Raw genomic sequence first — 57,475 nt, forward strand, 5'->3', positions numbered from 1 at the left:
CAAAAGTAGATAAAACGAATCCTAACCAGATTGGTGCATCTATGCCGGGAACCGTCGTGAAAAAGCTTGTGGAAAAAGGTGAAAAAGTCAAAAAAGGCGACCACCTTATGATTACAGAGGCCATGAAGATGGAAACAACCGTACAAGCTCCATTTGATGGAGAAGTGAAAAATGTTCATGTCTCAGATGGAGATACGATTGAATCCGGTGACCTGTTAATCGAACTAGAAAACTAAAATGTATAAAGGACTGTCTCGTTAAGAACGAGGCAGTTTTTTTTGTTGTTTAGGAAATTATGTTTTTACAAGTTGTGGATAACTATCTCCATATTGTTTGATCCGTGTCTAGCTTCAGCGCCCAGCCTCTCGGAGGCCCAAGACGGTTTAAGGAACTTTTGCTAGAATCGCGAACATCGTGTTCGCAACGCAAAAGTCAGCACATCCTGTGGAAGTAAGAGCGCCTTTAGTGACTGGAGAACATTTACCTGTCGAGGCTGATCAGGGCGCTTGCGCTTTTGTTCTACTTTAAGAAAGTTTAACATTGCTAAAGGAATAAAGGATAAGAAAAAGCTAAGGCTTCCGCCATTTGGACTTGGCGGCAAGCCAAGTTTTTCTAATATTTAATAAGAAGGAATATACACAACTATTTCGAATTGTATGGTTGGGTCTAAATATACAGAAATTCATAAAAAAGGAGATTACGATGGAGATACGGAAAATAAAAGAAACAGAAATAAAGCAAAGTCTGGAACTCAACCAATTTGCTTTTCAGTATGAAATGTCGGAAGAAGACAGGGAGATCAGCGAGCAAGTGATGAAACCGGAAAATACTTGGGTGGCAGCAGAAGGAGACAGCATTCTAAGTAAGCTCAATATTTTACCAACTGATGTGTTTGTTGGAGGAAGAAAAATGAAAATGGGAGGGGTGTCGGGCGTAGCTACCTGGCCAGAATCAAGAAGAAACGGTCTCGTTAAACAGCTCTTGGAAGCTTCTTTGAAAGATATGCACGACAGAGGCCATGTACTCTCCTTTCTTTATCCTTTTTCCATTGGTTTTTACAGAAAATTTGGCTGGGAGCTTTTCTGCGATTCTTTGAAATGGAATTTGAAAAAAGATCAATTGCCGGAAAAAGGCGGGATAGAAAAAGGTAGAATTGCCCGTGTAACTTTAGAGGACTGGTCTCGTATTAATAAAGTGTATCAAGCATTTGCAGCCAATTATAATGGAGCTGTGGACCGAAGTGAGACATGGTGGAGGTATGTACAACGAAGAATGAAAAAAGGACATATCGCAGTATATACCAATGACAAAGCCGAAGATACCGGGTACATTATTTATAAGGTAAAAGAGAATAAAATGACTGTTTATGAATACACCGCACTGGATGAAGAGGCAAGGCATCAAATATGGAGGTTTATAGCCAACCATGATTCCATGGTGAATGAAATTGATATAAAACCTCCGATTGATGATCCTATGCGTTATTTTTTACCAGATCCTAAAATAACAGAAACAAGAAACAGTTATTTCATGGCACGAATCGTTGACATAAAAGGGTTTTTAGAACAGTATCCGCTGAAGTTGGGAATAGAAAAGTCTTTTACATTAGCTATAAAAGATAAGAGGTGTGACTGGAATGATGGAATATTCCACGTTACGGCAGCACCAAATAAAAATGAAATTAAAAAGGCAACAGAAACAGAAAAAAAACTTACCATGTCGATTCGCACGGCTGCAGCGGTTTTTCTAGGTTATCTGCCTGTGGAAACAGCTTTTAATGCTGGGAAAATAACTGGAAACAGCGAAGATCTTCAAAAGCTGAAAGAAGCTGTTGTGCCAAACTCTCCTTTTATATATGATTTTTTCTAAAAAAATGGAGCTTCCCGTTAAGTGGGTAGCTCCGCTTTTGTTTGATTAAGAGGGTTTGTTTCTGGTTATAATCATTCCCATGTACCCTAAAATAGTAAATAAAACAGTAACAGTAAGAGCATGGAATAATGCCGGGGTTAAATAGGTAGCCGAATATAGCACAGATATCCCTGCGGCGACTTGGATGAACACCAGAAGCAATGCAGAAATACTTGTCCATACCAAGATTCTATAATGCCGGAAACGTTGAAGCGTCCAAATGACAAGGATAATAAGAAAAACGACTAACAAACTGGCAAAAACCCGGTGAGCAAAGTGAACGCCAATTTCAAATCCAAGCCCTCCGGACATGTTGGGAATAACCTGATTGTTGCATAATGGAAAGCCACCGCAGACATAGGTAGATTCGGTGTGTTTTACATAAGCTCCTGTATAAATAACGGCGTAGCAGTAAACAAGAACGAAAAATAGGTAGGTGCGGTATCCCTTGGAGACTTTTGGCACCGGTATGCTGTTTCGGTCATTTTCAAAAGCGAGAACGGTTAATAAAACCACAGAAGCAAAAGAAATAGTTGAAATACCGAAATGCAAGGCGAGCACGATATCAGAGTTCCCCCAAATGACTGCGCCGGCTCCCATTAAGCCTTGGAAAATAATAAATAAAACAGCCATAAGTGCCATAAATTTTGTCTCACGGAGATGGGATAGTTTTTTCCATGACCAAATCGCCAGAATAATAACGAATAATCCCATTAACCCAGACCAAAGCCGGTGACTGTATTCGATGATGGTTTCTAAAGCAGGGGACTCAGGAATAACTTCCCCAAAACACAGCGGCCAGGTTGCTCCACATCCTTCTGCAGAACCCGTTTTTGTCACTAAGGCTCCTTGCAGCAGAACAATTAACATACCAATGGATGTAATGATGCCGAATATTTTCAGTCCTTTATTATTCATGTTTCATCGTTCACCTCCCCGTCAAGACTAGTACAGACGGTATTTATTGGTTTGATAACACTCTAATCGTAAAGAAAAACAAGGAAAAAAGTCAATTTTAGAAGGGTGAACATTCTGAGGAAATGTTGAAATGTGAAGAAAGTGTGAAACTTGCGAAACTAATGAAACAAAAATGATTTTAAGCTATAATGTCTGTAGTATGAAATTGGGAGAAAAAGTTGAAGGCTGTTTCTCTCATGAAGCGGTTATGTGGTACAATCTGTTTATTGATGAAGAATAGTGAAAAAATCTGTCGATATATTTGTTTCTTCATACAAACAGAAATGCTTGTTCCGGACCGCCAGTTTTGAAGGGGGTGAAAGGATTGAGTAAGACGAATACGGCCATAGAATCCACGAAAGTATTAGAAGCAGAAGAAACAGAAGTGGTTTCTGGGGGGAAATCCTGGAAAGATTACGTAACCCTCGCAAAGATGGGAATCGTAACTTCAAATTTGATTACTACATTTACAGGTCTGTTTCTTGCTTCTGTATATACAGATTTTCAACTCATTCAAAATCTGCACATTCTCATTTTGACAATGGCTGGTGCAGGTTTAGTTATGGCAGGGGGGTGTACGCTTAATAATTATATTGATCGGGACATTGATCATCTGATGGAGCGTACAAAAGAAAGGCCGACTGTCACAGGGAATATCAAACCGACAAATGTGCTCGTAGCAGGGTTAATACAATCTGCAGTCGGGATCATGATGCTTGCAGCTGTAGAAACTATCGCTGCTATTATTGCTATAGTCGGTCTGGTTGTATATGTGTTGATATACACGATGTGGCTTAAAAGAGTATCCACGTTAAATACAGTTGCCGGAAGTATATCAGGAGCCGTTCCGCCGCTTATCGGGTGGGCAGCGGTAGATCCGGGTCTTCATATTTATGCCTGGCTGCTTTTTTCCATTATGTTTATTTGGCAGCCGCCGCACTTCTTAGCTTTAGCTATGAAGCGTTCACATGAATATAAGGCTGCTGGAATTCCTATGCTTCCAGTTGTAGCTGGTTTCGCTATGACAAAACGGCAAATTGTTGTATACGTGGCGACACTGCTTCCTATATCATTGTTTTTGTATGATTTTGGGCTTACCTACACAATCGCAGCTGCTGTGCTTGGATTAGCCTGGCTGCTGCTCGGGTTGGCTGGCTTTAAAATGAAAGATGATATTAAGTGGGCCCGTTTGATGTTTGTGTATTCTTTGAATTACCTAACCATTCTGTTTGTACTTATGGTCATTGTCCACATGTAAAAACTTTGCAAGGTGCACCGCATCTTATGATGAGAAAAGGAAGCATTCACAGATGAAGTCACTAGACTTGCTAGCGCTGTCCGTGAATGCTCTGTTCTCATAAAAAACGGTGAGGGGGAGAATGACTGTAAATACAAGATAAATTATGAAATTATCTTAAATGAAAGAGAGGTTTGATCGCATTATGAAAGGACGCAAAGGCTTATTGCGCTTCCTTCCTCTTTCCGCTATGCTTTTATTTTTAGCAGGATGTGGAGAGGAGAGGTTAACAGCATTAGATCCTTATGGCCCGCAGGCTCAATGGATTTTTGACAACATGATCCTGAGTTTGTATGTCATGGCTTTAGTTATCATTGTTGTTTTTACCTTATTCTTTATTGCTGTGGTAAAGTTCCGCAGAAAACCTGGCGATGATGATATTCCAAAACAGGTTGAAGGCAGCAAGACACTTGAATTAACTTGGACCATTATTCCAATTATTCTGCTTGTCATTCTTGCTGTACCAACAATTGCAGGTACATATTATTTTGCTGAGGAACCTCCAGAAGCTGCGGGGTCAAGCGGTGAAGGAGAAGAAGGTGAAGACGGCGAAGAAGCGGCAGATGCTGCTGCTGAAGGGGATGACGCAGTTGTTATTGATGTAACTGGACACCAATACTGGTGGCAGTTTGATTATCCGGAAGGCTTTACTGCTGGAAATGAAGTTTACATTCCAGCGGGTGAAAAAGTTTGGTTTAATGTAACCGGTAACGATGTTATCCACTCATTCTGGGTTCCTGCACTAGGCGGCAAGATTGATACAATTCCGGGAGTGGAGAACAGCTTATGGCTCGAAGCAGATGAACCAGGTGTTTATAAAGGGAAATGTGCTGAACTATGCGGGCCTTCTCACGCCCTAATGGATTTCAAAGTGGTCGCTTTAGAGCGTGAAGAATACGATGCATGGGTTGAGAGCATGTCTCAAGAGGAAGAACCACCAGAAGAGAACTCTGTTGCAGCAGAAGGACGTCAGGTATTTGAAGATCAAGGCTGTATCGGCTGTCACGCTGTGGAAGGTCAAGGATCTGCACAAGGACCAACGTTAACTAACTTTGCTGATCGTGAGTATATTGCTGGAGTAATTGATTTCAATGATGAAAACCTTGAGCAGTGGATTCGTGATCCGCAATCATTGAAACAAGGTAATAACATGCAGCCATATCCTGATATGAGCGACGAAGATATGGAAGCAATAATCGAATATCTAAATACTCTTAGCGTGGAAGATGAAGAGTAAAATAAATTAAAAAGGAGGTAAACCACGTGTCAACTGCAGCAGCTACTAAAAATAAAAGCGTATTGTGGGATTGGCTTACTACAGTCGACCATAAAAAGCTGGCGGTATTATATTTAATTGCGGGTACGCTGTTTTTCATTAAAGCAGGTATGATGGCTTTGTTTATGAGAATACAGCTAATGTCAGCTGAAAATGACTTTCTCACTGGGCAGACGTTTAATGAATTAATAACCATGCATGGAACGATTATGCTGTTTTTAGCAGCAACTCCGTTAATATTTGCGTTTATGAACTTTGTTATCCCGTTGCAGATCGGTGCAAGAGACGTTGCTTTTCCATTCGTCAATGCACTAGGTTTTTGGATATTCTTCTTTGGTGGACTTTTACTAAGTACAAGCTGGTTTTTTGGTGGAGGTCCAGATGCCGGCTGGACGGCATATGTTCCTTTATCGAGCGGAGAATATGCAGATCTGGGCTTAGATTTCTATGTATTAGGACTGCAGGTTAGTGGTATCGGTACATTGGTTTCAGCTATTAACTTTATTGTAACGATAATTAACATGCGCGCACCTGGTATGACAATGATGAGAATGCCATTGTTCTGCTGGACTGGCCTGGTTGTGTCCATTCTTATCGTTTTCGCCTTTACACCTCTGGCAGCAGGACTTGCACTCTTAATGCTCGATCGATTGTTTGGCGGACAATTCTTTATTCCTGATATGGGAGGTAATGCTGTTCTTTGGCAGCACATCTTCTGGATTTTTGGTCACCCGGAAGTGTATATTCTTGTTCTGCCGGCCTTTGGCATTATTTCAGAAGTTATTCCGGCATTTTCAAGAAAACGGTTGTTTGGTTACACAGCGATGGTATTTGCAACACTGGTTATCGCATTTTTAGGATTTATGGTTTGGGTTCACCATATGTTTACAGTTGGTCTAGGACCGATCACTAACTCTGTATTTGCAATCGCTACAATGGGAATTGCTGTCCCTACAGGTATTAAAATCTTTAACTGGCTCTTTACAATGTGGGGCGGCAAACTTACATTCAACACAGCAATGCTTTGCGCATCTTCTTTTGTCCCAACATTTGTGCTTGGCGGTGTTACCGGTGTAATGCTTGCGATGGTACCTGTCGATTACTTGTATCATGACACATATTTCGTTGTAGCACACTTCCACTATATTATTATCGGTGGTATCGTGTTAGGGCTGCTTGCTGGTACTTACTACTGGTACCCGAAAATGTTCGGTCATAAGCTGAATGAAAAATTAGGAATTCTAATGTTCTGGTTGTTCTATATAGGTTTCCATATGACTTTCTTTATCCAGCACATTCTTGGCTTGATTGGTATGCCAAGACGGGTGTATACGTATCTTGAAGGTCAAGGCATGGAAACAATGAATCTTATTTCCAGTATCGGATCCTTAGTAATGGGGGCAGCTATTCTCGTACTTGTTATCAATGTAGTGTATTCAGCGTTTACAGCTGAGCGTATTACTGTAAATGACCCTTGGGATGCACGTACGCTTGAATGGTCAACACCAACGCCAATTCCAGAGTACAACTTTGCTCAAACACCGCAAGTTCGTTCACTGGACCCATGGTTTTATGAGAAAGTACACGGCGACGGCACCATGAAACCTGCTGAGCCGATGCAGGAAATTCATATGCCAAACGGTTCTATATTGCCTTTTGTTATTGGTTTAGGACTGTATATATGGGGATTTGGAATGATTATGCTTAATATGGAAAGTACCATTGTTACACCATTCCTCGTTATAGGAACAGGCGTTGTCCTCACTTTTGGTTCCATGCTGATACGTTCCATAAAAGAGGATCACGGCTATCATATTCCTCTTGAAGAAGTGAAGAAAATTGAAAGGGAGGTTAGCTAATATGGCAGGATCAGTCGATCTTTCAAAAGGTCTCCCTTCTCATCCGGAAAAATCGACACTAGAAGGGAAGAATAAATTCTTAGGATTCTGGATCTTTCTCGGCGGGGAAACGATCATGTTTGCTACCTTCTTTGGTACGTTTCTTGGATTACGTGAAGGAACAGCCGGCGGACCAACCGCAGAAGAATTGTTTTCCATGCCGTTAGTTTTCATTATGACTATGCTGTTATTAACGAGTTCTTTAACAAGTGTTCTGGCCATGTTTGCCATGAAAAAGAACAACTTCAAGAATATGATGATTCTAATGATAGTCACCGTTCTTCTCGGTGTTGGTTTCTTGGGATTTGAGATTTACGAATTCGTAGAATATGTTCACCATGGCCTTGGGTATACTACCAGTGCATTTGCATCATCATTCTATACCCTGGTAGGCCTTCATGGGGCTCACGTGCTTTTTGGTTTGTGCTGGATTACAACGCTGATCATTCGTTACAGCCGTTCAGGCATTACGTTAACCAATGCTCCGAAATTTTATGTAGCAAGTTTGTATTGGCACTTTATTGACGTGGTGTGGGTCTTTATCTTTACCGTTGTTTATTTAATGGGAATTGGAGGTGCATAAAAAATGTCGGATGAACTTTCTAAGCCATTTGAAAAAAGCTCGATGTCGGAAGAAGAAATTATGAAAATCAATAGAGAAAGAAAAATTCAAATTACGTCTTTTGCTTTCATGATTTTCTTAACCATTCTCGCTTTTGTTGCAGTGGCAACAGAAACAATTGAAGTTGGTTTTGCTGTACCGTTTATTTTGCTTTTAGCTGTGATTCAGTTTTTCCTCCAGATGTTTTACTTTATGCATCTTAAAGACAAAGACCACGGCTGGCCGAATGCATTCATTATTTCCGGTGTTGTTCTTTCTACTCCGGCTCTGATTGCATTAATATTGCTTCTTGGTGTAACAAAATACTAAATAGAAAAACTGCTCCGGAAAACGACCCGGAGCAGTTTTTTCTGTTCACTTGATTGTTATAGGTTATGAATAAAGAAGGCGCCCAATTCATGTATAATGAAAAAAGAATGCATACGAAGGAGGTTTTATACCGTGACCAATCAAAAAGATTCATCCTTATATGATCACAATGCTAACGATAAAATGAATGTATGGATTGCAGTCATATTAACCATAGTCATTAACGGCCTCGTTACCGTGCTGTTTTTCATGGATGGGTTTAGCGGGGAAGTCGAAGGTTTTGATTTAACTATTCTGCCGATGATGAATGCCATATTTAATAGTTTTACGACTGTCTTTTTATTTAGTGCCCTATTTTTTATTTTGCGTAAAAATGTTAAAATGCACCGCCGCTTTATATATGCTGCTTTCACTTCTACCACTTTGTTTCTTGTTACGTATGTGACCTATCATTTTCTGGCTGAATCTACTGAATATGGCGGCAGCGGTATTATGGCCGGCATTTACTACTTTATTTTAATTACACATATAATTCTGGCTATTATCATCGTTCCTTTAGCTGTATTATCTTTCCTGCGCGGTATAAAATACCAGGTGGAAAAGCATAGAAAAATTGCTCGCTGGACCATGCCATTATGGTTGTATGTGAGTATTACCGGCGTACTGGTCTATCTTATGATTTCTCCTTATTATTAATGGCATGGAATCATGTTCTATCGTTTCCTTTTAGGGTGTACGAATGAATGGCGCGATGAAAAAAGGGGCCTCCAAGCGGGAAGCTCCTTTTTTTCATTCCATTTAAACTTTAAAGTTCATTTTAATGATGCCTGCTTCTTTGGCAGAAGTGAATGCAATTACCGCCAGAGGTCCGATGATAAAGCCGATGATCCCGAATAACGTGAGACCAATGTATAACGATATCAATGTTGCTAATGGAGAAAGTCCGATGTGGTGTCCCATTACTTTAGGCTCTACCGTTCTGCGGATGATGAGGAGAACACCTGCTAAAATAAGAAGCTGTGTCCCTGTAAGTGCATTTCCGGAAATAAAATAATATAACGACCATGGAGCAAGGATAGCAATGGAACCAATGATCGGAATAAAATCGATCACCCATATGACAATCGACATAATTATGGCAACGTCCGGAGTGAAAATATAGAGACTCACTATTGTTACTAAAAAAATAATAATACTTACTAAAAATTGAGCTTTAAAAAAGCCTAAAATGACATAGGAAAGTCTTGAGGTCATAAACTTGAATTTCTCAGCTGTATCATTTTTCATAAATGTATACATATTCTTTTTCAATCGAGGCAGTTCCATTAAAAACAAAAACAAAGCAATTAAGTAGACTAGAAACGTAACAAGATACCTCGGGATTGCTGCGACTATTCCAGTAAGCTCATTGATTAGATCGCCGCTTGATAGTTCATCGCGGAGGTTGTTTAACATATCCGTAATTTGATTATTTATTTCATGAATGACTTCTGGAGGCAAATTCAAGTCCTGATAGGCTTTTTCTATTTTAAATTGAATAGTAAGCCAGGTACGATTTAAATCACTCACATAAGCAGGCAGATTCTCAATAAAAGTGACCACTTGCGTTACGACCTGCGTGACAAGTATATAGCCGCTTACACCAAGGATACATAAAAATAATGTGAAAACGAGTGTAACAGCAATACTTCTTTTCACCCCGGTTTTATCCATAATAAAACGAACAGCGGGTGATAACAGTAAAGCTGTCAACAGAGCAAGTATAATAGGACCGGAAACCGGCAGAATGAAATAGGCGCCAATTATAATGAGGGCAATTGTAAGGATGCGAAGGAATATTTTTTTGTTGAAAATGGATGACACGGCCAAGCTCCTTTCGACCAATACCTGATTCTCTGTTTTTAGGCACTGCCATTAACACTTGGCTTTGCCAATTTCTTTCTATTATAATATGATAGCGTAAGAATGAACAGAAATATACTTTAAGCTTAAAGCTTATTGAAAAAGAAAAAACCGGTGAATAAGTGTATTCATCCGGTTTTTAAAATTATGTAAAGGCGGAAAGAAACATGCCTATTTATCGGCTTCCACCAATTCATTATAAACGCTTTCTATCTTGTTTTTACACTTATTCACGATTTTATCAGGGAAATCTTCATCGTATTCGACCCCATGCGGGTAGTAGTGTCTGCCAAGAAATGGAGTAAGTAATTGAACTTCAGCATCCTCTTTAGGGATTTCACCTTGGACTGCAAAAGCTTGAATGCGTAAAAAGTAAGTAGCATCGTCTGTTTTATCAAGCATTTTATAATCAAAAGTAACCCGTTCATAATCCCACTGGCCTTCATGGATAAAGCCATTTTTTTTCATAATTCTTTCTAGACTTCCGAACTGAAACTCTCTTCCGTGGAAGTCGAAATCTTCAATTTTCATGTCATTTCCCTCCTGATAATTACATACAAATCTTATTTTATCATAGTACGAAAAATTCGAAGATGCAACGCTCCGGCATAGAAACTTTTTATGAACATTCTTAAGTAATTAGGGTAAACAGCTGCTCTTACTGTGCAGCCATAAAAACTTCTTCTCTTTCCTAACTGTATAAAAATAAAGACGCTGGGCATATTAACAAGCGAATCTAAAAGATGGAGGTTAAGCCAAATGAAAACCTTACAAGATGTAATGACAACGGATGTAGAATGCTGCAGACCGGATGATACAATTTATGACGCAGCCATGAAAATGAAAGATTACCATGTCGGTGCTATTCCCGTGACCCAAGAAAAAAATTTGATGGGAATGATTACGGACCGGGATATTGTGCTGCGCTGTATTGCTGAAAAGAAACCTAATACTACACCAGTTTCGGAAGCAATGAGCTTCAATGTAATTACGGCTGAACCGAATATGGATATTCACCAGGCAGCTCGAATGATGGCTGAAAAACAAATCCGCCGCCTTCCTATTGTGGAAAACCAGCAATTAGTCGGTATTGCTTCTCTTGGAGATATGGCAGTTGATACCACCACAGATGAAGAAGCATCCTTTGCACTTAGTGAAATTTCGGAAAGACCAGAAGTACATCATTAAAAATCCGGCTGCCCCCAATGACAGGGGCGGCTGATTTTTTACGGTAACTGTCAGAGGCAGTGCTTATTCTTTAAATGAAAGCCTTTTAAAAGAAGAAAAAGTCTGACAACATTAGAGCAGATTGCGTTTGAAACTACTTCACACTGATAACATAAAACGTACCGGACCCGTAGGCGACAACCTCGTCTTGATCATTAAATACTTTTCCTTCGATAATGATCATACTTTTACTTCTTGATATTAATACTGCTTCACAACGAAGAGTCTCACCTGTACCAGGCTTAATGTAGTTGATTTTCATTTCCAGTGTGACAGAACCTTTTCCTTCGGGAGTTAATTCATTAGCAAGGCCCCCCATCGTAGAATCGAGAAGAGTAGCTGTGACACCGCCGTGCACGATGGACAGCGGGTTTTCTAATCCTTTATGAAGAGGAATAGTCACTTCATATATATTATCATCTTTCCATCTTCTATTTGTTTGGAGCCACCCTCCCACAAATGAAAAATACTTACCGTTTCGCCGGCCTTCCCAGCCTTTTATTGTCTCTTCCAATACAATCATTTCGTCCTCTGAAGCTTCTTCAATAAAAACTGCGTATCTTTCTTGTAATTCATTTTTTGATATAGACATTAAGAAGTTCCTTTCTAGTATGAATTTGCATGAAACATTAATATTGTACCTTACTAGACAGACAATGCAAAGAAAGTAAAATATAGGCGAACAAAAATAGGGCAAAAGCGTATGATGGAAACAAATAGGTTTTGCTGGAGGTGGAAAACCATGAGCAATGACTCCTTACCATCGTCTCTTCATGACTTTCGTGAATTTCTCCAAAAACATCCAGGCTTAATCAAAGAAGTAAGAGAAGGTCATCGCACTTGGAATCAACTATATCAAGATTGGGTCATCTTAGGAGAAGAGCATGAGGACTGGAAGCCTTTCCGGGTTTCTGAGGATGAGAAATCACAAAATAACCCTTCTCAATCCGAATCGTTGTCGAATTTAATGAAAACGCTAGGTCAAATTAATATTCAGGAATTACAGCAGCAGATTGCGCAATTCAGCGGTATGATGGGTAATGTCCAGCGAGTACTGCAGCAATTTCAAAAACCTTCCGGACCTCCCCGTCCCCCGCAGGATCCATTTTCCTTTAGAGGTTTTTAAATATAAGGGAGGTTTACGATAATGCATCCCCAAACGTATGCTGTTATTCAATCAAAACCTGAATATAAAGAATATATCCGATTCCATCCACAATGGTATCGTACATTAAATAAGCATCCAGATAAGATAGAAGAATTTGTTTCAGAATCTAAAGTTTATCATGGCCAGACGATTCCGCAGCGTTTAGAGCGGGTACAGAAAAATATGGATATGGTTCTCACGATTCTCAACTTATTAAATAACAAATAAAAAAACTGTATATGTTTAAAAACCTTCCGATGCCGCATACTAAAAAGAGCAAAGGAGGGTTTTTTTAAATGATAAAAGGACTTGCTGCTTTTATTTTTTTGCTTGCAGGAACCGGACATGTTTTCCTTGAAGATGTAAGTGCATTAGAAGTCTTAGAAATTCGGGAAGATGCAGCGGTACCGGCTGCAAAAATGAAAGGAATTCAAAAAGATGATTGGACATTACAATATAAAATAAAGAACAATGATTTATATCTTGAATGTGTGATACCAGATTTTTCTCTTGCAAAAGAGGAGAAAGGCGGAGATGGTTATTTACTCGTTCAAATGAATGGGCAGGAAGCAGCAAAAATGAATCAAGCAGCTTTTATTATGAAAAGTCTCCCGTCCGGTAAGCATAAAATTGAAATACAGCCGGTATCATATGAGGGAGAAGCTAAAGCTGAGACGATTACCTTTGAAGTAGAAATAGCTGAATTTTAAAAATCAGTTTCTTCATTCCTTCGGTGCTTCCGTGTTATAATGATTAGACGGAGGTGTTCTAATGACTGCAGTATTATCAACCGCGGTTGATCTGTTAGATGAATCTGCCTTAGTTGGACAAATCGTTCTCCAATCTGAGGTTTTTATACATTATAAAGAAGCACGCCAGCGGATGGCAAGTGATAAAAAAGCACAGCATTTAATTGCTGAGTTTGCAGATTGTAAAGACAAATATGATGAAGTACAGCGGTTTGGAAAGTATCATCCTGATTATAAGACTATTTCCAAACAAGTTCGTCAAATAAAAAGAGAACTCGACTTGCACGAACCAATTGCAGATTTTAAAAAAGCAGAAAAAGAATTAGAGAAGCTCCTCAATGAAATTTGTGCAGAAATTGCCGGAGCGGTATCACCATCCATTAAAGTACCAACTGGCAATCCATATTTTGATAATGCTTCGTGCGGAGGCGGCTGCGGATCCGGTGGAAGCTGCGGCTGCAGTTAACCTTTATCCTCACACAACTCTGGGATTTTCATTTACCCAGAGTTGTATTTTTTATCGAAGAGGAATACTTTTGACATGAAAGGATATCGAATAGAAAAGGAGGAATCTTTCGTGTTTAAAGGTGAATTTACATATCAGACAATTGTAAAAGCAGATAGAGAAAAAGTATGGGAGTTCTTTATAGATCCAAAAACTCTGGAACATCTTACATCTTTTCCAAAAATTAATGTACTTCATGGAGATCAAACCGCTGAAGGAGAATTCATTCATTTACGTATTGATATTGGATTTCGGAAAATGGATTGGAAGGGAAAGATTGTTCAAGCCGAAAAGCCATCACATATCATAGACATAGGAAAGCAAGGTTACTTATTGGAAGCATGAACATTCTTTTGCCCAGTGGGGGAGAGCTGTCAGGTATTACAGATCGAGTGACATTTAAAAGCCAATTGCCATCCTGGCTGATCAAGTTAGGGCTGAAAGTAATGTTTAAAGTAAGAAAACAAGCAATTAGAACACATTTTTAATGAAAAGCAGCAGATCAAAACGCAAATTTCGCTTGCTCTGCCGCTTATTTTGTTAGTTTTTCCATCCTCTTTCGTACTGTTTTGGTCCCGCTAGCGAGTAATTCAGCTCATTTGCCGCTTTTAAAGGCCAGTAAGGATTTCTCAACAAATCTCTTCCGATAAACACAAGGTCGGCTCGGTCATTTTGCAGAATTTCCTCAGCTTGAATGCCGCTCGTTATTAAACCTACAGCACCTGCATCCAGCCCTGTTTCTTTTTTTATAGCTTCTGCATTCGGTATCTGGAAGCCTGGGAATGTATGGGGCCTTGTAGGGGTTACCCCGCCGGAGCTGCAATCAACAAGATCTGCACCATCCTGCTTCATCCACGATGCCAGCTGAATAAAATCCTCTAATTTATTGCCGTTTTCTTCGTATTCATTTGCTGATATACGGACAAATAAGGGTCCGTGCCAAATAGATCTTATTTCTTTGATAATGTTTTGCAAGAACCGATACCGATTTTGCAGCGATCCTCCGTATTCATCCCCACGTTGATTGGTCAATGGTGAAAGAAATTCATTAATAAGATATCCATGTGCTGCGTGGATTTCTAATACATCAAATCCTGCTTCAGCTGCGCGTTTTGCTGCAGCCTTAAAAGCTTGAATGGTATCACTTATTTGAAAGGTGCTCATCTCTTCTGGTGTTTTCATTTCATCATTGAAAGCAAGAGAAGAAGGGGCAATAATTGGGCCGTCTACTGTAGCTTTTCGACCGGCATGGGCGAGCTGCACCCCGATATGAGAGTCATTTTCTTTTACGGCCTTGGTTAATTTTTTTAAGCCATCAATATGACTGTCATCCCATATGCCAAGGTCTTCATGAGAAATGCGGCCCTGCGGTGTGACCGCGGCAGCTTCCGTGAAAATCAGTCCCGTTTGGCCCATGGCCCGGCTTATATAATGGTACATGTGCCAATCTATAACTTTTCCGTCCTGATTAAAACAAGAGTACATGCACATCGGTGACATGACAATTCTATTTTTTAAGGTAATATTTTTTACAGAAAATGGGGTGAACAATGCTGGCTGCATTCTGTGATTCCTCCTATTGCTAAGTTTTCGCACCTTATTATATTACCAGTTTTCCTAAATGATTTTAAAAGAAAAAGCCCTGAGCAATTGCTCAGAGCTTTGTGTCTGATTGTTGCTGGCTCATGTATCCTCAGGGCCATCTTTCTCCATCTCTCTATCGATGTGAATAGATATTACCTGGAATATTATTTTCCAAGGTAGCGATGGATTAATGCAAGTATCGACCGGCGTGTCATAATACCAATAAATGAATGATCATCGTCTTCAATGCACACAAAAGGATGATTGATAGAAAGCATAAGTGCTTTTCCAAACGTTTCATCCTTATTCATTTTAGGAACTTTTTTAGTCATTACTTCACTGACTTTGTAGTCATGCAGGCGTTCCATTTCTATCCGTTCAATACCTAAAATAGAGTCGAGTATTTGGGCTTTGCTTATCTGTCCTTGAACTTTATATTCTGTATCGAGCACAGGTATAGCGGTGTAGCCTGATTTAATTAGTACAAGTAATGCGTGGTCAAGCGGGTTATTTAATTGAACGTGTGCTACTTTTTCATGAGAGATCATAAGTTCTTTGATCTCGTTATCCATAATCTGACTATCTTTTAAAGTTTGTAACATCTTAATCACTTTCTTTCTAAATTATTTTATCGGTTCAAAAAAGAAAGTGGCCCTAAAAAAGCTAGAAAAACATTACCCATTTTTATATTAGGGGGAGGGGGAAAATATGTCAAGGTTAAAAGGAATTATTTTCCTTTTGATTTGGGTGGTAATTTGCTATGACCCCTTCTATATATACCCCATTGGAAAATAATAAAACATTTATTTTCTTATATTAAATGCAGCGTTAAGCTGGCCGCGCAGCATACGTTCACGCAACTCTTTTTTCGGAAGCTTTTTTTGTTCCATTCTGCGTATATCAAACGTCTGCATTCCATCTTCCATTTTGTTTGCAATATCCACAAGCCTCTCGACATCATCGAAGGAATACTTACGCGTACCACCCAATGTCCTTTCTGGAAAAACCAATTTTCTTTCTTCATAATAGCGGATTTTTCTTTCTGACAACCCGGTCAATTCACTTACTACCCCTATAGTAATCACTTTCTTATCTTTATAAGAAGAAGACATAGACGTGCGCTCCTTTTACATAAAAATAAACGAAAATTCTTTCTTTGGTAATAAATATATCATAAATGAAAGAAAAGTTAATATTTTATGTTAGAAAACTTTACATATTTAAGATATTAAATATAACAAAGGTGAATTTATTTCATTACTTTTCAGAAAATAATTGCTAGTAAACCTTTTTAATGTTAACGTTAATATTATATAAGTTAACAATGATATTTAGGAGTGTGAACAATGACAAATAAGTGGACCCATTTAGCAGAGGAAGTACTGCAAGGAAAATCATTAACAAAACAAGAAGGGCTTGATATTCTTTCAGTGCCCGATCAAGAAATTCTTTCGCTTCTTAACGGCGCATACATACTCAGGCACCATTTTTATAAAAACGATGTTAAACTAAATATGATTGTAAATGCGAAAAGCGGTTTGTGTCCGGAAGACTGTGGATACTGTGCGCAATCATCCATTGCCAATACAAAAGCAGATAAATATCCTCTGCTTGATAAGGACTCTTTGGTACGCGGGGCAAAAGAAGCAATGGAACGGAAGGCCGGAACATATTGTATTGTAGCAAGTGGAAGAGGACCGACAGAAAAAGAGGTGAACCATGTCGCTGAAGCAGTCAAAGAAATAAAAGAAAATATGCCGCTTAAAATCTGTGCCTGTCTCGGCATTTTGAAAGAAGGGCAGGCGGAACGCTTAAAAGAAGCTGGAGTTGATCGGTACAATCACAATTTAAATACTCATAAAGATCATCATACAGCTATTACTACTACACACACTTACGATGATAGAGAAAGAACAGTAAATCATGCGAAAAATGCCGGTATTTCTCCATGTTCCGGTGTCATTGCAGGAATGGGAGAGACAGATGAACAGTTAGTGGAGACATTTTTTGCTTTAAAAGAATTGGATGCTGATTCCGTTCCAGTCAACTTTTTACATCCTGTACAAGGGACGCCGTTAGGAGAACTAGACGGAGTTGCTCCGCTGCGGTCGTTAAAAATACTTGCTGCAGCCAGATACATTCTGCCCGATAAAGAAATCAGGGTTTCTGGTGGACGAGAGGTTAACATTCGTTCATTGCAGCCTTTAACATTATATGCTGCAAACTCTATTTTTGTAGGCGATTATTTAACAACAGGAGGACAGAAAGTAAAAGAAGATCATCAAATGATTGAAGATATGGGCTTTAAAGTCGAACAATATGCTGTACCAGAACCATCATAATAGCAAGCTCGGCCTCCAAGCAGGCCGGGCTTTTTTAGCAGGCTATTCTTTCTAAAAATATTTAAGGGAAATCTCTAGGAGAAAGGAAGCGCTCGCGGTATAATATAGGTGGTGAATAAGTATCGTATAAATGAAATCAGAAAGGAGGAGGATCATCGTGGAACTTACAGAAGGATTGTTAACGAGACGGACCATACATACTTTTACAGACGAACCGGTAGACCCGTCTATTATTGAAAAAGCGATTCATTGTGCCGTTCATGCGCCAAATCATAAAATGACAGAACCGTGGCACTTTTATGCCATAACGGGTAAGACCAAAGAAAGATTGGCCAAAAGACGCAGTCAATTAAAGATAGAAAAATTTATAGACCAAGATTCAGAACGAGCTAAAAAAGCTAAAGAACAGGCGTATAACTTTATGGCAGAGCTTCCCTGGGTAATCGCTGTTACTGCTCACCGTTACAGCGTAGATCCAGTACGTGAAAAAGAAGATTATGCGGCTGCATCTTGTGCCATTCAAAACTTCATGCTTGCCGCCTGGGATGAAGGTGTAGGCACGAAATGGGCAACCGATCAGCTTGTGAAAGACAAAAAAGCAAGAGAAATTATTAATCCCGGAGAAGAAGAAGAGATTATTGGTTTTCTTTTCATGGGCTATCCAAAAGAGATTCCAAAACTAAAATCACGGCATGAACAAGATTGTATGAGCTGGCTCGACTGAGGAGGAGGAGACACCATGAGGAAAATACTATTACTTGCAGCTGCACTGCTGGTGCTGATTGTAGCTTCTGGATTTTTTATTCCAATTCAGCTCAGTGCACCGCCAGATGCCCGTACTATTGTTGATCATACAAATCATACATATGTTACGCCTCCGTGTTTTAATGACGCGGAAGTAAGTAACTACCTCCAAGAAACGGATTATGCTCATGCCCAGGAGTTAGAATATGAACCGGAATCTTCATGTACCGAAGAAACCCTGACAGAAAAAAATGTGCCAATTAATATAGCGTTATTAAAGACGATTGGTATAACAGAAACCAAATGGGATGATGAAACAATATGGGGATAATTAAAAGGGGATATCTCTGGTTTTATTAAGCACGTAACAGAACGATAGACAGAAAAGGAGCGATTGGCGGATGACTACCTCTCACACATTCATAGGCATATGAACTGTGTTTATTGAAGTAAAAAGCCCTTTGTGATGATTTGTTACGTGTGATAAGCTAATATTTGTGGAATTTTCTGATAAACAAAGTGCGGACGACAATTAAAGCATAGGAGATGTATAAAAGAGATGAAAGTAGCTAAATTCGGAGGCACTTCTCTTGCCAGTGCAGAACAAATTAAAAAAGTAACAAACATCGTTACCTCTGATACAGACAGAAAGTTTATCGTTGTATCAGCTCCAGGTAAACGCAGCGATGACGATACTAAAGTAACGGATTTATTGATTAATCTTGGCGAAACTTTTCTAAAGAAAGGAAAAGCAGAAGCGCCTTTACAGGCAGTTGTAGAACGTTATCGTGATATTGCGGAAGGACTTGGACTGGATGAAGATATTGTCCACACCATTGAAGACGACTTGCGGAGCCGACTTGCTTATGATCCATCGAATGAAGGACAGTTTATGGATCAGTTGAAAGCAAGCGGGGAAGACAATAATGCTAAAATTATTGCTCGTTATCTGCAAAGTACTGGATTTGTCGCGGAATATGTTCATCCGGAACAGGCCGGCTTATACGTTAGTGATACACCAGGTAATGCTCAAGTGCTTCCAGAAGCATATGACCATTTGTATAAATTGCGGGAAAAAAGCGGTATTTTAATTATCCCTGGATTTTTCGGTTATTCAAAAGAAGGTCGTCTTGTGACATTTCCGCGTGGCGGATCAGATATTACAGGATCGATTGTAGCGGCTGGAGTTCAAGCTGAGCTGTATGAAAACTTTACGGATGTTGATTCTGTGTTTGCTGCAAATCCGAAAGTTGTAGACAACCCTTGTTCTATCAAGCGGATGACTTATCGTGAAATGAGGGAGCTGTCTTATGCAGGCTTTGGTGTATTTCATGACGAAGCACTTATTCCGGCATTTAAAAAGAATATCCCGGTTTGTGTAAAAAACACAAATAACCCATCGGCAAGCGGAACGATGATTATTAATGAACGGGAATACACCATGAATCCAATCATTGGTATTGCCGCAGAAAAAGGCTTCAGCACCATTTATGTACGTAAGTATCTTATGAACCGTGAAGTTGGTTTTGGGCGCAGGCTCCTTCAAATTATTGAAGACGAAGGAATTTCCTATGAACATATTCCTTCTGGTATTGATGATACTTCTGTTATATTAGATGACAGCCAGTTAACACTGCAAAAAGAAGCTACTATTATCCGCCGGATTATGGATGAGCTAGATGCGGATGATGCGTATATCGAAGACGGTTTTGCCATGATTATGCTGGTCGGAGAAGGCATGCATGAAACCGTAGGCATCGCATCAAGAGCGACAAAAGCTATTTCCGAACAAGGTGTTAATATTGAAATGATTAACCAGGGTTCATCAGAAGTATCGTTGTCATTTGGTATTCACGAAGATAACGTCGACCGAGCGATTCGCGGGTTATATGAAGAGTTCTTCAGTACAAAAGAAGTACTGCAGTAAGTAAAAAGGAGCTCCTTTCCATGCTGTTTGGAAAGAGCTCCTTTATTCTACTTAATTCGTTCACGCTTCTCTTCTAGCAGCAATTCTTTTAACTCCTGAACTTCCCTCTGCAAATCTTCAATTTGATTTTCATTCGTAAATGGAGTAGGTTCTTTCTTTTTCTCATCTTTATCGCTGCCAGGTAATTCCATTTCGTTCGCTTTTTCCACATTACTGACAATAACACCAATGAATAGGTTAAAGATAACAAAGGTGCCTACAAGAACAAAGCTGACAAAATAAACCCAGGCCATCGGCGACTGTTCAAATATTGGACGCATGACCGCACTAGCCCATGATTCCAAAGTAACAACCTGGAAGAGCGTTAATAAGGATAACTGCAGGTTGCCAAAGTATTCTGGTGCAATTTCCTGATAAAGCATCGTTCCAATGACAGCATAAATATAAAAAATGATGCTCATTAAAATAATTATGTTACCCAGCGCTGGAATGGTTAATAAAAGTGCATCGACAAGCCGGCGAAGGGAAGGTATGACAGATATAGCCCGCAGTACACGCAGTACTCTTAAAATCCGGAGTACGGTAACAAAATGGGCCCCTGCAAAAACATGTCCGGCAAACACGATGAGAAAGTCAAACCAATTCCACGTACCTTTAAAAAAGCTTGGCCATGGCTTCGCGGCAATCAAACGAAGAAGAATTTCTATAGTGAAAATCCATAAAAGGATCCGGTCTGCCAAATAAAAAAGGGGGGCATTTTCTTGATACACTGCAGGAAATGTTTCAAGGCCCACAATGGCAGCGTTAATAAGGATAAAAATCATTACGGTGTTTATAAACGCTCGGTGTTCAACCAGGCGGGATATATTATTTCTAAAACGGTCTACAGCCTCGCTGTTCATAAGAGTTGGTTTTCCTCTCCTTTAACGTTTATGTAATGTTAGTGCCTATTAAATTTTACTAAAAGAATAACAGAGAAGAAAGGGATAAGAAGTGAAACAAATGAAGAAACGGTGAAAATTAGCGGCGAGGGTAAATGAAGAAAGAACGAGGAAGTTTTTCATTTATACTTTAACCGACTTCCACTACTTCCTGCCACCCCTTAACATACAAATAAGCTGCCCGTGTTGGACAGCTCATTTATTTATTGAGAGTAAGAAATGGGGCTGCGTGTGTTGGACCCTAATTCTTTTGATCGTTTAATTGCTTCTTCAATGCTGTTTTTGAAATTTTCTTGAACATTATGGTGTTCAAGCATTTTAAACGCTGCTTCGGTCGTTCCGCCGGGACTCATCACTTCGTTATACAAGGCACTTGGAGACTGATCTGTATGCTGCAGACGTTTAGCTGCTCCTGAGAGAGTTTGAATAATTAATTCTTTCGCTTCTGTTTCAGGAAGGCCTGCTTCTTTTGCAGCTGTTTCCATTGCTTCTACAAAATAATAGAAATATGCGGGACCGCTGCCTGAAATCCCGGTGACGGCATCCATTTTTGATTCATCAAAAATAGTTACGGTTCCAATAGCTGCAAATAAAGCAGAAGCTGTATCCAGGTGGTGGGGGCTTGCATAATAGCCCTGGCATAATGCGGTAGCAGACGCATTAACCTTTGAAGAGGTATTAGGCATAGCTCTAACGACAGCCGTTTTTTTACCGAACAGTTCTTCTATATAATGAGTTGAAATGCCTGCTAAAACGGAAATGATCAAATGATTTTCCGTAACATTTTCTTTTATAGAAGCAATACCATCTTCCACATGCATTGGTTTCATTGCTAAGATTACAATGTTTGCTTTTTTTATAGCTTCCTCTTTTGAATCAGCAGTGCTCACATTGTAACGTTCGCTTAAATCATCCAGCCGTTTGTATTGTGTTTTATTGGTGACAATAATTTGTTGTGGTTTGACGAGCTTTTCAGAGAGCAGTCCGCCGAGGATAGATTCTGCCATCGATCCTGCTCCAATAAAAGCAATCGTTTTGTTCTCAAGCATCTTGTTCTCCTCCTATTCTTTTATTTGGCCATTACCAGATATAATATATTTTGAGGAAGTCAGCGCCTTCAGACCCATCGGTCCACGAGCGTGAAGTTTTTGGGTGCTGATCCCGATCTCTGCTCCAAACCCGAATTCATCGCCGTCTGTAAATCGTGTAGAGGCATTATGATATAAAGCAGCAGCGTCAATCTGGCTGAGAAATAGGTTTTTGTTTTTCTCTGTTTCTGTAATAATAGCTTCGGAGTGACCTGTTCCAAACTGCTTAATGTGATCGATTGCTTCATTCGTGTTCTCAACACTTTTTACCGCTGCAATTAAGTCAAGGTATTCTTCCTGCCAGTCTTCTTTACTTGCTTCCTGTACGTTAGGGTGCAATCTTTGAATAAAAGCGTCTCCTCTTATTTCCACACCTTTATTAAACAACGCTTCGATAAGTTCTTTTCCGTTTTCTTCGGCCCATTTCTTATTTACAATAATTGTTTCGGCAGCGTTACAAACAGAAGGGCGCTGAGTTTTTGCATTTACCGCAATAGAAATGCCCATCTCTTTATCTGCCGTTTCATCAATATATACGTGGCAGTTGCCAACACCAGTTTCTAGCACCGGGACGGAGGAATTTTTCACAACTGCCTGAATAAGCCCGGCCCCGCCTCTTGGAATGAGGACGTCAAGATATTCATTCATCGTAAACATTTCGGAAGCAGCTTCTCTTGATGTATCTTCAGCCAGCTGTACTGCTTCTGTGGTTACATTTTGAGAACGCAACACTTTGTGGATAGATGCCACCACAGCTTTATTAGAGTGATAGGCAGAGGAACTACCTCTTAAAAAGGCGGCATTGCCTGTTTTTATACAAAGCCCGGCAGCATCTGCTGTCACATTAGGCCTAGCTTCATATATAATACCGGCCACCCCTAATGGTACACGGATACTTTGAATGTACAGGCCGTTCGGACGGTCCCAGCTTTCTATTTCTTCTCCTATCGGATCTTCAAGAGATGCAACCTGCCTGAACCCATCGGCCATGTTATTAATTCTCTCAGGAGATAATCGAAGACGATCGAGAAGTGCGGCAGATAATCCATTTTTCTCTCCTGCGAGTAAATCTTTTTCGTTTTCCTTTAATATATCCTGTGTATCTTTTTCAAACTGTTCACCCATAGCGTATAATAGGTTATTTTTTTCTTCTGTTGAAAGTTGAGAAATTTGTTCGGCTGCTTTTTTTGCTTTTTTTCCTTGCTCTAGCATAACTCCCATATTATATCCTCTCCTTTGAAATATTTACCCATTCGTCACGGTGAATCACTTCCGCTCTGTTTGTTACGGTAAGTGCTGCTGCATCACTTGTTGACTTTCCTTTAATTTCTTTAATTTCTTCTGCAGACATGTTGACCTGTCCTTTTCCTATTAGTTGCCCTTTTGTGTCTTTTACTTCTACGACGGCTCCGCTTTCAAATGTGCCATGTACCTTTGTAATTCCTGCTGGAAGCAGGCTTTTTCCTTTGTTTAAAAGAGCAGCCTTAGCTCCGTTATCAATAATCAGCTCACCGGCAGGCAGGGAATGAAGGGCCAGCCATTGTTTCTTGCTGTTTAATATAAAGCCTCCTGGAAAACCGATGTATGTTCCGTCTCCTTTTCCTGCAAGAATGTCAGTTAAAAAGGCCGAGCCGTGCCCAGTACCAATAAAGACTCGGACTCCAAGCGAAAGGGCAGTCTCAGCAGCTTCGAGTTTTGACCTCATGCCGCCGGTACCGACGCTGGTGCCGGCTTCACCGGCTTGTTCGTAAAGATCAGGGCTGATTTCTGATAAAAAATGATACCGTTTGGCTCCGGGATTGGTTTTTGGGTTAGAATCGTAGATACCATTTATATCTGTTAGAATCATTAAGCAATCAGCGTGGACCAATCCTCCGACAAGTGCGGACAGCATGTCATTGTCTCCAAAAGTAAGCTCATCCACTGCAATCGAATCATTTTCATTTATAATAGGCAGCACCCAGCGGTGCAGTAATTCGGACAAAGTCGAATAGGCATTTTGGTATTGAGACTTATTGGAGAAATTACTTCTTGTTAACAATATTTGTCCTGTTTCTATGCCATATTGGTTAAAGGCCTCTGTATAGGCTTGCATTAATAATCCTTGGCCGACTGCAGCAGCAGCTTGTTTGCCGGCAACAGTAACTGGCCTGGAAGGATATTTCAGACCCGAAAATCCTGCAGCTACAGCTCCAGATGATATAAGAATAACCTGATGACCGGCATTTCTTAACTCGGCTATAGCTGTTGTATATCCATTTAATTTTTCCCGGCTCAATTCACCCCCGGGATTCGTCAAGGAACTGCTTCCTATTTTGACAACAATGCGTTCTTTTTTCATAGGATCACCTTAGTTTGTAATAAAATAAAAAAACTCTTCTGTCCTCGTTAAAGGACGGAAGAGTTTGGTTCCGCGGTACCACCTTTATTGAAATACGCGGCGCAAACTAGCATACTGCCTCCTGCATACGTATTCCCTCTTTCTCCTGTATCGAAGGAGTAGACGGTCAGGTTATTTCCCTGACAGCTCCAGGGCGGGTTCAGAGACAATTCTTTCTGCAAAACCTTTCAGCCGGGGGCTTTGCTCTCTGTTGAAGTTTGTTCTCTTACTATTCCCTTTCAAAGCCAGAATATGTGAAGTCGTGTATGTATTATATAGACTTTTTACTGTTAATAAAATAACATGTTTAGTTATAATATTATGTGAAAATTTCTCCCGTTTTGTCAAGGAGTTGAGTCAAGTTTTATATCTTTTTAGGAGGAATTGCTCCAATGGCTGTAAAAGGAAAAGTGATTGTAATTACAGGGGCGTCAAGCGGCATCGGTGCTGCATTGGCAAAAAAAGCAGCAGAAAAAGGCCATTATCCTGTTTTAATTGCTAGATCTAAAAATAAATTAGAAAACTTAAAAGAAGAAATAGAAAATAAAGGGAAAAGTTGTTCCATTTATCAAATAGATGTAACGAATGAACAGGAAGTCAACCAATTCGTTATTTTTCTTCATGAATTATTTTCGAAAGTGGATGTATTAATTAACAATGCTGGGGTAGGCAGATTTGCTCTTACAGAAGATTTGACCGTAGAAAAAACGAAAGAAATGTTAGAAGTAAACGTGCTGTCTGTGTTCTATCTCGTAAAAGCTGTACTCCCCGCAATGAAAAAGAACAGGAGCGGGCATATCATAAACATAGGATCTCAGGCAGGACGTCTCGCTACTCCGAGATCATCCATTTATGCAGCCAGTAAACACGCCTTAATTGGCTTTAGCAATGCCTTGCGATTAGAAACAGAGCCATATCATATCTATGTGTCTACTGTTAATCCAGGCCCGGTTCGAACGCCATTTTTTCAAAAAGCAGACCCAAGCGGCAATTATGAAAAAGCTGTAGAGAAATTGTTTATTGAACCCGATGACTTAGCAAAAAAGGTCATGCATATAATAGAAAAGCCAAAACGTGAATTAAATACGCCCTGGTGGATGGCATGTCTCTCTAAATTGCATGGCCTTTTTCCTAGTTTAATTGAAAGAGCAGGGAAAAAGCAATTCCAAAAGAAGTGAAGTGATATATAATTATATTATGTAAACTAAAATAAGCGGTTTCTGCCTGTTAAATAAGGAAACGTTGCTGATGACTGGCTCGACATGCTAGACTATAGTCAAATCTTTGAAAGGGAGATCGTCTAATGTTTACAGAAAGAACCGGTATAGCAGTCTGGCTTCATTCAACTAAGCACGTGCGTCAGCTGCGAAAATATGGAGTGATTCATTACGTATCCAAAAGCATGAAGTATGGTATTTTATACTGTAACCAAAAAGAGGTAGAGGAAACACTTCGTATTTTGAACTCTCTACCTTTTGTAGAAAAAGCAGAACAGTCGATGAAACCGGAAATTCGTACAGAATTTAGCGGACCGGTACATCCTAAAGAAAAATCATTTGAATATAATGTAGGTATTTAAGGCTGCTTATTCTTTCCTGCCAGGGAAGAGGGCAGCTTTTTTATAATTCTTAAGAATGGTATGACTATGGACATGAGCCTTCCTTTTAAGCCAGTTTTTATTAAATGCACACTGTTTGTTTCGTTATACGAAGTGTTATATAATGGCTTCGTAGAAAGAAGGGATTCTCTTTCATGATAGATTGGAAGAAAAATTTATATATTTTAACCGCGTCTTTATTTATCGTTATGGCAGCTATGACAATGATCATTCCATTTTTGCCTCTTTATCTACAAGAACTTGGCGTAACCGATCCTGAGCAGGTAAGCATCTGGTCAGGTGTTATTTTTGGAATAAACTTTTTTAGTGCTTTTCTTGTTTCCCCTTTGTGGGGGAGACTCGCGGACCGTCATGGAAGACGAATGATGGTGCTTCGCTCGGGATTTGGAATGGCGGTTGTTATGATTCTTATGGGATTTGCAACAGGACCATGGAGCTTGTTCTTTTTTCGTTTATTAAACGGAACCATTTCTGGGTTTAATCCGGCTTCGATTGCGCTCGTATCTACAAACACTCCCAAACAGCACGTGGGATATGCGCTAGGCATATTACAGGCAGGTGCGGTCGCTGGAAGTATCTGCGGCCCATTATTTGGCGGGTTGATGGCTGAAATTTTAGGTTTCCGTGCTATATTTAACATTACAGGGATATGTATAGCAATTGCTGCGCTGACTGTTACTCTTTTTGTAAAAGAAGAGTTTACTCCTCCAGAAAATGAAGGAAAAACAAGCACATGGCAGGACTTCAAAACAGTTACGGCTATTCAGCCCATCCCTTTTGTATATGTCATTATATTTATTATTCAATTTGCGTTAATCGGGGTGAATCCGCTTGTTTCTTTATTTGTAGAAGATTTAAGCGGCGGAAAAAACAGTGCTTTTTATGCCGGTCTAGCTGTGTCAGCGATGGGGTTTGCTAATATGCTCACATCTCCGCGTCTTGGCAAATTGAGTGACAAAAAAGGTGCACAGTATGTATTATACGGTTCATTGCTTGGTGCTGCTCTGTTTTCTATACCGCAGGCCTTTGTGACAGAGCTATGGCAGTTAATTGTAATGCGGTTTATGACAGGGCTGTGTTTAGGAGGATTGCTGCCAGCGGCGAATACATTAATTCGTCAGCTTGCACCAGAAGGAATGGAAAGCAGGACCTATGGGTTTTCAAACAGCTTTTTATTTCTAGGGTCCATGCTTGGGCCGATGATTGGCGGCATGATAGCTGCTGCAGCTGGTGTGAGAGGTTTATTTATATTATCAGCACTGCTACTAATTGTCGGTGTTTTTGTAATGAGACACCAAGTCGTACCAAGGTTAAAATAACGAAATTTGCTTTATTTAACCATAATGCTTTTCCTAAAAAAAAGGCTGTTCCTTAGGGTGCGGGAACAGCCTTGCCCGAATAACCGGGCTATGGGAGAGGAGAAACCGGAGGAAGAGCTTATGGGGAAACGTAAGCCTTCTCCGCGGTTGTCAGCAACATGGAATCATGCTGCTGTTTGTCAGTATGGACGTTGGCTTTTATTTTTATACACGGAAATTTTATTTTTTCGTTATAGGAAATTGTTTGCCCGTTCCCTTTTTTATGGTAGGATTAGGTCGATACCATCAGACAAAGTTGGTTAAATGTAGTATTCTAATAATAAATTGCTGCAGAAACTGTATAGCAGGCTCGGCGGAATTGTCTGGCAAATGAAGGAATGTGAATGAAATGCGAGTTATCTCTGGAAAATATAAAGGAACTACCTTGAAAGCGGTACCGGGGATGAAAACGAGACCCACTTCTGATAAAGTAAAAGAAGCACTTTTTCATCGTATCGGCCCTTACTTTAGTGGAGGAAGCGGACTTGATTTATATGCTGGCACCGGAAGTCTTGGAATTGAAGCCATGAGCAGAGGCTTTTCCTCCTTTGTATTTGTCGATAAAGCTCCTCAGGCTGTGAAGGTGATAAAAACGAATGTAAAAGCCGCGGGTTTGAATGGGTCGTGTGAAGTTTATCGTAATGATGCCAAACGGGCTCTTGCAGTTCTTACGAAAAGAAAAAAGTCATTTGATCTGATTTTCATGGACCCGCCATACGCTCATCAGGATCTGGCTGGTATGCTTCAGACTATTTCGGAGACAGGACTAATAACTCCTGGCGGCCAAATCGTTTGTGAACACCGTTCTTCCACAGCACTGCCAGATACCGTTGCATCATTAAATAAACAAAACGAGGACATATATGGAGATACAGGCGTTTCTATATATGGTTTGGAAAAGTAAAGGAGGGAAGGTAGATGGCTTCGGTAGCTGTTTATCCTGGAAGTTTTGATCCTGTAACAAATGGACATATCGATATTATTGAAAGAAGCGCAAAAGTATTTGATAAGGTAGTAGTAGCCGTATTACATAACCGCAATAAAGTTCCATTGTTTTCTGTAGAAGAGCGTGTCGCAATGCTTGAAGCTTCTATTTCCTACATACCAAATACGGAAGTTGACTCGTTTAATGGTCTGTTAATTGATTACATACGTGCTAAAAACGCAAAAACTATTGTAAGAGGGCTTAGAGCGGTGTCGGATTTCGAATATGAAATGCAGGCGGCCTCGATTAACCGAAAGCTTGACCCAGATATAGAAACGTTTTTCATGATGACAAACAATCAATATTCCTATTTAAGCTCTAGCATTGTAAAAGAAGTGGCAAAATATGAAGCTAATGTTCAGGATTTGGTTCCTTCTGTTGTACAAAAAGCTATTCGTGAAAAATACAGCCATTTATCAGAATAAACGAAAAAAAGGGTGTGCCCAAAGTGTTTCACTTGTTAAGGGCTGCCCTTTTTTTTGGTTATGGTGCTTTTTTCACAATAAGACAAAGCATAAAATTTTATTGTTTAACCGTACTATCAAGCGGACATCTTTAAAAGACGATAAGTCAGTTAGAATGAAGCATTCTGAAATGGATGATATACAAGTATAGAAAAAGAGCGCCGATCGTAATATAGCCTCCATAAACAGACAACCATGTTCCAATCGTCTGCCAGGAAGTTACGACAAAGGAAGTGGCTATTTCCCCGCTGTAAACAGGTTGTTCCATTTGTCTTATATAGAAGGGCTCCCATAATAAATAAGTAAGAAAAGCTGCTAAAAAACCATGCAGCCACCTGGCGGCAAAAAAAGGGCCGAATCGAATATCCGTCTCAGCCAGCAAGCTTGCTACTTGAGCTTGTACGGAAAAACCACTGAAGCCCAGAACAAAGGCTGTAATAATTGCTTTTTCCAGCATATCCGTATTATTTAGATCACTGATCAGCTTGCTTCCTACAGTAATTTCGAAAAATCCAGACAGCCAGGGAAAAGCAAGTTCCGGGCTGAATTGAAGCAGCGATAAAACCGAACCAGGCAGCAGAGCAATATAGTGAATAGTACCGGTTACTTTTAAAATTCGGTACAACACAGAAAATAAAATAATAAAGCCGCCGATCATAAACAGGGTGTGAATAGAAGTGGTCACCGCATCTCCCAATTTTTTGCCGAGCGGCCGCTCATCTTGTTCCTGATCTTTTTTCAATGCTTGAAAGGCCGTTTTTAAAGAAGCAGAAGAAGCCGCAGGAGAAGAAGGCGGAGAGTTTCTTTTATAAAAACGCATAAAAATCCCGACTAATGTGTTCGCTCCATAATGACAAATGGCAAGAAGTATACCAAGCGCTGCGTCTTGAAAAAAACCAACGGCTACAGCTCCGCAAATAAAAAGCGGGCTTGAGGAATTCGTGAAACTAACGAGTCTTTCTGCCTCTTCTCTCGTTAACTTATTTTGTTTACGCAATTTTACTGTAAACTTTGCTCCTGAAGGAAATCCTGCAGACAGTCCCATGGCCCAAACGAATCCGCCGCTTCCTGGAATATTGAACAGCGGCCGCATAAGAGGTTCTAATAAAACTCCTAAAAAGCTAACGACCCCAAAAGCAATTAATAGCTCTGCTGTAATAAAAAAGGGAAGAAGGGAAGGGAAAACCGAGTCGCTCCACATCGTCAAGCCGCTTTTAGAAGCTTCTAACACATCTTTAGGAAATAATATCAAGCATATTGCAAATATAAAGAGCCCAAGCGCCGCGCTGAGCATCCGTAAGTCTTTCCATTTCAAAATGGATTGCCTCCTTCAAGCGTGGTTATAATAGTAACTGTACAAGGATTACTTCATTGCTTCTATATAAGTTCATGATAATATGAGAATATATGTTCTTGTGGCGCTATCCAGGATGAAACGATGTTCATAACTGCAAAAGCATGGTTCTTGGTATTTAAAAATAAGGAAACGCTTGTTCTTTTTATCTGCCAGGAATTTCCTCCTGAAATCATGTTAGAATGAAAACACCCGTGATAAGCACGGTAGGTTGTCCTTATACATGAATATGTAAAAGCTGGCATAGTTTAGACCATATTCATGCTTGTTTCTAAAGAAATCATTTGAAAACAGGGGCAAGGGGGTTCATTACATTGAAAGAAAATCGCCCATGCATTGGCCTCGCCTTAGGTGCGGGAGGTGTTCGGGGATACGCACATATCGGAGTACTCGAGAAGCTGATAGAAAATAATATACCTGTAGATATGATGGCTGGAAGCAGCATGGGCGGTCTGGTTGCGGCTTTATATGGAGCAGGGCACGAGCCTGAAACATTAGAAAAGTTTGCCCGGCTTTTTAAAAGAAAGTTCTATCTTGATTTTGCTGTACCAAAAATGGGCTTAGTACAAGGACAGCGAGTCAAAGATCTTATTTTTATGCTTTCTAAAAAAATGAATATTGAAGATATGAGACTGCCAGTAGGTATTGTGGCAACAGATCTTACTTCTGGGGAAGCGGTTGTTTACAGAGACGGGTGTGCCGCTGATGCTGTACGGGCCAGCATTTCCATACCAGGTATCTTTGTTCCTGAAAATTATAAAGGACGTACACTTGTAGATGGCGGTGTGGCTGATAGAGTGCCTGCTAGTACTGTCCGCCAGATGGGAGCAGACATAACGATTGCAGTAGATGTGTCTTTTTATAATAAAGAACCAGTGATTGGTTCGATATATGATGTAATTATGCAAAGCATGGATATTATGGGGAAACAATTAATAAAATACAGAGAAGTAGACGCTGATGTACTTATTAAACCAATCTCCTCTTATTACAATGCTGTTGTTTTTGAAAATGTAGATGAATTAATAGAAGCAGGAAGAGAAACAGCTGAAAAGTATATTCCAGAAATTATAGAGAAGATGAATGAGTGGAAGGGGACCAGGAATGGCAGCTAATAATAAAACAGGGATCCGCAGAAGCTGGGTTTTGCTCATCGTTTTAATCATCATTCTTGCATTAAATCAAATTCCATTGCCGTATTTTTATTCCCAGCCAGGCGAGGCCACCCCGCTGGAAGATATGATTACAGTAGAAGAAGGATTCGGGGAAGAAGGCCAATTTTACTTAACGACGATAAGACAGCGCAGGGCAAATATTCCTTTATACATTTGGGCTCAGTTTTCCGACTACCGGGAAGTTGTACCAGCGGATTTGTATTTACAAGAAGATGAGACCGATGAAGAGTATTTTCACCGCCAGACCATGATGATGGATAGTGCTCAGGAAGCTTCTAAAATGGTCGCATATGAAAGGGCTGGTTTTGAATTCGACGTCGACTACAAAGGGATTCGGGTAACAGAAGTTATCGAAGAAATGGATGCAGCGGAGCATTTGCAGGAAGGTGATTTGATTACTGCATTAAATGGTGAGTCTCTGCAAAGGCTTGAAGAGATGAATGCTTTATTAGAAGATAAAGAAAAAGGAGAAGAAGTAGAGTTGACCGTTCAAAGAGACGGCGAAACGAAGACAGAAACGGTTAAAATTGATACATTTCCAGAAGAAATGGACGCAGCAGGTAATACAGGTCTTGGTCTGCTTTACCCATTTACTCAAAGGAATGTCCATTTTGATCCAGAGGTAACGATTGAAGCAGGGGCCATTGGAGGACCTTCTGCTGGTTTAATGTTTGCCCTTGAAATATATAATCAATTAACCGAAGGAGATCTTACCGGCGGCTTGGATGTTGCAGGGACCGGCAGTATTGATGATGAAGGTAAAGTAGGAAGAATCGGTGGAATTCCCCAAAAAATTGTCGCTGCTGATAAATCAGGTGTCGATATCTTTTTTGCCCCGGATGATGAATTAGCTTCTCCATCTAACTATGAGACGGCTGTTGAGACTGCGGAAGATATAGGCACGGACATGAAAATTGTACCTGTAAAAGAGTTTGAGGATGCTGTTTCCTATCTAGAAAATAGATAGGAAGAAAAAACGGCAAGTGAAGAGGAGAATGCATCTTAAGAAGAAGGTCCAAAAAATAAATTAATTTACAGCACGTACTAAGGGAATCATTGTCTTCTTCACCTTCCGTTGTCCCTCTTTAAAGACAACTAGCGGAACAAATGTTCGTGGAAGCCTCCAAATTCAATGGGCTAATATTGGTTTACTTTTTCTAATCCAAGAAAAAGTAAACCTCATTATTTCGTTAGCCTTAAAAACGTACCAAAGGCAGCCCCTCCCACCATAACTGTGGCCTGTACCACTAAGTTGCATAAGTCAGATTATCCTCTCTCATTAATTTCCCTATTATTCTCTTCTAGAGAAAAAAACAGGCGGCAGTTGATATTCTTCCTGCCATTTTGCAACTCTTTGCGAAGTTGATAACGGGCAGTAATAAGCGAGAGCAGCCCTTTCATCGAGTTTTTGCTGTGGTGTTTTTTGCTTAGGGAGGTTCGTGAACATGGGCAGGTCTACTTGTTTCTTTATACGGCTTAAATAAGACTGCCCCGTTTCATTCATTCCCAATATACGAATGTGGTCGGCCTGTTGATGTATTAATGCTTCGTCTGCTTCTGTTTTGGTCGTACTCGTTAATATTTGGACAGCGAGCCGCTGCAGTCTTGTCCATGTATATCGCTTTGTTTTTAAAGCACTCATAAAGGACTCAAAGGTATTATGCTTTTTAATAAGCGAGCGAAAGCGATGGTGAAGTCCTTCTTCAGCTTCATAGATCTGTTCTAAAAAGGAAGGCGGTAGAGTGAGTGTTTTAGCTTGTAATGCTGGAAAATAATGCTCCCAATGCACAAAAGAAGTGTTATCCTTTAAATACATTTCCATCTGGGTTCTAGTGGTTTTGGGCATCGTATGTGCTATCTCTGCCGGGCTTTTTTCTAGTTCTATAAGAGAACGTCTAATGCTGGTTGCACTGGCGATGGCTTTATCAGAAACCTGTTGATCATGGAAGCCTGCTTTCGTTCGTGGAATGGTTTCTGGTTTTATAGAACTGCCAAGCTCATGGACTGCACGAATATAATGATAGCCTAATATGTTGTTAGGCTGGCTTAAATCAGGCCATTGTTTATCCGGATCAAGCTTTAAAAAAGCTAACGAAGCTGCTTTAGGATAGCTGCAGCCCTCACGAATGAACTGTTTAATATATTGATTGTATATTTCATCATTCGCTTGAAGAAAGTACAGCAATTGAAGAAACGGCTCAATGTCCCCATGTTCGCTGCCGAAACAAAGAACATCTGCTCCAAGGTGGTCTAGAACAGAGACTGCCCCTCTTGCAAACCAGCTTGCATGCTGACTTGAAAAAATATAAGGGAGCTCGATAACTAAGTCAGCACCTCCTTGAAGTGCCATCATGGTTCGTTCTCTTCTAGGCATAAGAGCTGGCTCGCCTCGCTGCAGGAAATAGCCGCTCATCACACAAATAACAACGTCTGCATTTGTTTTTATTTTGGAAGAGTGAAGATGATAAGCATGACCATTATGAAATGGATTGTATTCAACAATTAAACCAAGTGCTTTCATAGGTTCCTCCCTAGTACTTCTTAAATAATAGACAGGGTACAAATTGTTTGAAACATACATCTTTTTCTTACAAATTAGGCATGTTATGATAAACTAACTGTCCATTGAGATATCATTTTGTGCATATCCAGCGAATGACTTTTCGCTGTTTACGCTTTTCTAACCTTAGTATAATGTAAAGAAAAAATGTTGACAAATAGGTATATGGTGGATATAATTACTCTTGTTGCCTAGAGGTGATACCCAATGAAATGGAGTATACAACAACTACTTGCAAAAAGACATGAAGGCTTGACGGTGGACGAACAGGTAGATGTAACGGAATTAATAGACCGTGATCGAGAGATTAGGGATATTACGCCTGTACAGGTAACAGGAAACGCAGCGTTTTCTGGTGAAACGGTCACCTTTCATTTGCAAATTAAAGGATCGATGACGCTGCCTTGTTCCCGGACGCTTGCTGATGTAAATTTTCCTTTTGATATAGAAGCAGTGGAGCGTTTTCGTTTAGATGGCATGCCTGTTGATGAAGAGGATATTACTCTTCATGAGCCGGAAAACGGTTATGTTGATCTGCTTCCGTATATTAAAGAAAGTATTCTGCTTGAATTACCCATTCAAGTTTTTGCAGAAGGAATCGATGAAAAAGAAGCTCCAGCTCCGCAAGAAGGAAAAGATTGGGAAGTTATAATCCAGCAGGCAGCAGAAGACAAGAAAGCAGAAAAAGAAAATGACGTCGATCCTAGAATGGCTGATCTAGCTAATTTTTTTGACAAAAAGGAATAACTAGAGCGAAGGATTGGGATAGTTCTTGTTCTTCGTTATGAAAAACGCAACCCCTTAAAGGAGGTGGGAAGAATGGCAGTACCAAAAAGACGTACTTCTAAAACCCGCAAAAGACAACGCCGCACTCACTACAAAGTGGAAGTGCCAGGCATGGTAAAGTGTCCGGAATGCGGTGAAATGAAGCTATCTCACCGTGTGTGTAAGCATTGCGGTTCTTACAAAGGTGAAACGGTAGTGGAAAAGTAAGTTTGTTTAAAAAAGCTGTTTTACAAGGGAGGGATTTCTCTGTGTAAAAACAGCTTTTTTTTATCTTTACATCGGCTCTCGTTAAAAACCAATGCGGAGCACCTTTTGACACTTAGGAGGAGAAACCTAATGGAAAATAAAATAAACCTTAACAGAACAGATTTTTTTACATACGTGGAATTAAACCGGCCGGAAAAAAGGAACGCAATAGATTACGATGTAATAGAGCAATTAAATAATATTCTAGATGAAGTGAAGGAAAGAAAAGAAGATAAGTGTTTAGTTATTACCGGTGCAGGGGAGGAAGCTTTTTGTTCTGGAGGTGATCTCTCTGTTTTTCACGAGCTTTATACCAAAGAAGATGCATATGCAATGCTTTATCAAATGGGTCAGGTTTTATTTAAATTGTATGCGCTTAACATACCGACGATTGCACTTTTGAATGGTTTAGCAATCGGAGGGGGAGCAGAACTTGCAACTGCTTGTGATTTCCGCCTTGCAGGGACGCGGGCAAAAATAGGGTTTGTTCAAGGGAAACTTGCTATCACAACGGGATGGGGAGGCGCCTCCATGTTAATGGAACGGGTTAGTCCAGAAACGGCAATGGAGATGTTGTTGTCTTGCAATATATACTCTGCACAGCAGGCAAAGGATTTCGGATTAGTTCAGCAAGTACTAGATAGCAGTGATTTAAAAGCAGCCGCTGAACAACATTTTCACGAGTGGAAAAGTATTCCATCGCAAGTTCTAACCGCCTATAAGCAAAGAAAGCTGGATAAGACGGACCTTTCTTCTCTCAAAGAAAGAATTCATAATGAAGTGGAAGAATGCTCGATCCTTTGGGAAACAGATATTCATCATCAAGCAGTGGAAGCGTTTCGGCAAAGAAAACGATAACGAACGAGAACCTTTCCTTTCTTTTTCTTTTAAATGGAATATTTTTTTAAAAAGTAGGAGATAATCTTTTGATAGAGTTATTCTATCTTCTAGTTATTAATCATAGAAATAAAGAAAAAGATCGGAGGGATCACAATGGTATTATCACGTCAGGATGCTTGGTCTGCTGATGAAGATATCATGCTGGCTGAAATCGTTTTAAGACATGTGAGAGAAGGGAGTACCCAGCTGGCTGCTTTTCAGGAAGCGGGCGAAAAGCTTTCGAGAACAGCTGCAGCATGCGGTTTTCGCTGGAATGCATGTATTAGAAAAAAATACGAAGCAGCTATTGAATTAGCTAGAAAACATAAAGGAAACACAGGGAAGAAACAACCTGGAGCTATGGATGAAGAGATTGACAAACTAGTATATAATGATGCAAAAGAAAAGCAATCAGTAAAAACAACACAATCAAAGGTCGCTGCTGCTAATTATAGCATGGAGCCGGGCCACATGGCTGAGCAGTTAAACAGTACGGTTTCTTTTTTAAAGGAGCTTTCTCATTACTTGGAAGAAAATAAAGAACAACAAGCAGAACAGCTGCTAGAAAAAAAGAATGAGCTTCAGCGTGAGAAAGAAAAACTTGATAAAGAGCTGAATCAAGTAAAGAAAGATTTCAATCGATTAAAAGAAGATTACAAAGCTTTATTAGAAGTGATGGAAAAAGCGAGAGCTCTCTCAGAAGGTGCCATGCCATATTTAAGTGAAGACAGTGAGATGGAAGAAAGCGGCTAGGGATATATGCCGATGTTATTTAAAAAGAACCAGGGAGAATGAACAAAGTAAGTCTCATTCGTGTAACCCTGGTTCTCTTATATTTTCACAATTATTCAGGAGATAAGTTTGCTGTGTCGGAGGAGTCCGGCTGCTCTTGGGCTTGCACCCCTGCCGGATACCATACATATGGATTTTCGCCGCGGTCGCGTTCGGGGTTATACTCTACAGCTTCAAATCCCATCTTTTCCCAAAAACGATCGGAACGCTGGCGGGCATTTGTTTTAACGGGAAGATTAAAGCTTTTGGCATGATCAACAAGTGATTCTCCAAATCCTTTATTTCTATATGGTTCAAGCACTTCAAGCTTCCACAGTTCTAAATAATCCTGTGGCGGGTCAAAGTAGCGGTCAAACTTTTGATCAATCTTATATAAACACATTCTTGCTACAAGGCGGTCTCCATAGTAAATGCCATAAAAAGGAGACTCGCTGTCGTTTTCTATGATGTTTTCCTCTAATTCTTCTTTCATAGAAAGCTCTTGGGCCCCAATTTCTTTAAAGTTATTAAACTCTTCTAATGTTTTGTAATTCACAAGTAAGCGCTTCACATTATGTTTAGTCATGTTTAGCCTCCTCTGCATTGAACTTATATTAATTGTACTATACCCGTTAATACTTTTGGTGAAAGAACTGTTAATAATAAATATGCATAATTGTTTAAAAATTCAAACATAAATTCTCTTGATTAAAAAGGAAGAGTCGTATATGCTAAATTTTAGGAAATAAGCCTAAACTGCCTTACCGTCTTGACTGGTGTTTTCTATGGTGATCCCGGCGGTGCATGGCAGGAGAGGGAGTGACTGGTTTTGTTTGATGTGATGGTGTTTATGTTTGCAACCATTCTTACTCTCCCGTTTCTAGCCTGGTATATCGTATATATTATTACGGTAAAATGGACAAAAAGAAAAGGGAAAGCTGTCCGGCTTGCTGCAGACTTATCTACTATTCTATTCATAGCTTCGGTGCATTTTCTCGCCAATGCCATATGGGGAGAGTCTTTTTTTTGGGTGATTTTAATTATTATATTATTGATCGCTGCCATTTTTACTATTTTACATTATCGTTCTAGAGAAGAAGTCGAATTTGTTAAGCTTGTGAAAGGGATTTGGCGTTTTAATTTTTTTCTTTTTTTCAGTGGGTATTTATTTCTTTGCTTCTATGGGTTAGCAAGCCGCCTGCTTTCTGCTTTCCTTGCTTAAAACATCGTGATATGGTGATAAACAGAAACAATTAATGTGGGCTGCAGTAGAAAGGTTGGACGTACATGGATGTTTATGAAACAGATATGCCGCAATCTCACCCGTTTATAAGAGACTATCTGAAAAACATAGAGCAGGCATGCTCATTTTTCGATTACAGGATATCAGATAATGATTTCCGCCAGCGTTATAAAGAACTAAAGGACAGGTCATTTGATAAGGATGGTCTTTACCAGCATTTATATACATATAATAAGTCATTTGTTTATCACGAAAAGGCATTAGAAGAACTAGAAAAGCTTAAAAATCCAAATGCTGTAATGGTTGTTGCCGGGCAGCAAGCCGGACTTGTTACCGGGCCGTTATACACAATTTCAAAAGCAGTTACTGCTCTAAAAGAAGCGAAAAAACAAGAACAGCTGTTGGGAGTGCCGGTGCTTCCGTTGTTCTGGATTGCAGGAGAAGACCACGATTGGGAGGAAGTGAATCATGTCTTTCTCCCAGGAGAGGAGGCTCCGAAAAAGTACACCTATAAAGGCGGCTATTATCCGGGAGCACCCATTTCAAAGCAGCCTATTGAGGAAGAAGCTTTTGAAAAATGGTGGTACAAGGTGACGGAATGCCTGCCGGAGACAAACCATACAGAAGAAATTTATTATACTTTAAGAAACTTAGCAAACAGGTCTTTTACCTTTACCGATTTTTTTGGAGAAGTCATGCGCTGGCTTTTTAGGGATTCCGGCCTAATTTTGATGGATGCTGACCACCCTGAGATTCGAAATTTAGAAAAAGAGACTTTAGCCTCTTTACTAAAGGAATATAAAGAGGTGAAGGAAGCTGTACAACAAGGGAAAAAAAATCGTGAGAATTTAGATTATCCCTTGCCGGAGGGCCTTCCTCAGGAGGGGATTCATTTATTTTATCATTACCGCCGGCAAAGGCATTTGCTATATGAGCGAGATGATGTGTCTTTTACAGACAAAACGGGAAATGCGGTTTTTTATAAAAATGAGCTGTTGGATCACCTGGCCGATTCGCCAAATTCCTTTAGTACAAATGTTTTCACACGGCCGCTGGTCCAAGAGAAATTACTGCCGGTGCTGAGCTTTGCGGCCGGGCCGGGAGAAATAAATTATTGGTCGTTATTAAAGCCGCTTTTTCACCGATTTGCAGTAAAAGTACCGCCGATCCAGCCGCGTATGGAATTTACGATTGTGCCGCGGAATATCCAGTCGATATTACAAAAGGAAAACCTTTCTGTAAGACAGATTCTGTTAGGTGAAGCTGATAAAAAAATTCAGGAAGTAAAAGAAAAAGCAAAACAGGTGGATGGCAAGCAGCTGGCAGAGAACTTACTATCAAACATCGCGAACCATCACAAAACGATGCGAGAAGAATGGAAAAAGCTTAATCCCTCTGAGGAAAGTTATGGAGATAAAAACTGGTATAAGCTTCAAAGTACCGTTTTAAATTTTGCGAAAAAAATAGATAGCTACCAGGAGGGTCAGGAAGAATGTCGCCTGCAGAAATTAAGAATAACTACCCAGTTATTGTTCCCTTTTGCCAGGTCTCAAGAACGGGTAATTAATATAATTTACTTTATAAATGAGTACGGAAGTGATTTAGTCACGGGTATAAATGCCCTGTACTTACAAATGAATAAAAGGCATAAAATAATTTATTTGTAAAAAAGATGCAAATCATTAAAACAAAAGGCTGTTTTTGGAAGTCCTCTTCAGATGAAGGGGGCTTTTTTGTCGTGAAAAAATTTATAGAAAAAGTGGTACGAAGTGGGGGAATGTGGTAACTTTAATATAGAAAGTGGAGGAGGATGGTTCCGCAATGTTCATGGGGGAATATCACCATAACGTGGATGACAAAGGCAGAATGATAATCCCTTCTCGGTTTAGAGAAGGGCTGGGGGCTTCCTTTGTGATCACCCGCGGAATGGACAATTGTTTATTTATTTACCCTATGGACGAGTGGGAAAAGCTTGAAAAGAAACTAAAATCTCTTCCATTCACTAAAAAAGATGCTAGAGCATTCACCCGATTTTTCTTTTCAGGTGCGGCAGAATGTGAATTGGACAAGCAGGGAAGAGCAAGTATTCCCTCCACTTTGCGCCACTACGCCGGACTGTCTAAAGAATGTGTAGTAATCGGAGTATCCACACGAGTAGAGATCTGGAGTAAAGAACGCTGGGATGAGTATTTCGAAGAATCACAGGAATCTTTCTCTGAAATCGCAGAAAACATCGTGGATTTTGACTTTTAAAAAGAGAATGAAGCACATCGTAAATGGAAAACAATAAACAAAAAAGGAGGGGGAGCGCACTGTTGAATTCGTTCAAACACGATACCGTTTTACTCCAAGAAGCAGTAGAAGGGCTGGCTGTCAAACAGAATGGTACATACGTGGATTGCACCCTTGGCGGCGGCGGGCATAGTGAAGCGATTTTGCAGCAATTAAATGGTTCAGGTCACTTATATGCATTTGATCAAGATGAAACAGCAATCTATCATGCAAAAGAAAGGCTTCAGGATTACAAAGGTTCTTTTACCTTGATACACTCCAATTTTGAAAACATGAAAGAAAAACTTCTTGAGAGAGGAATTACAGGAGTAGATGGCATTTTATTTGACCTTGGCGTTTCCTCTCCGCAATTTGATCAAGCAGAACGAGGTTTCAGCTATCGATTTGACGCCTCTCTTGACATGAGAATGGATCAATCACAAGAGTTGACCGCTAGAGACGTAGTTAACACTTGGAGCTTCGAAGACTTGGCATATATTATTTCAAAGTATGGTGAAGAAAAATTTGCCAAGCAGATTGCAAGGAAAATAGAAGCTGCTCGAAAACTTAACCCGGTGGAGACGACGTTTCAGTTGACAGAAATAATTAAAGAGGCCATTCCTGCACCGGCAAGACGAAAAGGAGGACATCCTGCAAAGCGTACATTTCAGGCGGTTCGAATGGCAGTAAATGATGAGCTTCGAGTATTTGAAAAAGCATTAAAAGACGCGATCTCCTTGTTAAACAGCAGAGGGCGCATAAGCGTTATCACCTTTCATTCACTAGAAGACCGGCTTTGTAAACAGGTTTTTAAAAAAGAGAGCAGTCCGCCGGATCTTCCCAAAGGGCTGCCGGTAATGCCAGATGAAGCTGAACCAGATTTGAAACTTATTACGAGAAAACCTATTCTTGCAAAAGAAATAGAATTAAAAGAGAACAACCGTGCACACTCAGCCAAATTGAGAATTGCGGAGAAACGTTAGGGGGAAGGTAATATGGATAACCTGGCTCATCAAATAGAGCACCAAAGAGAAGAAAAGCAAGTTGTCCGTAAAAACGTACAACATTCCATTCGAGGAAAAGTTACGAGAGGGGAGAAACTGATTATAGCAGGCATGATGGTCGCTGTTATTTTAGCTTCTCTCCTTGTTGTCACAAATTATGCTAATATTTACGCTCAAGAACGGGAGATATCCTCCCTTAACCATTCTATTAATCAACAATCTGAGATAAATAAAAGCCTAGAATTGGAAGTTTCTGAATTAAGTGCTCCAGACCGCATTATGCACTATGCGAAAGAAGAGCTTGGAATGGAACTTAATGATGAAAAAGTAAAAGTTATTCAAGGCTCAACGCCTTAACAATCACATAAGCAGAAATTGGGGGTTGGCCGAAGGCAGCAAGACTGCGGGCCGACCCTTTTATGGTAACAGACAGCAAGGATATACTGACAGGTGGTGATTTATTTGGCGCAGACGCGTAAAACGATTATTAAACGAGCTTTATTATTAATGATATGTATCTCTTTCTTTTTTATGATTTTTGCTGGACGTGTAGTATATGTTCAAGTAGCAAAAGAAGTCAAAGGCCAGGACTTACAAGCGATGGCAGCCTCACGCTGGACAACAACCCAGACACTCCACGGAGAAAGAGGGACGATATTTGACCGCAAAGGTGAAGAACTTGCAGAAGAAGTTCAATCTTATACCGCATTTGCTGTACTCGATGAAAATTATGAAGATCATGTGAAAGACCCTGAGGAAACTGCAGAAAAGCTTGCTCCGCTTATTGAAATGGAAGTAAATGATTTGAAGGATCTTTTAACTCGGGAAGAGGTTTTTCAGGTTGAATTAGGATCGGGATCTAAATATTTAACTCTATCTGAAAAACAAGAAATTGAAGAATTAGAACTGCCAGGTATCCACTTTCGTACTGAAGAACAGAGGTACTACCCTAATCAAACGTTTGCATCTCATGTTTTAGGCTACACGGAAAGAGATATGAGTGAAGCAAGAATGGGACTTGAAAAGGGACTCAACGAACAACTTTCTCCTACGGATGGATCTTTATCCTACCAGAGGAATGTAAAAGGCATCCCTCTTCTTGATAAACAAGAAGTTCTTAAAGAGCCGGTTGATGGAGAAGATGTTTACCTTACGATTGACTCCAACATCCAAACAGCGTTAGAACAGGCAATGACAGAGGTGGAAGAAGAATATGAGCCAAATAAAATGACTGCTATTATAGCAAGTGCTGAAACTGGAGAAATTCTTGGAATGAGCAACCGGCCTAGCTTTAATCCAAATGAGTATGAATCCATCACGAATTATACAAATTATGCAATCTCCGACCGGATTGAGCCAGGTTCTACAATGAAAATGTTTACGTTGGCAGCCGCAATGGAAGAAGGCGTTTATAACGGAGACGAAACATATGAATCCGGAACTTATGATATCGGAAGCACTACCATAGGAGATCATAATAACAGTGAGGGCTGGGGCGAAATAACATACGATGAAGGATTGGAGCGTTCATCTAACGTAGCTTTTGCAAAAATTGCTTTAGAAAAATTAAAGCCCGAGCGGCTGTATAATTACCTTGGGGCCTTTGGTTTCCGGGAGCCGACGGGAATTGATCTGCCAAACGAAGCGAACAGCAGCATTGCAGAATCAAGTAAGCTGGATGCAGCGATTACAGCATTCGGGCAAGCTACTGCGGTAACTCCTATTCAACTCGTACAAGCAGCCACAGCGATAGCGAATGACGGTAAAATGATGAGCCCTTACATCGTTGATAAAATCTATGATTCCACTAATGAAGAATACACCTATGAAGCAGAACCAGAAAGCGCAGGAAATCCAATTAGTGAAAAAACAGCGGCAGAAGTGAGGAAAAAACTAGAGAACGTAGTCACTTCAGAAAACGGCACTGGACGGCCATTTTACATTGATGGGATTGATGTAGCCGGTAAAACGGGAACGGCCCAAATCAGTAATCCTGATGGTGGAGGCTATATTTCCGGGCAGAACCAAAATATTTTCTCCTTTATTGGAATGGCCCCTGCAGATGATCCAAGCATCATTGTTTACGTGGCAGTAGATCGTCCTAAGCTTGAGGGCAATGAATCTGGATCTGCCCCGGTTGCCCAAATCTTTAACTCAGTGATGAAACAAAGCTTATCATATATGAATCTTACTCCAAAGGACGAAGTAGAAGATGAAGAAGTTTATGAAGAAGAGGGGATTGAGGCTGAATCATATGTTGATCAGTCCGTAAAAGAAGCTGTTAATAACCTCGAAGAGCTTGGATTAGAACCGCAGGTTTTAGGGGATGGCAATATGGTAGTTGAACAGTACCCCGCTGAGGGAGAACAGCTCATAATAGGGGAAAAAGTATTTTTATTAACAGATGGAGAGGTGACAATGCCTGACTTAGCAGGGTGGTCATTGCGTGATGCAAAAAGAATGAGTGATCTGCTTGGGATAAACCTGCACCACGTTGGTTCTGGGTATGTGACAGATCAAAGTGTTGAGCCTGGAACTCCTGTACAAAAAGATGGATATGTAACAATAGAGTTAAAGACTCCTTCTCAAATTAAAGAAGAAACAGAACAACAAGAGAACGCAGAAGAGGTACCCGAAGAAGAACAAACTGAGGAAGAAATAGAGAGAAGAGATTAATAGGAGCAGCAATGCTTACGAGCAGCCGTTCTGATCACAGGTAAACAAGCATAAGGTGTAAAGAGACAGGAAACTATCTCTTTATAATCAACCTTATGGTGGTGTTTCAGACATGCGCGTCTCTTTTGTAACAGTGAGAAAAAGACTCTTTTTTGTATTAATTGCAGGCGGGCTCGCTATAATGATTCTCCTTATACGTCTTGGTTATGTTCAATTTTCTATGGGGGAATGGCTGACAGATCTGGCGGAAGATTCCTGGAGCAGAAATATTCCATTTGAAGCAGAGCGCGGAGAAATTTTAGACAGAAATGGAGAAATTCTTGCAACAAATGTAAGTGCTCCTTCAGTTTTGGCGGTTCCAAGACAAATTAAAGACCCTGAAAATGTAGCGCAGAAACTGGCAGAAGTATTGGGAGTGAGCGTGGAAAAAGCGCGTGGATGGGTGACTAAAAACGAATCGATGGTTCGTCTTAATCCGGAAGGAAGAAAAATAAGCAAAGAAAAAGCTAAAGAAGTAAGAGATCTGGAGATTGAAGGAATTTATATTGCAGAAGACAACAAACGCCACTACCCGAAAGGCAAGTATCTCTCCCACGTTCTTGGTTTTGCAGGAATTGATAATCAAGGCCTGACTGGCATAGAGCAATATTATGATGAAAAATTAAAAGGCGAGCCTGGACGAGTATCCTTTTTCTCTGATGCGAAAGGAGAGAGAATGCCAGGTATGGCTGATCAGTACGAACGTCCGGAACAGGGTGAAAATTTAAGGTTAACAATTGATTCTAGAGTTCAAACTATAATAGAAAGAGAACTCGATATAGCAGAGGCAACATATGATCCCGACGGAGCACTTGCAATTGCTATGGATCCAGATTCGGGTGAAATTTTGGGAATGAGCAGCCGCCCGGATTTTCACCCGGAAGATTACCGGGAAGTTCCTCCTGAAATCTATAACCAGAATAAGCCAGTTTGGTCGCAGTATGAACCAGGTTCCACCTTTAAAATTATTACCCTGGCAGCTGCTTTAGAAGAAGGGAAAGTCGACCTCGAACACGATCACTTTAATGATCCTGGCTATATTGAAGTGAACGGTACGAAACTACGATGCTGGAAAAAGGGCGGCCACGGCGATCAAACCTTTTTAGAAGTTGTTCAAAACTCCTGTAACCCAGGCTTTGTTGTTATGGGAGAAAGGCTTGGAAAAGAAACGCTTTTCGATTATATTGAAAACTTTGGCTTTGGTCAGAAAACAGGAATTGACCTGCAAGGGGAAGGAAAAGGTATATTGTTCGATGAAGAAAATGTTGGGCCGTTGGAATTAGCGACGACAGCATTTGGTCAGGGTGTTTCAGTAACCCCCCTTCAGCAGGTAACAGCAGTCTCGGCTGCCGTGAATGGTGGATACTTATATGAGCCCCATTTAGCAAAAGAGTGGCTTGATCCTATAACCGGACAGGTGAAAGAGTCACAGCCTCCTGTTATGAAAAAAAGAGTGATTTCCGAAGAGACCTCTGCGGAAGTTAGAAATGCTTTAGAACACGTAGTAGCAAAAGGCACAGGAAAAGGAGCCTTTGCTGACGGATACAGAGTTGGCGGGAAAACAGGTACAGCCCAAAAAGCAGTAGGCGGGAAATATTTAGAAAACAATCATATTGTTTCTTTCATAGGATTTGCTCCAGCAGATGACCCGGAGATTGTCGTTTACACAGCGATTGACAATCCGAAAGATACACTGCAATTCGGCGGTATTGTAGCGGCTCCAATTGTCGGGAATATTATAGAAGATAGTTTAACGGTTATGGGAGTAGAAAAAAGAAGCGACCAAATCGAAAAAGATCTAGCCTGGAATGATGACGTTCTTATGGAAATGCCGGATATGACGGGTTTAACCTTAAAAGAACTTCACGATGCTTACTATCCTCTTAATATTGAAATGGAAGGAGAAGGGTCAGTCATTGTTTCTCAATCCCCGGAACCAGGGGAAAAAGTGAAAGAAGGAGCAACAATCAGGCTTTATCTTGGTGACAAAACAGTTTCTTCCGATTAAAATAGAAAGGACGTTTATGAAAAACAGGAAACCGGCTGGTTCTATTTTAGAAACAGCCGGCCGCCTGTGCCTTTTTTCGAAATTATGTTTCAGGAGAGATTTGCTATGAAAAAATTAAAAGACTTAACAAGTCATTTACTTGTAGAAGACACAAAATCAGATGAAAACCCTTCTATTACTTCTATACATATGGACTCCCGCGAAGTGAAACATGGCGGTTTGTTTTTTTGTATTCGAGGATATACGGTAGATGGCCATCAATTTGCTGAGCAGGCAGAAAAAAACGGAGCCAGCGCCATTGTAGCAGAAGAAAAAGTGGACGTTAGTGTGCCTGTAGTGATCGTTAAAGATACAAAGCGAGCGATGGCTATTATGGCAAATGCATTTTTTGACCATCCTACTTCAAAGTTTCGCTTGATTGGCATTACAGGGACGAACGGAAAAACAACTACCAGCCACTTAATCGAGACAATTTTGCAAGAAAACAATAATATTACTGGTTTGATAGGAACGATGTATACCAAAATTGGTACAAAGGAAGCAGAGACAAAAAACACCACTCCAGAGTCCTTACCACTGCAAGAATTGTTTTCTCAAATGGCATCTGAAAAAGTGCAAAGCTGTGTAATGGAAGTTTCCTCCCACGCCCTAGACCTTGGACGGGTAAGAGGGTGCGATTTTAATACGGCAGTATTTACAAATTTAACGAAAGACCATTTAGATTACCACAAAACCATGGAAGCTTATAAACAGGCCAAGGGTCTCTTGTTTGCTCAGCTTGGTAACACGTATGATGGTCAGCGTAAAACAGCCGTGCTCAATGCTGATGATCCAGCTTCGGAAGACTTTGAAAAAATGTGTGCCGTTCCGGTTCTTACATACGGGATCGAAAAAGACAGTGATATACAAGCACAAGATGTTAATATCTCACCTGCAGGTACATCTTTTACCCTTGTAACCCCGTGGGGAAGCAGAAAAATTGAGCTGTCCTTAGTCGGCCGTTTCAGTGTTTATAACGCGCTTGCAGCAGCGGCTGCTTGTTTAGCTGAAGGAGTAGCGCTCAACACAATAACGAAAGCTTTAGCTAAAGTGAGTGGAGTAGCTGGCCGCTTTGAACCTGTAGATGCTGGTCAGCCATATGCAGTTATTGTTGATTATGCTCATACTCCCGATAGCCTGGAAAACGTTTTACAGACGATCCGGGACATGGCAAATGGAAAAATTTATGTGGTGGTAGGATGTGGTGGAGATAGAGATGCCACCAAGAGACCGGAGATGGCAAGAATTGCGGTGAAATATAGCCAGCATGCTATTTTCACATCTGACAATCCGAGAAATGAAGAGCCCCAGCAAATTCTTGATCAAATGGTAAGCGGTGTTGATCAAGCAGACGATTACACGGTCATTTCAGACCGCAGAGAAGCGATCCGTTATGCTGTGCAGCGAGCAAACGAACAAGATGTGATATTAATTGCAGGAAAAGGCCATGAAACTTACCAGGTGATTCATGATCAGGTTTTAGAATTCGATGATCGGAAAGAAGCAGCAAAAGCGATCATAGACATAAACAAAGGTAAACAGTAAGAAAGGAGGCCATGTAATGATAACTACAATATTCTTAGCACTTGTCGCAGCTTTTATACTAACCGTCATATTTTCCCCCTTGTTTATTCCGCTTTTAAAAAGGCTGAAATTTGGCCAGAGCATACGGGAAGAAGGACCTAAATCCCACATGAAAAAAGGTGGAACCCCAACAATGGGGGGAGTGATGATTTTGCTTTCCATTCTGGTTGTCACTCTTATTATACAAGCGGTAAATCTCGAATTCAGTACCGAAGCGTTTCTCCTTTTATTAGTGACAATGGGATTTGGTCTGCTTGGATTTTTAGATGATTTTATTAAAATTACAAAAAAACGGAATCTCGGTTTAACTTCAAAACAAAAGCTGGCTGGACAGCTAATTATTGCTTTTATTTTTTTTCTCGTATTAAATAACGGTGATTTTGATACCTCTGTTTCTGTTCCGGGAACGAGCCTGTCATTAGAGTTTGGCTGGTTCTATGTTTTACTCGTTATTGTCATGCTTGTCGGAGCTTCGAATGCTGTCAATTTAACTGATGGCCTTGATGGTCTTCTTGCAGGAACTGGAGCCATTGCTTTTGGAGCGTTTGCTGTTCTTGCATGGAATGCAGGAATGGGTGAAGCAGCTGTGTTTGCTTCTACTGTCGTAGGTGCTGTCTTAGGTTTTTTAGTGTTTAATGCTCATCCGGCGAAAGTCTTTATGGGAGATACAGGTTCCCTTGCCCTTGGAGGAGCGATTGCAGCACTTGCTATCCTTACAAAGCTTGAACTATTGCTGATCTTAATTGGCGGTGTGTTTGTTGCTGAAACATTATCTGTTATTATTCAAGTGCTTTCATTTAAGTTAAGAGGCAGAAGAATTTTTAAAATGAGCCCGATTCATCATCATTTTGAGCTGACTGGCTGGTCTGAATGGCGTGTAGTAGTTACTTTTTGGGCTGTCGGTATGGTATGCGCTGTACTCGGGATATATATTGAGGTGTGGGTATAATGAATATAAATTGGTTTCAAGGAAAAAACGTGTTGGTGATTGGTCTTGCAAAGAGCGGTATGGCTGCTGCGAAACTATTAAATAAATTAGGAGCTGCAGTAACGGTAAATGATGCAAAAGATCTTCAAGGAACACCGGAAGAACAAGAATTAGGAGAAAATGGGATAAAGCTCATATCAGGAAGCCATCCCCTGTCCTTGTTAGATGAATCTGTCGATTATGTCGTAAAAAATCCAGGCATACGCTATGACACTCCCTTGCTGGAAAAAGCCCTTGCTCTAGAAATTCCAATAGTAACTGAAATTGAACTTGCAGATTTTGTTGCTAAAGGAGATATCCTGGCTATTACAGGGTCAAACGGAAAAACGACCACTACGACGCTTATTTATGACATGTTGAAAAAGAGTGAGGTACCTGCCCATATAGCCGGCAACATTGGAAAAGTAGCTTGTACCGTTGCTCAAAATGTGGAGAAAGAAGATGTGATGGTGACTGAAGTTTCGAGTTTTCAATTAAAAGGCACCAAACATTTTCACCCGCGAACCGCAATACTTTTAAATATATTTGATGCTCATCTTGATTACCACGGGGGACGAGAAGATTACGAGCATTCGAAGGGAAAGATATTTGCCAATATGGGTCCTGATGATTATGCCGTTTATAACGCCGACAACAGGGCAGCAGCCAACCTTGCTGAAAAATCAAAGGCAAAATTAGTCCCTTTTTCCGTTTCAAGAGCTATAAGCAATGGCGCCTATGTGAAAAATGAGACATTTTACTTTCAAAATGAAGAAGTACTTCCGTTAGCAGAAGCGGTACTACCAGGTAAACATAATCAGGAAAACATGCTTGCTGCCATAGCTGCTGCAATGCTTCATGGAGCAAGTTTATCTGCAGTACGGGAAGTGCTGAGAAACTTTAAAGGAATTGAACACCGGCTGCAATATGTTGGAGAAGTATATGGCCGGAAAGTTTACAATGATTCAAAGGCCACTAATATACTGTCTACCCAAAAAGCAATTGAAGCTTTTAAAGACCCAGTTGTGTTAATTGCGGGTGGGCTTAACAGAGGAAATGGGTTCGAAGATCTGGTTCCTTCCTTAAAAACGGTAAAAGCAGCCGTTTTCTACGGACAGACAAAAGATAAACTTAAAAAGGCAGCTATAGAGGCTGGTGTAAAAGATGTCTCCACAGTAGAAACATTAGACGAAGCTGTAGGTGAAGCGTATTCATTTTCTGACGAAAAAGATATTTTGCTGCTTTCACCTGCTTGTGCAAGCTGGGATCAATTTAAAACATTTGAAGAACGGGGCAACCAGTTTATACATGCAGTAGGTAAACTGAAGTAAACCAAAAATAACGAGGAGTTGTCCGAGCAGATAAGCATGTTCACCTCTTCTAAGCATACATTGAAAGAAGAACAGTTCAATGGATGCGAGAGGTGAACGTAATGGAAAAACGGGTACGTCCTTTAGACCCGGTACTGCTTGCAGCTGTTATAGGATTGTTGGCAGCGGGACTTTTCATGGTATATAGTGCAAGTTCTGTATGGGGCGAATTTGTCCAGGGAGATGCTTTTTACTTTTTGAAAAGGCAGCTTATTTTTGCAGGTGCTGGTGTACTAGCGATGATTTTCATTTCAAAAATCGATTATTGGTTTTGGCAGCGCTGGTCTGTTGTCATTCTGCTCATATGTTTTTTCCTGTTGGTTGCTGTACTTATCCCTGGTGTCGGTATGGTGCGGGGCGGAGCGAGAAGCTGGATTGGAGCAGGAGCTTTTTCGATACAGCCGTCTGAATTTATGAAACTCGGAATGATTATTTTTTTGTCCCATTTTTTAATGCAGCATCATAAAAGAATCACTTCCTTTAGAAAAGGGATGCTGCCTGCACTCCTATTCATTTTCACCGCTTTTGGTTTAATCATGCTTCAGCCAGACCTGGGTACTGGAACGGTAATGGCTGGAACCTGTTTTGTGTTATTATTTGTAGCTGGTGCTCGTATCCGTCATTTTATTTTTCTTGGAGCATTGGGTGTCGCGGGGTTTGCAGGGTTGATTTTGTCTGCCCCTTACCGTATTCAGCGGATCACTTCCTTTTTAGATCCATGGTCAGACCCGCTCGGAGCTGGCTTTCAAATCATTCAGTCACTCTATGCCGTGGGCCCTGGAGGGTTGTTTGGTTTAGGATTTGGAGACAGCCGTCAAAAATATTATTATCTTCCGGAGCCCCAAACCGATTTTATTTTTGCTATATTAGCAGAAGAAGCCGGGTTTATTGGTGCCGGTTTTGTACTGATTCTCTTTGGCATCCTGTTATGGAGGGGGATTGCAACGGCTCTCACTGCTCCTGATATGTTCGGTTCTTTTCTTGCAACCGGGGTGTGCGGGATGATATTTTTACAAGTTCTTATTAATATAGGGGTTGTTACTGGTTTATTTCCTGTAACGGGTATTACCCTTCCGTTTTTAAGTTATGGAGGGTCTTCTCTGACGCTTATGCTGGTAGCTATTGGTATACTATTAAATATAACGAGATATCGAACGAATTATCATCATTAGAAAAATGATCAGGAGGATATTATGAAAGTAATTGTGACAGGCGGAGGAACTGGAGGACATATATATCCGGCACTCGCGCTGGTGAAAGAAATAAAAAGATTTGCTCCGCATAGTGAGTGTTTATATATAGGAACAAAAAAAGGGCTGGAAAGCGATATTGTACCAAGAGCAGGCATCCCATTTAAAACTATCACCATCAGTGGATTTAAGCGTAAAATATCTGTACACAATGTAAAGACGGTCTGGAAGTTCATTCGAGGCACAAGAAAAGCCAGGAAACTGATTGAAGAATTTGGAGCTGACATTGTGATCGGTACAGGAGGATATGTGGCTGGACCGGTAGTTTATGCTGCTTCAAAAATGGGAGTTCCCACTATTATTCATGAACAGAATAGTGTCCCTGGATTGACGAATAAATTTTTAAGCCGATTTGTCGACAAAGTAGCAGTATCATTTAAAGAGTCCTCGACCTACTTTCCTTCCGATAAAGTAAGCTATACAGGAAACCCAAGAGCATCAGAGGTTTCAGGAGAAAAAAGAGAAAATCCGCTTGGTGATATTGGTTTAAAAGAAGAAAAGAAAACAGTCGTGATTGTGGGGGGGAGCCGCGGTGCCAGACCGATTAATGAAGCGTTTCTGGAGGCACTACCTGCTGTAGGAAGTAAAAAGTGGCAATATTTGTATGTAACTGGTTCGGTTCACTATGATAAAGTAATAGAAGAAGTGAAAAAAGCCGGAAATCCAGAAAATGTAGTGATCAAACCGTTTATTCATGATATGCCTGCCGTTCTTTCTTACGCAGATCTTATGGTTACAAGAGCCGGGGCTACTACATTAGCAGAAATCACAGCATTGGGATTGCCATCTATTCTAATTCCGAGCCCGTATGTAACAAACAATCACCAGGAAAAAAATGCGAGAGCACTTAGTGAAAATGGGGCAGCTATTTTGCGTACGGAAAAAGAGCTGGATGCAAAAATACTGTTAAAAGACATAGATGAGGTGCTTTCAAATGAAGAAACGTGGAAGTCTATGAACCGTTCGTCTTTAAAATTAGCAGCACCTCGGGCAGCTGAACATATCTATCATTTAATGGAAGAATTAATGACTCCTCAATAAGGAAAAAGTTAAACATTCAGCCAAACGGCAGAACCATTTACTTTATTCTTCTGACAACAAAAGGAGGGTATCGGAAGGTAATGAAAGAAATAATAAATGAATTAGAAAACGCAAATGTAGGGAAAGTAGCGGAAAAAGAACCGCTTTCTAAACACACAACCTGGAAGATAGGCGGCCCGGCAGATATTTTTATCGAACCAGATGGGGTAGACGGTCTGGTCGAAACGATGAAAATTATCAATCAATATAATATACCCTGGAGAGCAATTGGCAGAGGTTCCAACTTGCTGGTAGATGATGAGGGTGTTGAAGGGGCAGTAATTAAACTTGGTCAAAATATCAGCGATTTGGAAATAGAAGGGGAGACTCTTCGTGTTGGCGGAGGATATTCTTTTATCAAACTAGCTACTATAATCAGCAAAGAAGGACTGTCCGGTCTCGAATTTGCAGGCGGAATCCCTGGAACGGTCGGTGGTGCTGTTTTTATGAATGCCGGCGCTCATGGTTCTGATATGTCTAACATATTAATAGAAGCCCGTGTTCTGTTTCCGGACGGACGTCTGATTTGGATAAAAAAGGAGGATATGGACTTTTCTTATCGCACCTCACGCTTGCAAAAAGAAAAAGGTATTTGTGTTGAAGCGAAGCTGCAAATGAGAAAAGGAGATAAAAAGACGATTGTAGAAGAAATGCAAAAGCATAAAAGCTATCGTCGTGAAACCCAGCCATGGAACCATCCTTGTGCAGGCAGTGTATTCCGTAACCCGCTGCCTGACCACGCTGGCGCTTTAATAGAAAGAGCAGGTCTCAAAGGCTACCGGGTAGGTGGAGCTCAAATATCCGAGATGCATGCCAACTTCATTGTGAATGTCAAGGAAGCGAAAGCAGGTGACGTTCTGGCAATCATAAAGCATGTTCAAGAGACGATTCGTGATAAATACAATGTTGAAATGACAACAGAAGTGGAGCTCGTAAGAAGACAGGCGTAACTGCCTGTCTTATTTGGAAAAAATCATTCCGAAAACAACAACGCACAGGACGTATTTACACAGGAGTCAGTGACATCTGTATTGTACTTTCGCCGCCAAAAACGACATGTCCTGTGCTCTGGCGTGTGCGAACTTAGTAGAAGTTCATTAACGTCAGCCAAACGTGATTTAAAACAATGGTTCTAACGCTTTTCTTATTAGATAAGAAATTATATAATTTTACACTTTGATGTCTAGCTTCAGTGCCCAGCCTCTTCGGAGGCCCATGTGTAAGGAACTTCTGCTAAAGGCGTGAACGTCCTGTTCACAACGCAGAAGTCACCACATCATGTGGAAGTAAGAACGCTGGAGAACATTTACCTGTCGAGGCTTACCAGGGCACTTACGCTTTTCTTTTTAGGAGGGATAAAAAAGATGCCGGATAAAAAGGTAGTGACAATAGATGACCGCATTCCTGCATTGAAAGAAAAGCGGAAAAAAAAGTCTAACCGACGCTTGATTATGTACCTTTCCATCTTTTTTATTCTCATTCTGCTTGTTGTCTATTTTCAGTCTCCTTTAAGTCATGTTCGTCATATCCAGGTGGATGGAAACGTGCATGTGAGTGAAGGGGAAATTATCAGCATGAGTGAGGTAGAAAAAGGGACAAGCCTTTGGAATGTAGATACAGGCGCAATAGAAAGCAGGCTGAAGGAAATTATTGAAGTAGAAGAGGCATTCGTAAGCCGGTCTTTCCCTTCGACTGTATCCATTAATATCGAAGAATATAAGCGCATGGCTTACGTTGAAATACAAGATAAATATACGCCTATTTTAAAAAACGGTGAGGTTCTATATGATAATCCTGTTTCAGTTCTGCCAGCAGATGCTCCAGTTTTGAAAAACTTTGAAGAAAATAGACAGCTAGAAGCATTTGCCGAAGAACTAAGCCAACTTGGTGAAGGGGTTTTAAATCGTATCTCGGAAGTGTTTTATAACTCTGAAGAAGAAGGGGATGCATTGCATCTTTATATGAACGATGGAATTGAAGTAGCAAGCACTATAAATAATTTTGCAAGTTACATGTCTTCTTATCCCTCTATTGCAAGAGAAATTGATCCTCAAAATCAGGGTGTACTGCATATGAAAATGAGCCCTTATTTTGAATCTGCGGAAGAAACAGAAGAATCAACAGAAGAAAGTATAGAAAATACAGAACAGCCGCAAGAACCGTCGCTAGAAACAAATGAGGAGGAGAATCTTGAGGAAGAATGAGGTCCGAATGCTCACTCTATTATTCGTTGTGGTTGGTTTTTTATTTGCCCTTACATATCAAACAACGACAGAGCAAAATCCAAGAGCTGAAGAAGGACAAGAAATGTGGGAAGAGGACCGGCTGAGAAGTTCCATATTAGAGGAACAGGAACAAAATCGTGGATTAGAAGAAGAGTGGCAAACGCTTCAGAGAGAAGTTAGGGATTTAGAGGAAGAACTTGCTGAAGCAGAAGTATCTTCTTTTAATTTAGTGGAAGACCTTGAAAAGCTGAGGATGCTAACGGGAGAGGTTGCAGTAGAAGGGCCTGGTGTGGAAGTGACACTTAATGACCATACATATGTACCTGATGGCAGCAATCCTAATAACTATATAGTGCATGAGCGCCATATACAAGAAGTTGTTGACGAATTAGTATTGGCAGATGCAGAAGCGATATCCATTAATGGTTTTCGTGTATTACGAAATTCTTCTATACAATGTGCTGGTCCTGTTATAAAAATTGACAGCAACACGTCAGCAGCACCTTTTGTAATCGAAGCCATCGGAGATTCGGAACAGCTTGAAGCAGCGCTGGAATTATCAGGTGGTGTCAAAGACAGGCTTGTGAACGAGAATGTTGAAGTACGTATTCAAAAGCATAATGAAGTATTCATGCAGCCCTTGGTAGGAGAGAGTGAGTAATATGAGTATTGTTATAAGGGTACTGCTTTTATTGGTTTGCGCCGGAGCTGGCTATGCTGCTGTCAGCCAGCTGCAAAATTCACCGCAAACTAATGCAGCAGACAGTCGCGACATTCTGGAATTGCGCCAAACTCTGCGGGAAGAACAAAAACACAGACAAGAATTATATGAACGAATTAGAGAAAATGAACGTCTGCTTGAAGAATATGAAACCGAACAAAAAAACAGTACTGAATATGCGATGAAAGAAGCAGTTTCTAAATTGGAAAAAAAAGCAGGACTTACAGAAGTAAATGGAAAGGGGGTTGAGATTGAAATAAAGGCAGCAAGTTCAGACCGCACAGATAAGGCCAGTAGTGAAACCTCTTTAAGTCCGGCCTTGCTTCGCCGGCTAGTTAATGAGCTCTTTCGGTTTGGCGCCGACGACATATCGATAGAAGGAGAAAGAATTATAGAAACAACAGCACTTCGTGATATTGGCGGAGTTACTCATATAAATGGAAAAAGGTTAACAGCTCTGCCATTAAAAGTCCAAGTACTTACAGATGAACCAGAAGAAGTACATAATCAATTTACTGTATCAGAGTCTGTTGAGTATTTATCATTAGAAAACTTAGAAGCATCATCTGAGATAGAAGAAAATATTACCATTCCAGCCTACGATGAAATAAGAAGAGTCCGCCATATGGAAGCAGCAGAGGAGGAGTAGTTAATGTGGCTGCCGGTCGTCGGGATATTTATAGGAATATTACTTGGTTTATTAACCGGTGTGCAAATACCAGCTGAATATACAGTATATCTTACTATAGCTGTTCTGGCTGTACTTGATACTCTATTTGGCGGGGTAAAAGCAAGTTTGAAGCATGAATTCGAAGACTCCCTATTTCTGTCAGGATTGTTTATTAATCTAGTTTTTGCTTTAAGTTTAGCTTTTCTGGGCAAGCAACTTGGTGTAGACTTATATTTAGCAGCAGTTTTTGCTTTTGGTATGAGGCTTTTTCGAAATATTGCCATAATACGAAGAGAAATGGTGAAGCGGTATAAAAAAGAGTAAAATTGAATATGAAAAGAGCAGACAACCTGGCAATCTTAAAAAATAATTTCCGTCTCATACAAAGGATTTTATTATCGGTTGTTGAAGTGTAATAGTATTGAAAAACAATCGTAAAATTTTTTTGTTAGTTTTTTCACACCAACCATCTTCTCGCGTGCTAAGATGGAAGGAAGGTGAAAGAATCAGGAAAAGAAAGAATAATAGATGCAGTTAAGACATGCAACGGGAGGTGCCAATACATGAACAACGATGATATTTATGTCAGCCTTGATATCGGTACGTCCGGCGTTCGAATTATAATAGGGGAAATGTCCGGAGGCTCCTTAAAAGTGATTGGAGTAGGCAATGCTCCTTCCACCGGATTAAAAAAAGGAGCCATTGTAGATATCGATGAAACAGTAAAATCTATACAACAGGCTGTCGAACAAGCAGAACGAATGGTAGGACTTCAGGTAGAACAGGTTATTGTCGGTGTCAACGGTAACCACATTGACATGCAGACTTGCAGCGGAGTAGTAGCTGTATCAAGTCCTGACAGAGAAATTAGAAATGATGATATAGAAAGGGTAATGGATGCAGCGCAGGTGCTTTCCATCCCACCAGAACGAGAAGTGATTGATGTTATTCCGACACAGTTTATTGTGGATGGCCTCGAGGGTATAAATGACCCTAGGGGGATGCTGGGCGTCCGCCTTGAATTAGAAGGAGTAATTATTACAGGAGCAAAAACAGCATTACATAATTTGCTTCGATGTGTAGAAAAAGCCGGACTAGAAGTTGCTGATATTTGTTTGCAGCCGCTTGCTGCAGGCACTGTAGCTGTTTCTAAAGATGAAAAATCTTTAGGAGTTGCACTTGTAGATATTGGCGGAGGCTCCACTACCATCTCTGTGTTCCAAAATGGAATGATGCAGGCCATGTCTGTACTTGCTATCGGCGGAGATCACATTACCAATGATATTTCTGTCGGACTTCGTACTACTACAGAAGAAGCAGAGCGGGTAA

The 57,475-nt window shown here is 40.4% G+C and carries 61 protein-coding genes and 1 other annotated feature (1 of these 62 cut by a window edge); of the genes, 47 read left to right on the top strand and 14 right to left on the bottom strand.

The window, feature by feature from the left end; genetic code table 11:
• Positions 1-236 (top strand): biotin/lipoyl-containing protein (locus ACE1TI_RS01510; protein WP_375005809.1); only part of this gene is annotated, 236 nt, incomplete at its 5' end.
• A 466-nt stretch (positions 237-702) separates the two neighbouring features.
• The gene (locus ACE1TI_RS01515) at positions 703-1,869 is read left to right on the top strand and encodes a GNAT family N-acetyltransferase (protein WP_375005810.1); all 1,167 of its coding nucleotides are present in this window, start codon (positions 703-705) and stop codon (positions 1,867-1,869) included.
• Between the two features lie 45 nt (positions 1,870-1,914).
• Here the strand turns inward: ACE1TI_RS01515 and ACE1TI_RS01520 are convergent, their stop codons facing one another.
• Positions 1,915-2,826: a COX15/CtaA family protein gene (locus tag ACE1TI_RS01520; protein ID WP_375005811.1), complete on the bottom strand. Its 912-nt coding sequence runs from the start codon at positions 2,824-2,826 to the stop codon at positions 1,915-1,917.
• A 364-nt stretch (positions 2,827-3,190) separates the two neighbouring features.
• Between ACE1TI_RS01520 and cyoE the strand changes: the two genes are divergently transcribed.
• From cyoE to ACE1TI_RS01550, 6 genes are all read left to right on the top strand, one after another.
• Complete coding sequence (cyoE, locus tag ACE1TI_RS01525) at positions 3,191-4,123, top strand: heme o synthase (protein WP_375005812.1); 933 nt, start codon at positions 3,191-3,193, stop codon at positions 4,121-4,123.
• A gap of 184 nt (positions 4,124-4,307) precedes the next feature.
• Positions 4,308-5,399 (top strand): cytochrome c oxidase subunit II, encoded by a 1,092-nt coding sequence (gene coxB, locus ACE1TI_RS01530; RefSeq protein WP_375005813.1) that lies wholly within the window; start codon positions 4,308-4,310, stop codon positions 5,397-5,399.
• Positions 5,400-5,425: 26 nt separating this feature from the next.
• Positions 5,426-7,297, top strand: coding sequence for a cytochrome c oxidase subunit I (ctaD, locus tag ACE1TI_RS01535; protein WP_375005814.1), 1,872 nt, complete (start codon positions 5,426-5,428; stop codon positions 7,295-7,297).
• Position 7,298: 1 nt separating this feature from the next.
• Complete coding sequence (locus ACE1TI_RS01540) at positions 7,299-7,919, top strand: cytochrome (ubi)quinol oxidase subunit III (RefSeq protein WP_375005815.1); 621 nt, start codon at positions 7,299-7,301, stop codon at positions 7,917-7,919.
• Between the two features lie 3 nt (positions 7,920-7,922).
• On the top strand, positions 7,923-8,267 hold the full coding sequence (locus ACE1TI_RS01545) for a cytochrome C oxidase subunit IV family protein (protein ID WP_375005816.1): 345 nt from the start codon (positions 7,923-7,925) through the stop codon (positions 8,265-8,267).
• 183 nt (positions 8,268-8,450) lie between these two features.
• Entirely contained in the window at positions 8,451-8,963 is a 513-nt protein-coding gene (locus tag ACE1TI_RS01550; RefSeq protein ID WP_375006026.1) for a DUF420 domain-containing protein, read from the top strand.
• Positions 8,964-9,065: 102 nt separating this feature from the next.
• On the opposite strand, the gene ytvI is transcribed toward ACE1TI_RS01550, so the two are convergent.
• The gene (gene ytvI, locus ACE1TI_RS01555) at positions 9,066-10,130 is read right to left on the bottom strand and encodes a sporulation integral membrane protein YtvI (RefSeq protein ID WP_375005817.1); all 1,065 of its coding nucleotides are present in this window, start codon (positions 10,128-10,130) and stop codon (positions 9,066-9,068) included.
• Between the two features lie 210 nt (positions 10,131-10,340).
• Positions 10,341-10,700, bottom strand: coding sequence for a YugN family protein (locus ACE1TI_RS01560; RefSeq protein ID WP_375005818.1), 360 nt, complete (start codon positions 10,698-10,700; stop codon positions 10,341-10,343).
• Between the two features lie 228 nt (positions 10,701-10,928).
• On the opposite strand from ACE1TI_RS01560, the gene ACE1TI_RS01565 reads away from it, so the two are divergent.
• Positions 10,929-11,357, top strand: a complete 429-nt coding sequence (locus tag ACE1TI_RS01565; protein ID WP_375005819.1) for a CBS domain-containing protein — start codon at positions 10,929-10,931, stop codon at positions 11,355-11,357.
• A 133-nt stretch (positions 11,358-11,490) separates the two neighbouring features.
• On the opposite strand, the gene ACE1TI_RS01570 is transcribed toward ACE1TI_RS01565, so the two are convergent.
• The gene (locus tag ACE1TI_RS01570; RefSeq protein WP_375005820.1) at positions 11,491-11,988 is read right to left on the bottom strand and encodes a PaaI family thioesterase; all 498 of its coding nucleotides are present in this window, start codon (positions 11,986-11,988) and stop codon (positions 11,491-11,493) included.
• 150 nt (positions 11,989-12,138) lie between these two features.
• On the opposite strand from ACE1TI_RS01570, the gene ylbD reads away from it, so the two are divergent.
• From ylbD to ACE1TI_RS01595, 5 genes are all read left to right on the top strand, one after another.
• Positions 12,139-12,522 (top strand): spore coat protein YlbD, encoded by a 384-nt coding sequence (ylbD, locus tag ACE1TI_RS01575; RefSeq protein WP_375005821.1) that lies wholly within the window; start codon positions 12,139-12,141, stop codon positions 12,520-12,522.
• A 21-nt stretch (positions 12,523-12,543) separates the two neighbouring features.
• Entirely contained in the window at positions 12,544-12,771 is a 228-nt protein-coding gene (locus ACE1TI_RS01580; protein ID WP_375005822.1) for a YlbE-like family protein, read from the top strand.
• 68 nt (positions 12,772-12,839) lie between these two features.
• Entirely contained in the window at positions 12,840-13,253 is a 414-nt protein-coding gene (locus ACE1TI_RS01585) for a hypothetical protein (RefSeq protein WP_375005823.1), read from the top strand.
• Positions 13,254-13,314: 61 nt separating this feature from the next.
• Positions 13,315-13,758 (top strand): YlbF/YmcA family competence regulator, encoded by a 444-nt coding sequence (locus ACE1TI_RS01590; RefSeq protein WP_375005824.1) that lies wholly within the window; start codon positions 13,315-13,317, stop codon positions 13,756-13,758.
• Positions 13,759-13,869: 111 nt separating this feature from the next.
• Positions 13,870-14,142: a hypothetical protein gene (locus tag ACE1TI_RS01595; RefSeq protein WP_375005825.1), complete on the top strand. Its 273-nt coding sequence runs from the start codon at positions 13,870-13,872 to the stop codon at positions 14,140-14,142.
• A 195-nt stretch (positions 14,143-14,337) separates the two neighbouring features.
• On the opposite strand, the gene namA is transcribed toward ACE1TI_RS01595, so the two are convergent.
• From namA to ACE1TI_RS01610, 3 genes are all read right to left on the bottom strand, one after another.
• On the bottom strand, positions 14,338-15,360 hold the full coding sequence (gene namA, locus ACE1TI_RS01600; RefSeq protein WP_375005826.1) for an NADPH dehydrogenase NamA: 1,023 nt from the start codon (positions 15,358-15,360) through the stop codon (positions 14,338-14,340).
• A 185-nt stretch (positions 15,361-15,545) separates the two neighbouring features.
• Entirely contained in the window at positions 15,546-15,983 is a 438-nt protein-coding gene (cbpB, locus tag ACE1TI_RS01605; protein WP_375005827.1) for a cyclic-di-AMP-binding protein CbpB, read from the bottom strand.
• A gap of 201 nt (positions 15,984-16,184) precedes the next feature.
• Complete coding sequence (locus ACE1TI_RS01610; RefSeq protein ID WP_375005828.1) at positions 16,185-16,493, bottom strand: MerR family transcriptional regulator; 309 nt, start codon at positions 16,491-16,493, stop codon at positions 16,185-16,187.
• 234 nt (positions 16,494-16,727) lie between these two features.
• Here ACE1TI_RS01610 and bioB point away from each other — a divergent pair, with 234 nt between their 5' ends.
• The 4 genes from bioB to ACE1TI_RS01630 all read left to right on the top strand — a co-directional run bounded on the left by bioB (position 16,728) and on the right by ACE1TI_RS01630 (position 20,394).
• On the top strand, positions 16,728-17,723 hold the full coding sequence (gene bioB, locus ACE1TI_RS01615; RefSeq protein WP_375005829.1) for a biotin synthase BioB: 996 nt from the start codon (positions 16,728-16,730) through the stop codon (positions 17,721-17,723).
• A gap of 157 nt (positions 17,724-17,880) precedes the next feature.
• The gene (locus tag ACE1TI_RS01620) at positions 17,881-18,447 is read left to right on the top strand and encodes a nitroreductase family protein (RefSeq protein ID WP_375005830.1); all 567 of its coding nucleotides are present in this window, start codon (positions 17,881-17,883) and stop codon (positions 18,445-18,447) included.
• Between the two features lie 15 nt (positions 18,448-18,462).
• Positions 18,463-18,798 (top strand): hypothetical protein, encoded by a 336-nt coding sequence (locus tag ACE1TI_RS01625; protein ID WP_375005831.1) that lies wholly within the window; start codon positions 18,463-18,465, stop codon positions 18,796-18,798.
• Positions 18,799-19,026: 228 nt separating this feature from the next.
• Complete coding sequence (locus ACE1TI_RS01630) at positions 19,027-20,394, top strand: aspartate kinase (RefSeq protein WP_375005832.1); 1,368 nt, start codon at positions 19,027-19,029, stop codon at positions 20,392-20,394.
• Between the two features lie 47 nt (positions 20,395-20,441).
• On the opposite strand, the gene ACE1TI_RS01635 is transcribed toward ACE1TI_RS01630, so the two are convergent.
• From ACE1TI_RS01635 to proB, 4 genes are all read right to left on the bottom strand, one after another.
• Positions 20,442-21,296: an ion transporter gene (locus ACE1TI_RS01635; protein WP_375005833.1), complete on the bottom strand. Its 855-nt coding sequence runs from the start codon at positions 21,294-21,296 to the stop codon at positions 20,442-20,444.
• Between the two features lie 242 nt (positions 21,297-21,538).
• Positions 21,539-22,384, bottom strand: a complete 846-nt coding sequence (proC, locus tag ACE1TI_RS01640) for a pyrroline-5-carboxylate reductase (RefSeq protein ID WP_375005834.1) — start codon at positions 22,382-22,384, stop codon at positions 21,539-21,541.
• A 12-nt stretch (positions 22,385-22,396) separates the two neighbouring features.
• Complete coding sequence (locus ACE1TI_RS01645) at positions 22,397-23,644, bottom strand: glutamate-5-semialdehyde dehydrogenase (protein ID WP_375005835.1); 1,248 nt, start codon at positions 23,642-23,644, stop codon at positions 22,397-22,399.
• Position 23,645: 1 nt separating this feature from the next.
• Positions 23,646-24,764, bottom strand: coding sequence for a glutamate 5-kinase (proB, locus tag ACE1TI_RS01650; RefSeq protein ID WP_375005836.1), 1,119 nt, complete (start codon positions 24,762-24,764; stop codon positions 23,646-23,648).
• Positions 24,765-24,811: 47 nt separating this feature from the next.
• Positions 24,812-25,055, bottom strand: a binding site (T-box leader).
• A 140-nt stretch (positions 25,056-25,195) separates the two neighbouring features.
• On the opposite strand from proB, the gene ACE1TI_RS01655 reads away from it, so the two are divergent.
• The 5 genes from ACE1TI_RS01655 (at position 25,196) to coaD (ending at position 29,189) form a co-directional block, all read left to right on the top strand.
• Positions 25,196-25,981 carry an SDR family NAD(P)-dependent oxidoreductase gene (locus tag ACE1TI_RS01655; protein WP_375005837.1) on the top strand — a complete coding sequence of 262 codons (786 nt, stop codon included), beginning with the start codon at positions 25,196-25,198 and terminating at the stop codon, positions 25,979-25,981.
• Positions 25,982-26,106: 125 nt separating this feature from the next.
• Positions 26,107-26,382 (top strand): YlbG family protein, encoded by a 276-nt coding sequence (locus ACE1TI_RS01660; protein ID WP_375005838.1) that lies wholly within the window; start codon positions 26,107-26,109, stop codon positions 26,380-26,382.
• A 173-nt stretch (positions 26,383-26,555) separates the two neighbouring features.
• Entirely contained in the window at positions 26,556-27,740 is a 1,185-nt protein-coding gene (locus tag ACE1TI_RS01665; protein WP_375005839.1) for an MFS transporter, read from the top strand.
• A 388-nt stretch (positions 27,741-28,128) separates the two neighbouring features.
• Positions 28,129-28,683, top strand: a complete 555-nt coding sequence (rsmD, locus tag ACE1TI_RS01670; RefSeq protein ID WP_375005840.1) for a 16S rRNA (guanine(966)-N(2))-methyltransferase RsmD — start codon at positions 28,129-28,131, stop codon at positions 28,681-28,683.
• Positions 28,684-28,697: 14 nt separating this feature from the next.
• Positions 28,698-29,189: a pantetheine-phosphate adenylyltransferase gene (gene coaD, locus ACE1TI_RS01675; protein ID WP_375005841.1), complete on the top strand. Its 492-nt coding sequence runs from the start codon at positions 28,698-28,700 to the stop codon at positions 29,187-29,189.
• 145 nt (positions 29,190-29,334) lie between these two features.
• Here coaD and ylbJ read toward each other — a convergent pair whose 3' ends face one another.
• Positions 29,335-30,543 carry a sporulation integral membrane protein YlbJ gene (ylbJ, locus tag ACE1TI_RS01680; RefSeq protein ID WP_375005842.1) on the bottom strand — a complete coding sequence of 403 codons (1,209 nt, stop codon included), beginning with the start codon at positions 30,541-30,543 and terminating at the stop codon, positions 29,335-29,337.
• Between the two features lie 353 nt (positions 30,544-30,896).
• On the opposite strand from ylbJ, the gene ACE1TI_RS01685 reads away from it, so the two are divergent.
• Both ACE1TI_RS01685 and ACE1TI_RS01690 read left to right on the top strand, forming a co-directional pair.
• A complete protein-coding gene (locus ACE1TI_RS01685) occupies positions 30,897-31,697 on the top strand; it encodes a patatin-like phospholipase family protein (protein WP_375005843.1) in 801 nt (266 codons plus the stop codon).
• Positions 31,687-32,724, top strand: coding sequence for a SepM family pheromone-processing serine protease (locus ACE1TI_RS01690; protein WP_375005844.1), 1,038 nt, complete (start codon positions 31,687-31,689; stop codon positions 32,722-32,724). The genes ACE1TI_RS01685 and ACE1TI_RS01690 overlap by 11 nt, the downstream gene beginning before the upstream one ends.
• Positions 32,725-33,048: 324 nt before the next feature.
• Here the strand turns inward: ACE1TI_RS01690 and ACE1TI_RS01695 are convergent, their stop codons facing one another.
• A complete protein-coding gene (locus tag ACE1TI_RS01695) occupies positions 33,049-34,278 on the bottom strand; it encodes a nucleotidyltransferase (protein ID WP_375005845.1) in 1,230 nt (409 codons plus the stop codon).
• 246 nt (positions 34,279-34,524) lie between these two features.
• Between ACE1TI_RS01695 and ACE1TI_RS01700 the strand changes: the two genes are divergently transcribed.
• The 4 genes from ACE1TI_RS01700 to ACE1TI_RS01715 all read left to right on the top strand — a co-directional run bounded on the left by ACE1TI_RS01700 (position 34,525) and on the right by ACE1TI_RS01715 (position 36,981).
• Positions 34,525-35,064 (top strand): YceD family protein, encoded by a 540-nt coding sequence (locus tag ACE1TI_RS01700; RefSeq protein ID WP_375005846.1) that lies wholly within the window; start codon positions 34,525-34,527, stop codon positions 35,062-35,064.
• A gap of 72 nt (positions 35,065-35,136) precedes the next feature.
• Positions 35,137-35,310: a 50S ribosomal protein L32 gene (gene rpmF, locus ACE1TI_RS01705; protein WP_375005847.1), complete on the top strand. Its 174-nt coding sequence runs from the start codon at positions 35,137-35,139 to the stop codon at positions 35,308-35,310.
• Between the two features lie 129 nt (positions 35,311-35,439).
• Positions 35,440-36,207: an enoyl-CoA hydratase/isomerase family protein gene (locus ACE1TI_RS01710; protein ID WP_375005848.1), complete on the top strand. Its 768-nt coding sequence runs from the start codon at positions 35,440-35,442 to the stop codon at positions 36,205-36,207.
• Between the two features lie 135 nt (positions 36,208-36,342).
• Positions 36,343-36,981: an RsfA family transcriptional regulator gene (locus ACE1TI_RS01715; protein ID WP_375005849.1), complete on the top strand. Its 639-nt coding sequence runs from the start codon at positions 36,343-36,345 to the stop codon at positions 36,979-36,981.
• A 91-nt stretch (positions 36,982-37,072) separates the two neighbouring features.
• On the opposite strand, the gene ACE1TI_RS01720 is transcribed toward ACE1TI_RS01715, so the two are convergent.
• On the bottom strand, positions 37,073-37,585 hold the full coding sequence (locus tag ACE1TI_RS01720) for an N-acetyltransferase (protein ID WP_375005850.1): 513 nt from the start codon (positions 37,583-37,585) through the stop codon (positions 37,073-37,075).
• A 252-nt stretch (positions 37,586-37,837) separates the two neighbouring features.
• Here ACE1TI_RS01720 and ACE1TI_RS01725 point away from each other — a divergent pair, with 252 nt between their 5' ends.
• The 18 genes from ACE1TI_RS01725 to ftsA all read left to right on the top strand — a co-directional run.
• Positions 37,838-38,221: a DUF3397 domain-containing protein gene (locus tag ACE1TI_RS01725; protein ID WP_375006027.1), complete on the top strand. Its 384-nt coding sequence runs from the start codon at positions 37,838-37,840 to the stop codon at positions 38,219-38,221.
• Between the two features lie 65 nt (positions 38,222-38,286).
• Positions 38,287-39,909: a bacillithiol biosynthesis cysteine-adding enzyme BshC gene (bshC, locus tag ACE1TI_RS01730; protein ID WP_375005851.1), complete on the top strand. Its 1,623-nt coding sequence runs from the start codon at positions 38,287-38,289 to the stop codon at positions 39,907-39,909.
• A 154-nt stretch (positions 39,910-40,063) separates the two neighbouring features.
• Positions 40,064-40,495 (top strand): division/cell wall cluster transcriptional repressor MraZ, encoded by a 432-nt coding sequence (gene mraZ / locus ACE1TI_RS01735; RefSeq protein WP_375005852.1) that lies wholly within the window; start codon positions 40,064-40,066, stop codon positions 40,493-40,495.
• Between the two features lie 62 nt (positions 40,496-40,557).
• The gene (gene rsmH / locus ACE1TI_RS01740) at positions 40,558-41,496 is read left to right on the top strand and encodes a 16S rRNA (cytosine(1402)-N(4))-methyltransferase RsmH (RefSeq protein ID WP_375005853.1); all 939 of its coding nucleotides are present in this window, start codon (positions 40,558-40,560) and stop codon (positions 41,494-41,496) included.
• A gap of 12 nt (positions 41,497-41,508) precedes the next feature.
• Positions 41,509-41,874 (top strand): cell division protein FtsL, encoded by a 366-nt coding sequence (gene ftsL / locus ACE1TI_RS01745; RefSeq protein WP_375005854.1) that lies wholly within the window; start codon positions 41,509-41,511, stop codon positions 41,872-41,874.
• A 105-nt stretch (positions 41,875-41,979) separates the two neighbouring features.
• Positions 41,980-44,193 (top strand): penicillin-binding protein, encoded by a 2,214-nt coding sequence (locus tag ACE1TI_RS01750; RefSeq protein WP_483860637.1) that lies wholly within the window; start codon positions 41,980-41,982, stop codon positions 44,191-44,193.
• Positions 44,194-44,305: 112 nt separating this feature from the next.
• Positions 44,306-46,240, top strand: a complete 1,935-nt coding sequence (locus tag ACE1TI_RS01755; RefSeq protein WP_375005855.1) for a stage V sporulation protein D — start codon at positions 44,306-44,308, stop codon at positions 46,238-46,240.
• A gap of 105 nt (positions 46,241-46,345) precedes the next feature.
• Positions 46,346-47,824, top strand: a complete 1,479-nt coding sequence (locus ACE1TI_RS01760; RefSeq protein WP_375005856.1) for a UDP-N-acetylmuramoyl-L-alanyl-D-glutamate--2,6-diaminopimelate ligase — start codon at positions 46,346-46,348, stop codon at positions 47,822-47,824.
• Between the two features lie 16 nt (positions 47,825-47,840).
• Positions 47,841-48,812 carry a phospho-N-acetylmuramoyl-pentapeptide-transferase gene (gene mraY, locus ACE1TI_RS01765; protein WP_375005857.1) on the top strand — a complete coding sequence of 324 codons (972 nt, stop codon included), beginning with the start codon at positions 47,841-47,843 and terminating at the stop codon, positions 48,810-48,812.
• Entirely contained in the window at positions 48,809-50,161 is a 1,353-nt protein-coding gene (murD, locus tag ACE1TI_RS01770) for a UDP-N-acetylmuramoyl-L-alanine--D-glutamate ligase (RefSeq protein WP_375006029.1), read from the top strand. The genes mraY and murD overlap by 4 nt, the downstream gene beginning before the upstream one ends.
• Before the next feature lie 101 nt (positions 50,162-50,262).
• On the top strand, positions 50,263-51,372 hold the full coding sequence (spoVE, locus tag ACE1TI_RS01775) for a stage V sporulation protein E (RefSeq protein WP_375005858.1): 1,110 nt from the start codon (positions 50,263-50,265) through the stop codon (positions 51,370-51,372).
• Between the two features lie 21 nt (positions 51,373-51,393).
• Positions 51,394-52,491 (top strand): undecaprenyldiphospho-muramoylpentapeptide beta-N-acetylglucosaminyltransferase, encoded by a 1,098-nt coding sequence (murG, locus tag ACE1TI_RS01780; RefSeq protein ID WP_375005859.1) that lies wholly within the window; start codon positions 51,394-51,396, stop codon positions 52,489-52,491.
• An 80-nt stretch (positions 52,492-52,571) separates the two neighbouring features.
• A complete protein-coding gene (murB, locus tag ACE1TI_RS01785; RefSeq protein WP_375005860.1) occupies positions 52,572-53,480 on the top strand; it encodes a UDP-N-acetylmuramate dehydrogenase in 909 nt (302 codons plus the stop codon).
• Positions 53,481-53,894: 414 nt separating this feature from the next.
• Positions 53,895-54,734: a cell division protein FtsQ/DivIB gene (locus tag ACE1TI_RS01790; RefSeq protein ID WP_375005861.1), complete on the top strand. Its 840-nt coding sequence runs from the start codon at positions 53,895-53,897 to the stop codon at positions 54,732-54,734.
• Positions 54,721-55,416 carry a DUF881 domain-containing protein gene (locus ACE1TI_RS01795; protein WP_375005862.1) on the top strand — a complete coding sequence of 232 codons (696 nt, stop codon included), beginning with the start codon at positions 54,721-54,723 and terminating at the stop codon, positions 55,414-55,416. The genes ACE1TI_RS01790 and ACE1TI_RS01795 overlap by 14 nt, the downstream gene beginning before the upstream one ends.
• A gap of 1 nt (position 55,417) precedes the next feature.
• Complete coding sequence (locus tag ACE1TI_RS01800) at positions 55,418-56,125, top strand: DUF881 domain-containing protein (RefSeq protein ID WP_375005863.1); 708 nt, start codon at positions 55,418-55,420, stop codon at positions 56,123-56,125.
• A gap of 3 nt (positions 56,126-56,128) precedes the next feature.
• On the top strand, positions 56,129-56,470 hold the full coding sequence (locus tag ACE1TI_RS01805; RefSeq protein ID WP_375005864.1) for a small basic family protein: 342 nt from the start codon (positions 56,129-56,131) through the stop codon (positions 56,468-56,470).
• Positions 56,471-56,709: 239 nt separating this feature from the next.
• Positions 56,710-57,475: the 5' portion of a cell division protein FtsA gene (ftsA, locus tag ACE1TI_RS01810; RefSeq protein WP_375005865.1), read on the top strand. The gene runs 521 nt beyond the window's last position; only the first 766 of its 1,287 coding nucleotides appear in the window; its start codon is at positions 56,710-56,712; the stop codon falls past the right edge of the window.

The sequence above is a fragment of the Alteribacillus sp. JSM 102045 genome, from assembly GCF_041949975.1.
Taxonomy (GTDB): Bacteria; Bacillota; Bacilli; order Bacillales; family Marinococcaceae; genus Alteribacillus.

Bases quoted from the DNA above. Each gene is read 5' to 3' on its own strand.
- ACE1TI_RS01515 (WP_375005810.1), top strand. From the start codon at position 703: ATGGAGATACGGAAAATAAAAGAAACAGAAATAAAGCAAAGTCTGGAA.
- ACE1TI_RS01520 (WP_375005811.1), bottom strand. From the start codon at position 2,826: ATGAATAATAAAGGACTGAAAATATTCGGCATCATTACATCCATTGGT.
- coxB (WP_375005813.1), top strand. From the start codon at position 4,308: ATGAAAGGACGCAAAGGCTTATTGCGCTTCCTTCCTCTTTCCGCTATG.
- ACE1TI_RS01540 (WP_375005815.1), top strand. From the start codon at position 7,299: ATGGCAGGATCAGTCGATCTTTCAAAAGGTCTCCCTTCTCATCCGGAA.
- ACE1TI_RS01545 (WP_375005816.1), top strand. From the start codon at position 7,923: ATGTCGGATGAACTTTCTAAGCCATTTGAAAAAAGCTCGATGTCGGAA.
- ACE1TI_RS01550 (WP_375006026.1), top strand. From the start codon at position 8,451: ATGAATGTATGGATTGCAGTCATATTAACCATAGTCATTAACGGCCTC.
- ACE1TI_RS01560 (WP_375005818.1), bottom strand. From the start codon at position 10,700: ATGAAAATTGAAGATTTCGACTTCCACGGAAGAGAGTTTCAGTTCGGA.
- ACE1TI_RS01565 (WP_375005819.1), top strand. From the start codon at position 10,929: ATGAAAACCTTACAAGATGTAATGACAACGGATGTAGAATGCTGCAGA.
- ACE1TI_RS01570 (WP_375005820.1), bottom strand. From the start codon at position 11,988: ATGTCTATATCAAAAAATGAATTACAAGAAAGATACGCAGTTTTTATT.
- ylbD (WP_375005821.1), top strand. From the start codon at position 12,139: ATGAGCAATGACTCCTTACCATCGTCTCTTCATGACTTTCGTGAATTT.
- ACE1TI_RS01580 (WP_375005822.1), top strand. From the start codon at position 12,544: ATGCATCCCCAAACGTATGCTGTTATTCAATCAAAACCTGAATATAAA.
- ACE1TI_RS01585 (WP_375005823.1), top strand. From the start codon at position 12,840: ATGATAAAAGGACTTGCTGCTTTTATTTTTTTGCTTGCAGGAACCGGA.
- ACE1TI_RS01590 (WP_375005824.1), top strand. From the start codon at position 13,315: ATGACTGCAGTATTATCAACCGCGGTTGATCTGTTAGATGAATCTGCC.
- namA (WP_375005826.1), bottom strand. From the start codon at position 15,360: ATGCAGCCAGCATTGTTCACCCCATTTTCTGTAAAAAATATTACCTTA.
- cbpB (WP_375005827.1), bottom strand. From the start codon at position 15,983: ATGTTACAAACTTTAAAAGATAGTCAGATTATGGATAACGAGATCAAA.
- ACE1TI_RS01610 (WP_375005828.1), bottom strand. From the start codon at position 16,493: ATGTCTTCTTCTTATAAAGATAAGAAAGTGATTACTATAGGGGTAGTA.
- bioB (WP_375005829.1), top strand. From the start codon at position 16,728: ATGACAAATAAGTGGACCCATTTAGCAGAGGAAGTACTGCAAGGAAAA.
- ACE1TI_RS01625 (WP_375005831.1), top strand. From the start codon at position 18,463: ATGAGGAAAATACTATTACTTGCAGCTGCACTGCTGGTGCTGATTGTA.
- ACE1TI_RS01630 (WP_375005832.1), top strand. From the start codon at position 19,027: ATGAAAGTAGCTAAATTCGGAGGCACTTCTCTTGCCAGTGCAGAACAA.
- ACE1TI_RS01635 (WP_375005833.1), bottom strand. From the start codon at position 21,296: ATGAACAGCGAGGCTGTAGACCGTTTTAGAAATAATATATCCCGCCTG.
- proC (WP_375005834.1), bottom strand. From the start codon at position 22,384: ATGCTTGAGAACAAAACGATTGCTTTTATTGGAGCAGGATCGATGGCA.
- ACE1TI_RS01645 (WP_375005835.1), bottom strand. From the start codon at position 23,644: ATGGGAGTTATGCTAGAGCAAGGAAAAAAAGCAAAAAAAGCAGCCGAA.
- proB (WP_375005836.1), bottom strand. From the start codon at position 24,764: ATGAAAAAAGAACGCATTGTTGTCAAAATAGGAAGCAGTTCCTTGACG.
- ACE1TI_RS01655 (WP_375005837.1), top strand. From the start codon at position 25,196: ATGGCTGTAAAAGGAAAAGTGATTGTAATTACAGGGGCGTCAAGCGGC.
- ACE1TI_RS01660 (WP_375005838.1), top strand. From the start codon at position 26,107: ATGTTTACAGAAAGAACCGGTATAGCAGTCTGGCTTCATTCAACTAAG.
- ACE1TI_RS01665 (WP_375005839.1), top strand. From the start codon at position 26,556: ATGATAGATTGGAAGAAAAATTTATATATTTTAACCGCGTCTTTATTT.
- rsmD (WP_375005840.1), top strand. From the start codon at position 28,129: ATGCGAGTTATCTCTGGAAAATATAAAGGAACTACCTTGAAAGCGGTA.
- coaD (WP_375005841.1), top strand. From the start codon at position 28,698: ATGGCTTCGGTAGCTGTTTATCCTGGAAGTTTTGATCCTGTAACAAAT.
- ACE1TI_RS01690 (WP_375005844.1), top strand. From the start codon at position 31,687: ATGGCAGCTAATAATAAAACAGGGATCCGCAGAAGCTGGGTTTTGCTC.
- ACE1TI_RS01695 (WP_375005845.1), bottom strand. From the start codon at position 34,278: ATGAAAGCACTTGGTTTAATTGTTGAATACAATCCATTTCATAATGGT.
- ACE1TI_RS01700 (WP_375005846.1), top strand. From the start codon at position 34,525: ATGAAATGGAGTATACAACAACTACTTGCAAAAAGACATGAAGGCTTG.
- rpmF (WP_375005847.1), top strand. From the start codon at position 35,137: ATGGCAGTACCAAAAAGACGTACTTCTAAAACCCGCAAAAGACAACGC.
- ACE1TI_RS01710 (WP_375005848.1), top strand. From the start codon at position 35,440: ATGGAAAATAAAATAAACCTTAACAGAACAGATTTTTTTACATACGTG.
- ACE1TI_RS01715 (WP_375005849.1), top strand. From the start codon at position 36,343: ATGGTATTATCACGTCAGGATGCTTGGTCTGCTGATGAAGATATCATG.
- ACE1TI_RS01720 (WP_375005850.1), bottom strand. From the start codon at position 37,585: ATGACTAAACATAATGTGAAGCGCTTACTTGTGAATTACAAAACATTA.
- bshC (WP_375005851.1), top strand. From the start codon at position 38,287: ATGGATGTTTATGAAACAGATATGCCGCAATCTCACCCGTTTATAAGA.
- mraZ (WP_375005852.1), top strand. From the start codon at position 40,064: ATGTTCATGGGGGAATATCACCATAACGTGGATGACAAAGGCAGAATG.
- ftsL (WP_375005854.1), top strand. From the start codon at position 41,509: ATGGATAACCTGGCTCATCAAATAGAGCACCAAAGAGAAGAAAAGCAA.
- ACE1TI_RS01755 (WP_375005855.1), top strand. From the start codon at position 44,306: ATGCGCGTCTCTTTTGTAACAGTGAGAAAAAGACTCTTTTTTGTATTA.
- ACE1TI_RS01760 (WP_375005856.1), top strand. From the start codon at position 46,346: ATGAAAAAATTAAAAGACTTAACAAGTCATTTACTTGTAGAAGACACA.
- mraY (WP_375005857.1), top strand. From the start codon at position 47,841: ATGATAACTACAATATTCTTAGCACTTGTCGCAGCTTTTATACTAACC.
- spoVE (WP_375005858.1), top strand. From the start codon at position 50,263: ATGGAAAAACGGGTACGTCCTTTAGACCCGGTACTGCTTGCAGCTGTT.
- murG (WP_375005859.1), top strand. From the start codon at position 51,394: ATGAAAGTAATTGTGACAGGCGGAGGAACTGGAGGACATATATATCCG.
- murB (WP_375005860.1), top strand. From the start codon at position 52,572: ATGAAAGAAATAATAAATGAATTAGAAAACGCAAATGTAGGGAAAGTA.
- ACE1TI_RS01790 (WP_375005861.1), top strand. From the start codon at position 53,895: ATGCCGGATAAAAAGGTAGTGACAATAGATGACCGCATTCCTGCATTG.
- ACE1TI_RS01800 (WP_375005863.1), top strand. From the start codon at position 55,418: ATGAGTATTGTTATAAGGGTACTGCTTTTATTGGTTTGCGCCGGAGCT.
- ACE1TI_RS01805 (WP_375005864.1), top strand. From the start codon at position 56,129: ATGTGGCTGCCGGTCGTCGGGATATTTATAGGAATATTACTTGGTTTA.